The following is a 57,671-nucleotide window of genomic DNA, read 5'->3' as shown; positions in this document are numbered from 1 at the left end:
AGCCAGGCGGTGATGGCCGCCATGGCGTCGGTGTAGTTCTTCTGTTCAAGCGCCACGACGATCGCCTGCAGCCCCTCGTCAAACGCTTCGTTTTTCAGGCGTGTCAGCTGGCTCTGGATGATGTCGTCATCTTCCAGTTCAATGGCATTTTTAATGATTTCTAGCCGTTTGATCGGTGTGCTCATGATGCCTTTCGCTTTGGCGCTTAAGTATTTGAGTTAAGGTTAGTTGTGGTAAACGCTACAGGAAATAATACACACGGATGATGATCGGCGCGACGGGGGATTTCTTTAGATTTTGCCGTCTGTGAGGCAGGTAAAATCTTCAGGTAACCAGCGTGATGCTGAACCCGCCCGCGGCGTAAGAGGATGGTGAGTTGAAGGAGTAAGCGATCTGGCCGTTTTTGCGCTGAAGAACCAAACGATTTTGGCCGGGCAGATGCCAACGAGCCGGATACACTCGTATTCGGCTCGTTTGATGAGAAGCTTACAGAATGAAGTCTTTGTAATTCTCCGCGTTGTCGACCAGATAGGCGGGGAAGTTATCTTTGCTGAGTTCCTGCTTCTTCATCACGCGCTCGCGGTTCCAGATGTCTTTTGAATTGGTGAGCGCACTGATAATGTGATCTTTGTTATTAAGATGCGGCAGGTCATATTCGGTATGAGAAATAGATGACATCTTTTCTGAAATACGTTCAGGCGTCATTATCCAGGAGAAATGCCAGCCGGAGTTCTTCACGATTTTACTGCGCAACTTAAACCATGTTTTAGAAAGGAAATCTTTGCGTAACGCTGATTTTTTGATGTTACGGAAAACTTCTGGCTCGCTGTTGAAGTAGCCTTTTAAGTTTCGCAACGTTGTTGCACGTGGCGCTTTGCACTGACGTTCAGACCCATCCATGTTAAATACCTGGAGGTTAAACTGATAGTTATAGAACGGCATATGCAAAATCGTACACAGATGCTTTGGGTTGATACTCTTGACAACGTCAGGCCTGAAAATCTCATCCACATCTGAAACCAGAATAATATCGTCGTCTTTAGCGTTTTCCAGACCACGCATGATGGCGTTGCGTGTGGCGGCTTCATTTGCCCAGGCATCATATTCATCTGCTGACCCTTCCTTAAGGATTGGACGATCGTGGAAGGGCACGTAGATGATTTTGTCTTTAAACTTTTCATACTTCGTTATATCGAAATTCAGGCTCTTAGGCTTGCCTGTGAAAGTATGAGATGATTCGACAATGACAAAGCGATCCACAACACCGGCCAGAGTGTTCAGGCGAATATCCAGCATCATGTCTTCGTCATAATATAAAAAGCAATCATAAATCATAGTGCATTCCTTGTGCTCAGCGCTGATTCCACACTCTTTGTGGCCAGAGGAGGAGGCACATTGTAGCCGATGTTGCGAGCCCGAGGGAACAAAAACGAGATATCCCTACAAATGCAAATTACCGCTCACTTGAGAGACTTAATAATCAGTGACGTAAAGAGTATTAGCTCGCTAATGGTTATTCTTTTTCCACCATTTTTGCCATGACTAAGTCACCCTTTAGTAACCAACATCATAGGATGTATCCAGGCCAAATGAATAATCACTGATTATTTCGTAAACACGATATTCGGGAGAATTAATGTATTAACCAATGATCACGCGTTTTACTGAGAGCAGTATATATACACCTTAATGTATGCCTTATTAGTAATTAAATGAAATGCGCATTTCGCATCGTTATGTGGCGAAGCGGCCAAAGAATAACCCGCCGGGCGAGGCCGGTTGCGGGCGTGGAATTGCTGGGCATTTTACAGGGTCAGGCTGCATGTGATTGGTTGGACAGTACACGTAGAGTCTTTTCGTTATAGACCGTTACATCACTGGGGATGTCCTTATTCACAAATGACATAGCGCCAATCACTACGTTATCACCGATTCGAATCTTATCCGCAATAATGCACGAACCTGCGCCGATGCTAACATTATCGCCAATAACAATGGATATTGCCTCTTTATTCACATTCGCGCCGGTAAGGCCAATCGTTGTGTTCTGCCTGATACGTAAAGAGTGACCGATGACAGCGGAGCCGTTCACTACTATCCCCTGATGGTGGGAAATCACCATGCCTGGTCCAATGTGCGCACCCAGTTGTATATCCGTGCCATACTTAAAAATGAGCTTTTTGTTTATCTTTAATGCACGTTCCCTTAGAAATTTGCTGTCTGAGTGATGCCAGTAAGATGCGATACGCCACCAGAAGTGAAAACGGCGGTCAGGGCATTTTATTGCTTTATGCAGCACCCTGAACCATGTAAATGGCTTAGAATTCATCATGACTTCACGGCGCAAGCATTCGCGCAAATGTTCCGATCTTAAATTTTTATCCATCGTCTTCTATCCCTGGTATTTCTGCGGGAATTTAAATCTAAATAACGCGAAAGGCAACGATGTAACAGCATTAATCACATCTATTTTTTTACAACCAGTCTCGGCAAACAATGCCAGTATCTGGACGAAAGGGGAGTGAGAGGGGACAAAAAGGGGACATTAAACGTACAAACAAAAAAGCCACTTTGCTGTAAGTGGCTTAATCATATGATTTTAAAGCTAAAATTTGGTGGCCCCTGCTGGACTTGAACCAGCGACCAAGCGATTATGAGTCGCCTGCTCTAACCACTGAGCTAAGGGGCCGTGGCGGTGAATTATAAAGTAACTCCCTTCAGCAATCCAGCCATTCGCACCTGCCTGCTGTTTTTATAAACAACGCATAATCAATCCTTTATACTTCTATAACGATGTATCGATTGGGAGTAGAGATGATTAACGACATTCTGGCACCGGGCCTGCGGGTGGTGTTCTGCGGAATCAATCCGGGCAAGTCCTCGGCGCACACCGGTTTTCACTTCGCCCATCCGGGAAATCGCTTCTGGAAGGTGATCTATCAGGCGGGGTTTACCGACAAGCTACTTAAGCCTGAAGAGGAGCAACATCTGCTGGATACGCGCTGTGGGATCACCATGCTGGTTGAGCGCCCAACGGTGCAGGCGAGTGAAGTCAACCTGCATGAACTGCGCAGCGGTGGGCGGGAGCTTGTCAAAAAGATAGAAGACTACCAGCCGGCAGCGCTGGCGATCCTCGGCAAACAGGCCTATGAGCAGGCGTTCAGCCAGCGTGGAGCGCAGTGGGGCAAGCAGAGCATTAGCATCGGTGCGACGCAGGTGTGGGTGCTGCCAAACCCGAGCGGCTTGAACAGGGCGACGCTGGATAAGCTGGTAGAGGCGTACCGCGAACTCGATGAGGCGTTGATGGTGCGGGGACTATAGGGCTTCGCGGCCTGACTCTCTCCCAGAGGGAGAAGAACAAAAAAAAAGCTCCCGAATGGGAGCTTTTTGCTGTTACCTGGATTAATCGTCCAGGAAGCTACGCAGCACTTCAGAGCGGCTTGGATGGCGCAGTTTACGCAACGCCTTCGCTTCGATCTGACGGATACGTTCACGGGTAACGTCAAACTGTTTACCCACTTCTTCCAGCGTGTGGTCGGTGTTCATATCGATACCGAAACGCATACGCAGGACTTTAGCTTCACGGGCGGTCAGGCCAGCCAGCACGTCGTGCGTGGCAGCACGCAGGCTCTCGGTAGTGGCAGAGTCCAGCGGCAGCTCGAGGGTGGTATCCTCGATGAAATCACCCAGATGCGAATCTTCATCGTCGCCGATTGGCGTTTCCATGGAGATAGGCTCTTTGGCGATCTTCAGCACTTTACGGATCTTGTCTTCCGGCATCAGCATGCGTTCAGCCAGCTCTTCCGGCGTTGGCTCGCGGCCCATCTCTTGCAGCATCTGGCGGGAGATACGGTTGAGCTTGTTAATGGTCTCAATCATATGCACCGGAATACGGATGGTGCGCGCCTGATCCGCGATAGAGCGGGTGATTGCCTGACGGATCCACCAGGTTGCGTAGGTGGAGAACTTGTAGCCACGACGGTATTCAAACTTATCTACCGCTTTCATCAGACCGATGTTGCCTTCCTGAATCAGATCCAGGAACTGCAGACCGCGGTTGGTGTATTTCTTGGCGATAGAGATAACCAGACGCAGGTTCGCCTCAACCATCTCTTTCTTCGCACGGCGGGCTTTCGCTTCACCGATGGACATACGACGGTTAATGTCTTTTACCTGCTCAATGGTCAGGCCGGTCTCTTCTTCAATCTGCTGCAGTTTTTGCAGGCCGCGATGCACATCGTCTTTCACGTCATGCAGTTTTTCAGACCACGGCTTGTTCATTGCGATAGCGGCGTTGAACCAGGTTTCGCTGGTTTCGTTGCCGGTGAACAGGGTGATGAAGTTCTTCTTCGGCATTTTGCACTGTTCGACGCACAGCTTCATGATGATGCGTTCCTGGGTACGTACGCGATCCATCATCACGCGCATGCTGTTAACCAGGTAATCGAACTGCTTAGGCACCAGACGGAACTGCTTGAACACTTCAGACAGCTTCAGGATCTGTTCCTGAGCGGCAGCATGACTGCGGCCTTTCGCCTTGATGGTGTCGCGGGCCAGTTCGTACTGCGTACGCAGTTCGCCAAACTTCTCGCGCGCCAGTTCAGGGTCGATGCTGTTATCGTCATCGCTGCTGTCGTCTTCTTCTTCTTCATCTTCGTCTTCGTCGTCATCCATCTCTTCCTGAGACAGTTCAGACCCGACGTGCGTGGCGGTAGGCGCCATGTCTTCTTCAGCGTTCGGATCGACGAAGCCGGTGATGAGATCGGACAGACGCGCTTCTTCCGCTTCAACGCGATCGTACTGTTCCAGAAGATAGGTGATCGCTTCCGGGTATTCAGCAACGGAGCACTGAACCTGGTTGATCCCGTCTTCAATGCGTTTCGCGATGTCAATTTCGCCTTCGCGGGTCAACAGTTCAACGGTACCCATTTCGCGCATATACATGCGGACCGGGTCAGTGGTACGCCCGATTTCAGATTCCACGCTGGACAGTACCTGTGCAGCAGCTTCCTCGGCATCTTCATCAGTGTTGTTGGAGGTTTCAGCCAGCAACAGATCATCGGCATCCGGTGCTTCTTCCATCACCTGAATGCCCATGTCATTGATCATTTGGATGATGTCTTCGATCTGATCTGAATCGACGATATCTTCCGGCAGATGGTCATTGACCTCGGCATAGGTCAGATAGCCTTGCTCCTTACCGCGTTGGACAAGAAGTTTCAGCTGTGACTGCGGGTTTTGCTCCATAAGACGGTATCCACACTTAATTCGTTTGATTGGTGTCGGCGATGGGGCTGCCAACATTTAAAGCGAGGGCGTACTTATATTTTTGCCGCTGCCTCTCAGTGCGGCTGCCGGGGGCTTCCCGATCGATATTCGGCACTTAAGCCGTTAAATTCTTCATCCTTCACGTTGTCTCTGCGTTAGCGGCGTTCTCGCATCCTGGTCATGTACTTTTGTACACTCCCAGGCGTTCGTTCACTTGCTGCCTTGATACAACGCGAATGATTTTGTCTTTCACTTATTTCTTCTATTTCTTCGCCAGTTCCTGGTTTATCATCCAGAGTTCCCGGCGTTCTTCGCTGCTTAAACCGTGCGTGCGCTCGCGGGCAATCAACTCTTCCTGGCGCAGTTCAAGCATCGAATCAAACATATGGTTGAGTGAGTCGGTGAACGTTTTTTCTGCAATGTCCTTATCTGCTATATCGTCCCACATCGACAGTTTTTCAAGGGTAGCGGCCTCTTTAGTACCGCGATAATGCTCTAAAAGCTGTCCGGTGGTGAGTCCTGGCTGTGATAAGCACGTGTTGACCAGTTCTGAAAATAACCCAAGCCCGGGCAGCTTCTCATGGTTCAAACCCGTCAGCGACGGCACTTGCGGCGCGAGTTCTGGGTTTTGAACCAGCAACCCTATCAGTATACGCATGGTTGTGCGTTTTAGCTGAGGCGCCGGACGAGCCGCACCGTTTTCAGCAAGTTTAGGCATTAAACGTTCAAGCTGGCTGTCATCCAGAATGCCGAGCTTGTTGCCTAACTCCTGACGCAGATAGATGCGCAGCGTTTCGCCGGGCACCTGGCTGATTAACGGCAGTGCCAGCGTACTGAGCTGCGCACGCCCGTCAGGGGTACTCAAATCCACCTGCGGCATCAGGCTGTTAAACAAAAACGTGGAGAGCGGCTGAGCCTGCTCCATCCGCGCTTCAAACGCCGCTTTGCCCTCTTTACGCACCAGCGTATCCGGGTCTTCACCGTCGGGCAGAAACATAAAGCGTAGCTGACGTCCGTCGGTCATGTAAGGCAGCGCCGTTTCCAGCGCACGCCAGGCGGCATCGCGCCCTGCGCGGTCACCGTCGTAACAGCAGATGACGTTATTCGTCACCCGGAACAGCAGTTGAATATGATCGGCCGTGGTGGACGTGCCTAATGACGCAACGGCATAGTTGATGTCGTACTGCGCCAGGGCAACGACGTCCATATAGCCTTCGACGACCAGAAGACGCGGAGGTTCCGCATTTTCCTGCTGCGCCTCATAAAGACCGTAAAGCTGGCGGCCTTTATGGAAAATATCGGTTTCCGGGGAGTTGAGGTACTTCGGCAGGGCATCGCCCAGCACGCGACCCCCAAAACCAATGACCCGGCCACGCTTGTCGCGGATCGGGAACATGACCCGTTCACGGAAGCGGTCGTAGCTTCGTCCCTGGTCGTTGGTGACCAGCATGCCTGCATCGATGAGAGACTTACGATCTTCGCTATTGCCGCCAAAACGCTTTAACACGTTGTCCCAGCCGGGCGGGGCGTAACCAATAGCGAAACGCGCAATCACATCGTCACTCAGTCCGCGCGCATTCAGATATTGACGCGCAGGCTCAGCCGCAGAGTGCTTAAGAGACTGTTGATAGAATGCATTCAGGCCGTCCATCAGCTGATAAAGCGTTTGCCGTTGATGGCGCTCTATCTGGCTGGGTCCGCTGCCTGCTTCATACGGCACTTCAAGGTTGTGCATCGCCGCCAGCTCTTCGACCGTTTCAACGAACTCGAGCTTGTCGTAGTTCATCAAAAAATCGACCGCGTTACCGTGGGCGCCACAGCCGAAGCAGTGGTAAAACTGTTTTTCACCGTTTACGGTGAAAGAGGGGGTTTTTTCGTTATGGAACGGACAGCACGCATGGTAGTTCTTGCCCTGCTTTTTGAGCTTTACCCGCGCGTCGATGAGATCGACGATGTCGGTTCTGGCCAGCAGGTCATTGATAAAAACGCGTGGGATTCGTCCAGCCATAGGCCCCAATAGTTTAGCGACTTATAAACGAAAACAAGCCGCGCATTCCTTCCGGAAGCACGGCCTTACGACTATTACTCTGTCTGTCAGCTGAGAGCGTGCGCCCTCAACAGATTAGTACAGACGAGTACGGCGTGCGTTTTCGCGAGCCAGTTTCTTCGCGTGACGTTTCACTGCAGAAGCTTTAGCGCGCTTACGTTCAGTCGTTGGTTTTTCATAGAACTCACGACGACGAACTTCAGCCAGAACACCTGCTTTCTCGCATGAACGTTTGAAGCGACGCAGTGCTACGTCGAACGGCTCGTTTTCACGTACTTTAATTACCGGCATGTAACTCTCACCTTTAATAAATTCGGTTTGCCGCTGGCATCAGCGCCAGCTTATTTCAAAATGGTGCGGAATTTTACTGCAAATGCTGCTGCTTTGTAAAGCACCGAAGCGATTTTGAAAGGGACTTTAATAAGGGTGAGGAGTATACACGAGCCTTTCTCCTGGATCGAACAAAGTTTTACATCAACCCGCCCAGGCTCTACACTGCGCGGTACTGAAGCGAGGTAAAACAAGTCATGCGTGTACTGGGTATTGAAACATCCTGCGATGAAACCGGCATCGCCATTTACGACAACGAAAAAGGGCTGCTGGCCAACCAACTGTATAGTCAAGTGAAACTGCACGCTGACTACGGCGGTGTCGTGCCTGAACTGGCCTCTCGTGACCATGTGCGTAAAACCGTCCCTTTAATTCAGGCGGCGTTGAAAGAGGCCGGGCTGAGCTCAACAGATATCGATGCCGTGGCGTATACCGCAGGTCCTGGTCTTGTCGGCGCACTGCTGGTCGGTGCAACCGTCGGGCGTTCTCTGGCGTTTGCGTGGGATGTTCCGGCGATCCCGGTTCACCATATGGAAGGGCACCTTCTGGCCCCGATGCTGGAAGACAATCCGCCGGCGTTCCCGTTTGTGGCGCTGCTGGTTTCTGGCGGCCACACGCAGCTGATTAGCGTGACGGGCATTGGCAAGTATGAACTGCTGGGCGAATCGATTGACGACGCAGCCGGTGAAGCCTTCGACAAAACCGCCAAGCTCCTGGGGCTGGATTATCCTGGCGGCCCGATGCTATCGAAAATGGCCGCGCAGGGGACGGAAGGCCGTTTCGTCTTCCCTCGCCCGATGACCGATCGTCCGGGCCTGGACTTCAGCTTCTCCGGTCTGAAGACCTTTGCCGCCAACACCATTCGCAACAACGATAATGATGAACAGACCCGCGCGGACATCGCCCGGGCATTTGAAGATGCAGTCGTCGATACGCTGATGATCAAATGCAAGCGCGCGCTGGATCAGACCGGCTTTAAGCGCCTGGTGATGGCCGGGGGCGTTAGCGCCAACCGTACGCTGCGCGCGAAGCTGGCCGAGATGATGCAAAAGCGTCGGGGTGAAGTGTTTTACGCCCGTCCGGAATTTTGTACCGACAACGGGGCGATGATCGCCTACGCAGGTATGGTGCGGCTCAATGCCGGCGCGACATCCGATCTCAGCGTTTCCGTGCGTCCACGCTGGCCGCTGGCAGAACTGCCGGAGGCGTAATCAGGAGGAGCCGTTTTTCGGCTCTTTTTTCTTTCTCTTCAGCTTCGTCCAGATTTTGGTCTCCTGACGACGCCACAGGCGCTGAATGTTGTCGTGATGACGCAGCAAAATCAGACAGGAGAGCATCGAAACCGGGAAGGTGAACTGCGGTTTAAACCACCAGACATAGAACGGTGCGATAAGCGCGCTGACAATGGCGCCCAGCGACGAATAGCCGCTCAGTAAAATCGTCAGCAGCCAGGTCCCGGCCATTACGCCAGTGAGATCCCAGCCGATCGGCGCGATGGCACCGAAGGCGGTCGCGACGCCTTTACCGCCTTTAAAGCCGAAGAATACCGGCCAGATATGGCCAACGCAGGCGGCAATAGCAATAAGCCCCAGCCAGAACGGTGTGACGCCCAGCGCATACGCGCCCCAGACGGGAAGCATCCCTTTCAGAACATCAAAAATCAAAACCGCTACGGCTGCTCCCTTGCCGCCAATTCGTAGTACATTGGTCGCCCCGGGATTCCCGGAGCCGCTTTCGCGCGGGTCAGGTAACCCTGCAATGCGGCAGACCAGAATGGCGCTGGAGATTGAGCCGCAAAGGTAGGCGAGGAGGATCATTCCAGGCGCGATTGCACTCATAACGCTGTTCCGTTTTGAAAATGTATCTGTATTCTCAGCATCTGTGGATAATACGCATAATTCGCCGGAAGTGGTATCCGGTTTAGCCAAAAAGCAGGCAGGTCGTGATGGATATTGTATTTATAGAGCAACTTTCGGTAATCACCACTATTGGTGTTTACGACTGGGAACAGACCATAGAACAGAAATTAGTGTTCGATATCGAAATGGGCTGGGATAACCGCGCGTCGGCAAAAAGCGACGACGTGAATGACTGTTTAAGCTATGCCGACATCAGCGAAACCGTCGTGAGCCACGTAGAAGGGCAACGTTTTGCACTGGTTGAGCGCGTGGCGGAAGAGGTTGCGGAGCTGCTGTTGAGCAAGTTTAATTCACCGTGGGTGCGCATCAAGCTGAGCAAACCCGGCGCCGTGGCGCGCGCCGCCAACGTGGGCGTGATTATCGAGCGTGGCAAAAATCTGAAAGAAATGATTTAACGTCATAATCGCTAAACCATTTTCGGTTATACAGGTCTTAAAGCTGTATCTTTCACGGGAGCCTTTGTAGCGACCGTTTTTTTATATCTTTTTAGGGGTTTATAGATGAGCGATATGCACTCGCTGCTGGTGGCGGCAATACTGGGTGTGGTCGAGGGATTGACGGAGTTTTTGCCGGTTTCCAGTACGGGCCATATGATTATTGTGGGCCATCTGCTGGGCTTTGAGGGGGATACCGCAAAGACATTCGAAGTGGTGATCCAGCTCGGTTCAATCCTGGCCGTGGTGGTGATGTTCTGGCGTCGTCTGTTTGGCCTGATTGGCATCCATTTTGGCCGACTGCCGCAGCGCGAAGGCGAGGGCAAAGGCCGTCTGACGCTGATTCATATCCTGCTCGGGATGATCCCGGCAGTGGTGCTGGGGCTGATATTCCACGACACCATCAAGTCGCTGTTTAACCCCATCAACGTGATGTACGCCCTGGTGGTCGGCGGCGTCCTGTTGATTGCGGCGGAACTGCTCAAACCTAAAACCCCGCGTGCGGAAGGTCTGGATGACATGACCTATCGTCAGGCGTTTATCATTGGCTGCTTCCAGTGTCTGGCGCTTTGGCCGGGCTTCTCCCGTTCAGGGGCGACCATTTCCGGCGGGATGCTGATGGGCGTGAGCCGCTATGCGGCGTCAGAGTTCTCTTTCCTGCTGGCGGTCCCGATGATGATGGGCGCCACCGCGCTGGACCTCTATAAAAGCATCGGCTTCCTGACTACCGGCGACATCCCGATGTTTGCCGTGGGCTTTATCACCGCCTTTATCGTGGCGCTGATTGCGATTAAAACCTTCCTGCAGCTGATTAAGCGTATCTCGTTCATTCCGTTTGCGATCTACCGCTTTATCGTCGCGGCTGCCGTGTACGTGGTCTTCTTCTGATGACCGACCGCCCTCAGTCCTTTGGCTGAGGGCAACGCGTTTCCTTCCAGGCTGCAACCGCCTCAATCCGCCGTTTCGTCAATTCTTCCCGAATAGCCGGGCCGGTAAATCCTGCCTCAACCACCTCTTTCGTCGGCACCGCTTTCGCCACGTTCCAGGCTTCGCGCAGCAGGCGCCCCTGCGGATAATCGCTGGCTTCAAACCCGGTACGCCCGCGCACGTCGGCCTCGCTGGTGAGCGCAATCTGCTCAACGCGCTGCGGTTTGCGCCAGGCGTCAATGTTGTCGAACAGCTTAACGATGGTGGCTGGCTTCAGGATCGGGAAGGTGTGGATCAGGTCGTGGAACTCCGCCACCAGTTTCGCCAGGTCGCGGATGTCGTTAGGCACGCGCAGGCGCTGGCAAAGCCCTTCAACCAGCTTCACCCCCGCCGGGCCGTGTCCGTGGTGGCGCGGCCACAACGCTTTCGGCGTTAGCCCCTTGCCGAGATCGTGACACAGGGTCGAGAAACGGACGTCAACCTCCGGGCTGAGCATGGCGGCCATGCTTAACGTCATCAGGGTATGCACGCCGGTATCAATTTCCGGGTGCCACTTCGCCGGCGCCGGAACGCCAAACAGCGCATCGATTTCCGGGAACAGCACCTTCAGGGCACCACAGTCGCGCAGGACCTGGAAAAAGACCTGCGGGTTGCGGGTGGTCAGCGCGTTTTCAGTCTCTTTCCAGACGCGTTCCGGCGTCAGGTGCGCAAGCTCGCCCGCCTCGGTCATAGCGGTCATCAGCGCCAGCGTTTCATCGGCAATGCGAAAGCTCAGGTGAGCATAGCGGGCAGCGAAACGCGCCACGCGCAGTACGCGCAGCGGATCTTCAGAAAATGCGGGAGAAACGTGGCGCAAGAGCCTATCGCGAAGATCGTTTTGGCCGCCGTAAACGTCGATGATCTGGCCGTGCTCGTCCTGTGCCAGGGCGTTAACGGTGAGGTCGCGGCGCAGTAAATCCTGCTCCAGGGTCACGTCCGGGGCGGCATAGCAGGTGAAGCCGGTATAGCCCGCGCCGGATTTTCGCTCCGTTCGCGCCAGAGCGTACTCTTCACGGCTTTTCGGATGGAGGAACACGGGAAAATCGCGGCCTACCTGCTGGTAGCCCGCGTCGAGCATCTCTTCTGGCGTGGCGCCGACCACAACCCAGTCTTTATCTTTGACCGGCAGAGCTAATAACGCATCACGAACCGCACCACCGACCAGATAACTCTTCACAGCCACACTCCCGTTTTTTCTTTTCGCAATATAATACGTAAGTGTGGCAGAGAAGACGAGTTAGTTCATCCAGCGGTCTTTGCGCTTGCGGCTTGGGATCAGCATTGGAAGCACCAGACCCAGCACCAGACCCACGCCCAGCACGCCGCCGCCATACATAAACCACTGCATGATGATGGTGCGCTGTTTGTCGTCAAGCTGCAAATTGGCGGCGTTCACTTTCTTCTGCGCGACAATCAGCTCGTTTTTCAGTTTCTGGTTTTCGTCCTTGAGCCCGCTGATCACGCTGTCGCTCTGCGCGACTTTCTGCTGCATCTCTGCGGTACGCTGGTTCCAGGTACTGTCGATGTTGTTCAGCTTATCGGTCAAGGTTTTCACCTGGTTTTCCAGGTCCGGCACGCGCGTGCGCAGGCTTGGCACGTTGCTCAGCTCTTTCAGCGGGATCCACGAGGTGCGGCCGGTGCTGTCGCGAACCTGGCCATAGTTGGTATCTGCATTGGTTTGTAACAGAACCACTTCCTCGCCGGCATTCACCGTGCCCACGAGGCGATAATTGTCTCCGGGGCCACTGCGTACCCAGGTGTTGAGTTCATCAGAAACGTAACGCTTTTCTTCAGCGTGCACCGCAGTTGCGGCACTAAAAGCGAGTAAAGTAAGTCCAATCAGGCGCAATTTAAGCATATCAGTCGTTATATTCATAAATAGTGGAACGATAGTAGTGGCATCAGTGTCTCTACGCAAAGGATTCATCATCAATCGGAATCATCTGTGTCCTGATTTCTACTGCTTTAAACTTTTACGCCCGTCAAATTGCTCATTGCATGGCAATTTGGCGCAAAATACTATGTACTGACAAACAAATGGCGAGGAAGTTCGCCTTCATTGACGCGTCTGTGACGCACGCAAAAGTACAAGGCTATGGCACAAGAAATCGAATTAAAGTTTATCGTCGAAAAAGACAGCGTTGACGCGCTTCGTCAGCATCTGCACACGCTTTCCGGCGAGCACCATGAACCGGTACAGCTGCTTAACATCTATTACGAAACGCCGGACAACTGGCTGCGCCAGCACGACATGGGGCTGCGCATCCGGGGAGCGGGCGGGCGCTATGAAATGACGATGAAAACCGCTGGCCGCGTGGTCGGCGGGTTACACCAGCGCCCGGAATACAATATTGATATCAGCAAGCCGGAACTTGAACTGGCGCGTTTCCCGGCCGAGGTATGGCCAGAGGGCGAGCTGCCGGCAACGTTAGCGGCGCAGGTGCAGCCACTGTTCAGCACCGATTTCTGGCGCGAAAAATGGCAGGTAACGGAAGGCAAAAGCCGCATAGAGATTGCCCTCGATCTGGGCGACGTGAAGGCGGGCGAATGGCAGGAGCCACTCTGCGAACTGGAGCTTGAGCTGTTAGAAGGTGACGCGAACGACGTGCTGAAGCTGGCACGTAAGCTGGTGAACCAGTCCGGCTTGCGTCAGGGCAGCCTGAGCAAGGCCGCACGCGGTTATCATCTGGCGGCCGGGAATGCGCCACGTACGGTAAAAGAGACGCCGATTTTACGCGTTGTGCCGAAAGCCAGCATCGAACAAGGCATGGAAGCGGCGCTGGAACTGGCGCTCTCCCAGTGGCTGTACCACGAAGAGCTGTGGGCGCGAAATGTCAAAAACGCGAAAACCCACGTCATGGCGGCTATCGGCCTGGTGCGTCATACGCTGGCGCTGTTCGGCGGTATCGTACCGCGTAAAGCAAGCGCTCACTTACGTGATCTGCTTACCCAAACCGAAGCGCTTATGCTCTCCGATGTGTCGGCACAAACGGCGCTCTATAGCCCACAGGCTGCCTCGGCCAAACTGGCGCTCACCGAGTTTCTGGTAACGCGCGGCTGGCGGACTTTCCTCGATGCAAAAGCGCAGACCAAAATCGCGGATAACTTTAAGCGCTTTGCGGATATTCATCTTTCGCGGCATGCTGCTGAGCTGAGAACCACGTTTGCCTACCCGCTGGGCGACCAGTACGGCGATCAGCTTCCGCGTCTGGCGCGTAATATCGACAGCATGTTGCTGCTGTCCGGTGCCTATGACGGCGTGAAAGCGCAGGCCTGGATGGGGAACTGGCAGGGGCTGAAGCAAGCCATCGAAAACCGCCAGCAGGTCGAGATTGAGCATTTCCGCAACGAGGCCATTTCGCAGGAGCCGTTCTGGCTGCACAGCGGAAAACGTTAATTCTGGCAAGGAACCCCCATCATGCCGCTTTCTTCGCAGTTACAGCAGCAGTGGCAGATTGTTTGCGAACGTCTGCCTGAGTCATTACCGCCGTCATCCCTAAGTGAGCAGGCGAAGTGCGTGCTTACCTTCAGTGATTTTGTGCAGGAGAGTGTCGCGGCGAATCCGGGCTGGCTGGCGGCGCTGGAAAGCGCGCCTCCGCAGGCGGAAGAGTGGCGGCAGTACGCCAGCTGGCTGCAAGCTGCGCTTGCAGACGTAGCGGATGAAGCCACGTTAATGCGCGTTCTGCGCCAGTTCCGCCGCCGGGTGATGGTGCGCATTGCCTGGGCCCAGGCGCTGGAGCTGGTCAGCGAAGAGAGTACGTTGCAGCAGCTCAGCGAGCTGGCGCAAACGCTGATTGTTGCCGCACGCGACTGGCTGTATGCCGCATGCTGTAAAGAGTGGGGCACGCCGTGCAACGAGGAAGGGGTTCCTCAGCCGCTGTTGATTCTGGGGATGGGGAAGCTTGGCGGATGCGAGCTGAACTTCTCCTCGGATATCGATCTGATCTTTGCCTGGCCTGAGAATGGGGCCACGCGCGGCGGGCGGCGCGAGCTGGATAACGCCCAGTTCTTTACCCGCCTTGGCCAGCGGCTGATTAAGGCGCTGGACCAGCCCACCCAGGATGGCTTTGTCTATCGCGTTGATATGCGTCTGCGGCCGTTCGGCGACAGCGGCCCGCTGGTGCTGAGCTTTGCCGCGCTGGAAGATTACTATCAGGAACAGGGGCGCGACTGGGAGCGCTACGCGATGGTGAAGGCGCGGATCATGGGCGACAGCGACGATGCCTATGCCAACGAACTGCGTGCCATGCTGCGCCCGTTCGTGTTCCGCCGCTACATCGACTTCAGCGTGATCCAGTCCCTGCGTAACATGAAGGGGATGATCGCCCGCGAAGTGCGCCGCCGTGGCCTGAAAGACAACATCAAGCTCGGCGCGGGCGGCATTCGTGAAATCGAATTTATCGTTCAGGTCTTCCAGCTTATCCGCGGTGGTCGTGAGCCGTCGCTGCAATCCCGCTCGCTGCTACCGACGCTGAGCGCCATCGAACAGCTTCACCTGCTGCCGGAGGGTGACGCGCAAACGCTGCGTGAGGCCTACCTGTTCCTGCGTCGGCTGGAAAACCTGCTGCAAAGCATAAACGACGAACAAACCCAGACCCTGCCGGGGGATGACCTTAACCGGGCGCGGCTCGCCTGGGGAATGCGCATGGAAGGCTGGGCGGCGCTCACCGAGAGGCTGGATGCCCACATGGCAGGCGTGCGTCGGATCTTTAACGATCTGATTGGCGACGACGAAGGGGAGTCGCAGGACGATGTGCTGTCCGAACACTGGCGCGAGCTGTGGCAGGATGCCCTCCAGGAAGATGACACCACGCCGGTGCTGGCGCATTTAAGCGATGACGACCGACACCGCGTGGTGGCGTTAATTGCCGATTTCCGTCTCGAACTGAACAAGCGCGCCATTGGCCCGCGCGGTCGCCAGGTGCTGGATCACCTGATGCCGCATCTGCTAAGCGACGTCTGCGCGCGCGCGGATGCCCCGGTGCCGCTGTCGCGAATGATGCCGCTCCTGAGCGGGATCATCACCCGCACCACCTATCTTGAACTGCTGAGCGAATTCCCCGGCGCGCTCAAGCATCTGATTTCGCTCTGCGCCGCGTCGCCGATGGTCGCCAACAAGCTGGCGCGTTATCCGCTGCTGCTGGACGAACTGCTCGATCCCAACACCCTTTACCAGCCCACGGCAACGGACGCCTACCGCGACGAACTGCGCCAGTATCTGCTGCGCGTGCCGGAAGAGGATGAAGAGCAGCAGCTGGAGGCGCTGCGTCAGTTTAAGCAGGCGCAGATGCTGCGTGTGGCGGCGGCCGATATCGCCGGAACGCTGCCGGTAATGAAAGTCAGCGACCACTTAACCTGGCTGGCGGAAGCGATGATTGATGCCGTCGTGCATCAGGCCTGGGTGCAGATGGTGGCACGCTACGGCCAGCCGAAACATCTGGCCGAGCGTGAAGGGCGCGGCTTTGCGGTGGTCGGCTATGGCAAGCTCGGCGGCTGGGAGCTGGGCTACAGCTCCGATCTTGATCTGATCTTCCTGCACGACTGCCCGGTAGACGTCATGACCGACGGCGAGCGTGAAATCGACGGGCGTCAGTTTTACCTACGACTGGCGCAGCGCATTATGCACCTGTTCAGCACGCGCACCTCGTCGGGCATTTTGTACGAGGTGGATGCGCGCCTGCGCCCGTCCGGCGCGGCGGGCATGTTGGTTACCTCCACGGACGCCTTTGCCGATTATCAGAAAAACGAGGCCTGGACGTGGGAACATCAGGCGCTGGTGCGCGCCCGCGTGGTCTATGGCGATCCGCAGTTAAAAACGCAGTTTGATCTCATCCGCAAGGAGGTCATGACCACTGTACGCGACGGCAGCACGCTGCAGACCGAGGTGCGCGAGATGCGCGAAAAAATGCGCGCGCATCTCGGCAATAAACACCGCGATCGCTTTGATATCAAAGCTGATGAGGGCGGAATTACCGATATTGAGTTTATTACCCAGTATCTGGTGCTGCTGCACGCCCACGCGAAGCCAAAGCTGACGCGCTGGTCCGATAACGTGCGCATTCTGGAACTGCTTGCGCAGAATGAGATTATGGATGAGCAGGAGGCGCAGGCACTGACCCGGGCCTACACCACGCTAAGGGATGCCCTGCATCACCTGGCGCTGCAGGAGCAGCCGGGCCATGTGGCGCTCGACCAGTTCGTCGACGAGCGGGCGCAGGTGACCGCCAGCTGGCAGAAGTGGCTGGTGGAACCGTGCGTAACAAAGCAAGTGTGATATTATCGCGCGCAAATTGTGAATCTTTCTGGAGTCAGGAATGAAAGTAACACTGCCAGAGTTTGAACGTGCTGGGGTTATGGTTGTCGGCGATGTGATGCTGGATCGCTACTGGTATGGGCCGACCAGCCGCATCTCCCCGGAAGCGCCCGTTCCGGTGGTAAAGGTCGACACCATTGAAGAGCGCCCCGGCGGCGCGGCAAACGTGGCGATGAACATTGCCTCTCTGGGCGCGCAGTCGCGTCTGGTTGGCTTAACCGGCATCGACGATGCGGCGCGTGCGCTGAGCAAGTCGCTGGCGGACGTGAACGTGAAGTGCGACTTTGTTTCTGTTCCCACCCACCCGACGATCACCAAGCTGCGGGTGCTGTCGCGCAACCAGCAGCTGATCCGCCTCGACTTTGAAGAAGGTTTCGAGGGCGTTGATCCCGAACCGCTGCATGAGCGCATCAACCAGGCGCTGGGCAATATCGGCGCGCTGGTGCTGTCCGACTACGCCAAAGGCGCGCTGGCAAGCGTGCAGACCATGATCCAGCTGGCGCGTAAAGCCAGCGTGCCGGTGCTGATCGACCCGAAAGGCACCGACTTTGAACGCTATCGCGGCGCAACGCTGCTGACGCCAAACCTCTCTGAGTTTGAAGCGGTGGCGGGCAAGTGCAAAACCGAAGAAGAGCTGGTTGAGCGCGGCATGAAAATCATCGCCGATTTCGAGCTGTCCGCGCTGTTAGTGACCCGTTCCGAACAGGGTATGACGCTGCTGCAGCCGGGCAAAGCACCGCTGCACATGCCGACGCAGGCGCAGGAAGTGTACGACGTGACCGGTGCCGGTGATACGGTGATCGGCGTGCTGGCGGCAACGCTGGCGGCGGGGAACTCCCTGGAAGAGGCCTGCTACTTTGCTAACGCGGCAGCGGGCGTGGTGGTGGGTAAACTCGGCACCTCTACCGTGTCGCCAATCGAGCTCGAAAACGCCGTGCGTGGCCGTGCCGACACCGGTTTTGGGGTGATGACCGAAGACGAGCTGAAGGTGGCCGTTGCCGCGGCGCGTAAGCGCGGTGAAAAAGTGGTGATGACCAACGGCGTGTTTGACATTCTGCACGCGGGCCACGTCTCGTATCTGGCGAATGCGCGTAAGCTCGGCGATCGCCTGATTGTGGCGGTGAACAGCGATGCGTCAACCAAACGTCTGAAAGGCGAAACGCGGCCGGTGAACCCGCTGGAGCAGCGCATGATTGTGCTCGGCGCGCTGGAAGCGGTGGACTGGGTGGTGTCGTTTGAGGAAGACACGCCGCAGCGCCTGATTGCAGGTATTTTGCCGGATCTGCTGGTGAAGGGCGGCGATTACAAGCCAGAGCAAATCGCGGGGAGCGAAGAGGTCTGGGCCAACGGCGGCGAGGTGATGGTGCTCAACTTTGAGGACGGGTGTTCAACCACCAACATCATTAAGAAGATCCAGAAAGACAGTCAGTAAAAAACGGGCCGTTTGGCCCGTTTTTTTATGTCGGGCGGCGCCTGCGCCTTACCCGACCTACGGTTCATCCAGGCCCGGTAAGGCGTAGCCGCCACCGGGCACAACAGGCCGCACTTATGCCTGATCGTCCACCGGCGGAATAGCCGGTGCCGGTTTCACTTCTTCCGGCGCGTTGCGGTTTTCCAGCTCGTTCAGACGTTGCTCCAGCAGCGCCAGCTTTTCGCGGGTGCGCAGCAGAACCTGCGTTTGCACGTCAAACTCTTCGCGGCTGACCAAATCAAGGCGGACCAACTGCGCCTGCAGCGTCTGGCGGATTTTCTTCTCAACGTCATCACCAAACTCACGAATGCCCTTCGGCATGGACTCATGAACCTGACGCGCAATTTGCTCAATTTTCTTCGGGTCAATCATTGTGGCTTCCCTTGGTAAAACGGTCTCAGAAACCATTGTAGCCTGTAAGTGCCGGGCATAAACAAGATTTGTTTGAAGCTTATGCATTGCCCAGGTTAATCAATAGCGTTATAGTTATCTCGCTTATTCTCAGGGCGGGGCGAAATTCCCCACCGGCGGTAAATCAGCGTCATGCTGAAAGCCCGCGAGCGCTTTGGGTGAACACTCAAAGGTCAGCAGATCCGGTGTAATTCCGGGGCCGACGGTTAGAGTCCGGATGGGAGAGAGTAACGATCCAGTCGGGCAAAGGCCCGCTCACGTTATCTTTTTGCCGCGTATACGGCGCTCCTAAGACTGCCCTGATTCTGGTAACCATATAGTTAATGAGGTTTTTTTACCATGAATCAGACGCTACTTTCCTCTTTTGGCACTTCAACTCAACGTGTTGAACATGCACTGGATGCACTGCGCGAAGGCCGCGGTGTGATGGTGCTTGACGATGAAAACCGTGAAAACGAAGGCGACATGATTTTTGCCGCTGAAAATATGACCGTAGAGCAGATGGCACTCACCATCCGTCACGGTAGCGGCATTGTCTGCCTGTGCATCAACGAAGACCGTCGCAAGCAGCTCGACCTGCCAATGATGGTTGAAAACAACACCAGCGCCTTTGGAACCGGCTTTACCGTGACCATCGAAGCGGCGCACGGCGTGACTACCGGTGTATCAGCGGCTGACCGTCTGACCACCGTGCGTGCTGCGATTGCCGATGGTGCGAAGCCATCCGATCTGCATCGCCCAGGCCACGTCTTCCCTCTGCGCGCGCAGGCGGGTGGCGTATTGACCCGCGGCGGCCATACCGAAGCCACCATCGACCTGGTGACCCTGGCAGGCTTCAAACCTGCAGGCGTGCTGTGCGAACTGACCAACGACGATGGCACCATGGCGCGCGCGCCAGAGTGCATCACCTTTGCCCGTCTGCATAACATGCCGGTGGTGACCATCGAAGATCTGGTTGAATACCGCCAGGCGCATGAGCGCAAAGCCAGCTGATAGGCGCAAACGTAACGATAAAAGCCGGGCGACCCCCGGCTTTTTTATTTTTAGTGGTAGTTAATCTTAAACAGCACGACGGTTTCAAAGGGGCCAGAGTCAATGGCTTTTCCCGCAACGGGCGAAAGCTCAGCGGTATAGGTCTGCTCAACCTGCAACGTGCTGCCCGTAAAATCGGCGTACTCATTATACTGGTTAAAGGTAAACGGCCGGGTGCCATCCAGGATCCGCAGCTTAAGCCCGTTGCCGATCAGCAGCGCGGTATCGTTATTGCTGAGGGAACCGTCGGTGTAAAACGACGAGTCCATCTTGAAGCCGTCCGAGCACTGGGCGTCCTGCACTTTGGTGGTTTTAACGGTGAACGTCCGGTTACGGGTACCCTGATTGACGATGTCGCGGGCGCTGAAGGAGCCAAAATCGATCTCCTGGTTTTCCGGGAAGATGCTAAACGTTGCCCCGCAGTCCAGAACGTTGATGTTATTCAGACCGTTCACGTGATATTTCAGGTTCTTCGCATCAGACAGCGTGTTCACGCCCCCCTTACCGTCGAACTGCACCAGTATGTAATCCCCGAGCGAGCTGACGTAGCCGTGCGGCGGCATGGTTTTGATTTTCACGTACAGGCGAAAACGCGCGATAAAATAGCGGCTGGTGTGTATGTCGTTAACATTGCCGGAACAGATGTAATGCTCCCAGCCCATGTCATGCAGCTGCGCGGGGGTATAGGTATTCAGGCTGTTGTTATCCAGACACTGATGGGTGTCAATTCCGGTTGGCTGCCCGGCTGCGTCATAGTCCGCGCCCTCATAGGTTACCCCCAGCTGGTAATAAGGATCCTCGCTGGATAAGTAGGGGTTCACCCACGCGTAAACGTCTTCGTTTGCATGGTTCGACGCGGTGTTGCGATCGCAGTACACCGGTATTTTAATATCGTCAGATTCCCAGATTTTTTGCCCCGGCTGTGCGTTGCTCGGTATGGAGAACGGCGCGATGGTTTTCGTCTGCTCAACCGGGCCGTTGGCCGTGCCCAGATAGCAGTTCAGCGCCAGGGCCTCCTTAAGCGGGACGAACAGCAGCAGGCTTAAAAACATAAGCTTAGCGAGTCTTTTCATCGCTCTCTACCTTGCGCTCGCTGAGCTTACACGCCGCCGCACCCGCGCAGCTGGCATCTACCTTGCGCAGCGCGCCGTAATCATCAATGTAACCGATGCTGTAGTAGCTGCCGTGGTAGCTGCCGGTGGAGGCGGAAGCAGTGGCAAACGGCGCAATCATCAGGCTGTCAAAACCCGGCAGCATGGTTTTTGCATCTTTACTGAGCCAGGCCAGCGTTATGTAGTAAGGCGTCGGGTTATGGAAGGTAAGCCCCTTAGCGGTCGCCGTGACCTCCATGCGCATTTCACTCTTCTCGCCCGCTTTTTTGGTGATGGCTTTAGGGCGCCAGAACAGCTTGATACGGCTTTGCATGGCAACCTGCATTACGCTGCGCTCCTCGCTGGCGTTGCTGCTTTTCGGCGGCACTTCGCGCAGGTTGAAGTAAAACAGCGACTCGCGATCGCCAGGAAGCTGGCTGACGCCCGCCTGCCTGACGATCCGCACCTGTGACGATGCGCCTGGTTCAATACGCTGGATGGGCGGGAGAGCCATAAAATGGCTGTCTTCCTTACGCCCGTTCTCGTCTTCAATCCAGGAGAGCGCGAGATACGGCAGAGATTTGCTCTGATTATCGATCTTCAGGCTGCTGGCTTTGTCGCTCTGTGGAAACACAATCCGGGTGCGATCCAGGTTGATCGCGGCGTGGGTCGTTAAGCTGGTGCCGATGAGCATCAGGCACAGAAGCTTTAAGGGTGAATGTTTCATCATGGGTTTCTTACCGGCATGGCAGCATCAGCTGCTTACTGTTTTCAAGGTGTGACGGCAACGAGAAGCGACACTGATTGTTGTCCCCCCAGGTCACCAGGAACTGTTGTTCAGGTTTAACGGCCCCGAGCCAGATGTGTCCTTCATCGGCCACAATGCCCACTTCCTGGCCACTCTCCTGCAGGAGAACCTGCGCGCCGAGAGGGGGAACGCCGGACGCGGTGCGCAGGACCCCGACGACATCGCTCCCCGCACGGGTGGCTATCTGGCGATAGCCTATGGCCCCTTCTGTCCATGTCGAGGTGGTGACCCGATTGTCCACATCGATCCCGTCCGGCAGGTTATTCATGTTGACCTGCACGTTAGACGGCGAGTAGCTGGAGAAGGACGGTAATACGCCTATGCCGAACGCGTTGGTTTCATCCCGGGACATATTCAGCGGAATGTTGCCAATACCGTCTGTGCTCACCATCACCCGGGGTTCATTGCCGTAGCTGCGACGATGCAGAGCGACGCCTTTCGCCGTGCCGGTTACGGAGCCGTTCCAGCTGGCGCTGAGAGAGTTATACTCATTCGCCTTGTAGCTTCCGGACACGTTGAGATCGCCAAGCGAAGAGTAGTGCTGGTAGTTACCGCTAAACTGCGCGCCCGCATCCGTTTTTTCGCTTTCCGTACCGGCGGACACGCCCCAGGTGTTATCCCGATCCGAGGTGTCGTACCAGGAGACGTTCTGGCTCAGGTTGTCATTGTTACGCAGGTCGTAGGTCAGACGATGGTCGCTATCCAGCGGAACGCTGAGGGAGAGATAAAACTGGTTATCGTCTTTTTGATCCTCGTAATGCGTTTTGCTTAACGAGACGGTTATCCCCATATTCTTCCAGCGACCCAGGTCAAAGTTATAACCTGCCGTGATGCTGCCGGTGGTGGACGGCGAGTCGTCCCACCAGGTCTGGCGTAACATGCTCAGATACACGTTGAGCGACAACGCCGGAATGTACTGGCTTGCCGTCACGCTCAGGGTCTGCTTTTCAGTCTGGTTGTCATCGTCGTCACGCTCTAGGAAGCGCGCGTAGCTCAGAAACTGCGGATCGGAATAACGATAGCTGGCGAGCGTGAGCTGGCTTCCCGTGGTATCGAACCGTTTGCTGTAGTTAAAGCGATAGCTGTACCCCGTCTGGCTGCGTTGATCGGGCAGCTGGCTGGTTGCCTGGGTGACGTCGAAGGAAATGGCGCCCAGGATATCCAGGTTTTGCCCGATACCTGCCGCAACGGAACGATAGCGATCGCCGTCCGCGAGGGTTCCGCCGTACAGCGACGTTTGCGACAGCACCCCCCAGGAGAACTCCCCGCTCATAAACGCACTGTCCTCGACGCTGTGTGAGGCATCTTCACGGGCTTTACCCGCTGCAAGCTTGTAGCGGATCTGGCCTTTACGCGTCAGGAACGGGACCGACGCCGCGGAAACCTGAAAGTTGCTGACGCGCCCGTCTTCTTCAGTAATTTTAACGTCCAGCGTGCCCTGAACGGACTGATTCAAATCCTGAATGACAAAGGGTCCGGGCGGAACTTTGGCCTGATAGATAACACGATCCGACAGCGAGACCGTCACCGTGGCGTTGGTCTGCGCGATGCCGGAAATTTGCGGCGCGTAGCCGCGAAGCGACCATGGCAGCATGCGTTCATCACTGATTAGCGACGCACCGGTGTAGGTGAAGGCATCAAAAATGGCGGACTGGAAATCGGTCTCACCGAGCGTGAGCTTCGCCCCTAAGGCGGGCAGCGGTCGGAACATATACACGCGTGAGAAGCGCCCGTCGTGCTCTGAACCTCCGTCGGTATGCGTCTGGTTATACTGGAAGTCACTGCGCAATCGCCATGCGCCCAGGTTCGCGCCTGCCGTGCCATAGGCGTTGGCGTTATCCGTGCTGGTGCCGCTGTTGGGCTGATAGTGGCTGGCAAACAGATTGTAATCCAGCAGGATGCCCGCGACGCCGTTATCCCAGGTCGACGGGGGCATCCAGTCGGTGGAACGATACTGAAGCCACGCTTGCGGAACCGTGACCTTTAAGGTCTGGGTTGCCTGTTCGAAGGTGAAGGTAATATCCGGAAGCGTGCTAAAATCCACGCAACCCTCGTTGACCGGGAGTTTCTGGCGTAATTTATCCTGCAAACCAAAGGTATCAGCAAGTTCTGAAGGAATACATACCTGAGCGGTATCATTGACCTCTTTCCAGGTTAGCTGCCAGCCATTTGTCAGTGGAATATCATTAATAGAAACGCTAACAAAATAGCGGCCGGGCGTGACGGATGTTTCATCTTTAAAACGGGACAGGTCAATGCCGCTTCGGAGATCTTTATCGATGGCATTGATATTAAATTCGGTGCCAGAGGCGACTTTCGTCATTAACAGGGCAGTAATGATGATTATCCATTGTGATTTATTGTTCATCATCCTGTTACTCGAGAGAATAAAAATACCGACTGATAAAATTCATCAGCCGGTTAAACGGTGATGCTGGCGTATTATTTGTACTGCAGGACGTAGTTGGCAGTCGCTTCAACCTGACCGGCTGTTGCAGTTGCACCGGTAGGAACTTCCATCTGCGCTTTAAAGTGCAGCACCTGAGTGTCTGAACCTGACTGCAGAGCAACTTCCTTTGCTGAGCCCAGCGTGATCTTGGTTTCGGCATTATCCAGCAGACGTACGCCAACGTTCTGCGCGCCATCGGCATAGGTGTTTGACATCAGGCTGGTGTCTGCCGCGTTGGTTGCGGTACTGGTGAATGTGACGTCCACTTTCGTGATTGGCGTGTCCGTCTCATCGCCTGGGTTATCCAGCTGGCAGTTCTGCAGGTTGATATCGACTGCAACCGGTGCTGATTTTCTGTTGGCATTGATCGTTGCGGTGGTCACTTCACCCAGATCAACTTCTTTATCAACGCTGTCTGGCGCAATGCTGCAAGGCGCATTAATCACCACGCCTTTAAATTTGATTTTCCCGGAACCCTGCTCACTCGCAAAGGCTGAGCCGGAGATGATGGTTGCCATGGAAATCGCTAACAGCGCTTTTTTAGCTAAGTGCATGAAAATATCCTTTTTCAAATTAATTCATCGTCTGAATGTTATTTCAGTAAACTTCGGTAAAAGTATAACGGTGTGGGAGGGGGGGATGCGATTAATCAAACTTAAATATTAATGTAGCGGCGTTAAATGTATTATCTTGAGTGATTGTGATGCTTGATTTTTGGAGGGTTTGTCTTTTTCTTTGCGCAAATTTCAATTAATTTATTGAGAATAATAATATCCAGTTTAAATATTGACTTTAGATAAAATAAAACAAAGAGATTATATTTTTTCGTTTAACTAATTTCTATTGCATATTTAGAGCGCCGCACGTATTCATAAAACGCAAGGGCCTCCATAGGGAAGCCCTGTCAGCTCAGCCAATCCCCGCCGCCTGGAGCAGCACCAGGCTTAACCCCATCACCGACATCCCGCACAGCACGCCGTAACTGGGATTGTTATTAGGGTCGATCTCTTTTGCCAGTGGCATAAGTTCATCGACAGAGAGCGCCACCATGATTCCGGCCACTGCCGCCATAATCGCGGCCATCACCACGGGTGAAATAAGGCTTCCCAGAATCAGCCACGCCAGCACGCCGCCGAGGATTTCGGCCAGGCCGGAGATGCCCGCCCAGAATACGGCCTTGCGTTTTGACCCCGTCGCCGCATAAACCGGCCCGGCAACGGCAAGTCCTTCAGGAATATTGTGTAAAGCCACCGCCAGCGCGATGCCGAACCCCAGTTCGAGGTTGTTGCTGGCAGTCACATAGGTGGCAACGCCTTCCGGGAAGTTATGCAGGCTGATACCCAGCGTCAGCAGAATCGCGGTGCGTTTGATCGTGCGCGGCTGTGGCCCGGCCTGTTTCTCCATCAAATCCTGGGGATGTGCATGGGGTAACAGGCGGTCGAGCGCAAAGTACCCCAGCAGGCCAAAGACGAACATGCCGTAACCCAGCACCGGCGACATGCCCTGAGTGGCCAGCGCTGCGGGTAACATTTCCATCAGGGAGATGAGCAGCATGATCCCGGCGGCGAAGCCGAGCGAAAAGGCCAGCACGCGGTTGGACGGCTTCTGGCCGAGTACGCCGAGAAACGCGCCAATGAAGGTGGCCGCGCCCGCAAGTAGGGTCAGAATCAAAGGCACTGACATCCCTCTCTCTCCTTATATTCAAATTTCCTGATGATGATCATCATGGTTATCTGGGTTCATCTTACCTGCATTACGCGTAATGTAGAGCCATCAACATGACACATTCTTTAAGGATAACACCATGAGTTCGCCTCGTATGCCAGCACTGTTTTTAGGCCATGGCAGCCCAATGAACGTTCTGGAAGACAACGTCTATACACGCGCCTGGCGTCAGCTGGGTGAGACGTTGCCGCGCCCGAAAGCCATTGTGGTGGTATCTGCTCACTGGTTCACCCGGGGCACCGGCGTGACCGCGATGGAAACCCCCAAAACGATCCACGATTTTGGCGGTTTCCCGCAGGCGCTGTACGACACGCACTATCCGGCACCCGGCTCGCCTGAGATGGCACAGCGGCTGGTAAATTTACTCGCGCCCGTTCCTGTTGCCCTGGACAAAGAGGCCTGGGGCTTTGACCACGGCTCATGGGGCGTGCTGATTAAGATGTACCCGGATGCCGACATCCCAATGGTGCAGCTGAGCATCGACAGCACCAAACCGGCGGCGTGGCATCTTGAGATGGGCCGTAAGCTTGCGGCGCTGCGTGATGAAGGCATCATGCTGATCGCCAGTGGTAACGTGGTGCATAACCTGCGCACGGCGCGCTGGCACGGTGAGAACACGCCGTATCCGTGGGCAACATCCTTTAATGACTATGTGAAAGCGAACCTGACCTGGCAAGGCCCGGTTGAACAGCACCCGCTGGTCAACTATCTGGATCACGAAGGCGGATCGCTCTCTAACCCGACGCCAGAACACTTCCTGCCGCTGCTGTATGTCTTAGGCGCATGGGACGCAGAGGAGCCGGTGACCGTCCCGGTCGATGGCATTGAGATGGGCAGTATCAGTATGTTGTCGGTGCAGGTAGGGTGAAAAATGGCCGGTGGCGCTACGCTACCGGGCCTACAAAACCGTAGGCCGGGTCAGGCGAAGCCGCCACCCGGCAGATCTTACTCCACAAAAATATGCGGATAGAACCGTGACAGATCCTGGGTGATCAGCGCTTTATCTTCACGAATGCCAATCCCGGCGGGTTGATCGTTAATCAGCCAGCTGCCAATCAGCGTATAGCTGTCGCCAAACTTCGGCAGCTGATAAAACGCCTGGACGATCATTCCCTCTTCGCCGTACGGCCCTTCAACCGCTTCCAGCGTTTTACCGTTTTCGATAATCGACACGTTCGCCCCTTCGCGGGAGAAAATCGGCTTAACGACGTATTTCTCCATGGGCGGATGGTCGTCTTCGGCAAAGTACGCTTCCAGCAGGTTAGGGTGGTCCGGGAACATCTCCCACAGCATCGGCAGCAGCGCTTTGTTGGAGATAATGCTCTTCCAGGCCGGCTCCAGCCAGCGCACACCGGCATCTTCCAGCTTGGTGGAGAACATTTCGCGCAGCATGTATTCCCACGGATAGAGCTTGAACAGGTTGCTGATCACCTGATCCTGCAAATCGGTGAACTGGCCTTTCTCACCCAGGCCGATGTCTTCCATATAAAGGAATTCGGTTGCGACTTCGGCTTCTGCGGCGCAGTCCTGCAGATACTGAACCGTTCCCCGATCTTCTTCCGTGTCGCGACAGCAGGCGAGGTGCAGCAGGTTAAAACCGTGCTGTTCACGCAGCTCAGCGAAACGCGCGATCAGCTTTTCCTGCAGGCTGTTGAACTGATCGCTCCCTTCCGGCAGGTTGCCTGCGTTAGCCTGATCTTCCAGCCAGATCCACTGGAAGAACGCTGCTTCATACAGGGATGTCGGCGTATCGGCGTTATTCTCTAATAGCTTGGGTTCACCCACGCCGTCCCACGCCAGATCGAGGCGCGAGTAAAGCGACGGCTGGCTGGTTTTCCATGACTGGCGAACAAAGCTCCAGGTGTGCTTTGGAATGCGGAATTTGGTCATCAGCTCGTCGCTGTCTATCACCTTCTCCACTACCTTCAGGCACATCTGGTGCAGCTCTGCGGTCACGTCTTCCAGCTTCTCAACCTGGGCGAGCGTGAGTTTGTAATAGGCATCTTCACACCAGTACGGCTCCCCGTACATAGTGTGGAAGTTAAAACCGTACTCGGTGGCTTTTTCGCGCCAGTCCGGGCGCTCGATAATACTGACTCTTTCCATGATCAGCCGCCCATTGAGCGAGTTGAAGAACCCGTTGCGCTGCGCTGCATGGTGTTTTGTTTCGCGACGGATTCACCGAAGCCGCCACGGGTAACGGTGCTGGTGGTTGCCGGTTTCGGTGCCATTGCCGTTTTCGGTACGGTCATGCTACGACCCGGCGTGGCAGCGCCGTAGTTTTTGCCGCTGGCATCGGTATATTTGCCGTACGCCGGGCTGTTTGGATTTTTGGAGCTAAACAGCGGCTGCTGCTGGTAGCCTGCACCGCCGCTCATCAGACGGCCCATCATATAACCCGCCATCAGCGGCATCCAGAAGCTGCCGCTGGACTGCGCCTGCGCCTGGTTTTCCGGCGCCATGCCTGCCTGCGCAGGTGCCTGCTGGCACTGGCCTTCACCAAACTCCGCCACGCAGTCTTCGCGTGAGGCATATTTCGGCGCGGTACGTTCCGCTTCTTTCAGGGCGTTGTTGTAGGCCGTTTTACATTCAGCTGCGTTACCGGTCGCGGACGCACAGTCGTCGGCGTTTTGATACATCGAGACGGTTTCGTCATTTTGTTCACAGCCAGCCAGCATAAAGACGGCGGTGATCGCCAGCGCGACCGGTGTGAGGTGACGCGCGTTCCAGCTTTTGCGGAACGAAGCGTGATTAATCGTTTTTGTCCGTTTCATCTTTGTCTTCCAGGACCCAGTGGTGATAACGCTCAGGATAGAGGATGAGTGGTTGAAAATGAAGCGAAGAGGGGCGAAATCAGGGGGTCTTTACGTTGACTTACGTTCAGGTGTGATATGTGTTCTCCCTCTCCCGTTAGCCAGGAGAGGGAAGGCAGGGCTTATTGACGGAACGGGTTGTTACCGTTGCCGGCAGGCGCGGTCGTACGCGCGGTAGCAGGCTGCGCGACAGGGGCGCTGCCGTTACCGTTAAAATTATCAACGGCGGCGTCCTGCTGTGGGTTCTCCGGCGCGACGCTTTCAGGCGACGTCGAGACCGGTTTGCCCAGCGCATTGTTCAGCGCCAGCAGATCCTGTTCGTTCAGCGTACCCAGTGCCTGCTTGATGTTCAGCTGGTTAATCAGGTACTGATAACGGGCGCTGGAGAGCTGCTGTTTGGCGTTGTACAGCGTGGTGGTTGCGTCCAGCACGTCGACGATAGTACGTGTACCGACGGAGTAACCGGCTTCCATCGCATCCAGTGAACTTTGCGCAGACACCACGGCTTGTTTATAGGCGTTGATGCTGCTGATAGAGGCGTTCACGTTGTTGAAAGACGAACGAACGGTCTGCACCACGTTGCGGTGCGCGCTTTCGAGCTGCTCGCTTGCGCCAACAAAGTTGTACTGCGCCTGTTTCACCTGAGAGTTCACCATTCCGCCCTGGTACAGCGGCAGGGAGAAGCTCAGGCCAACCTGATTCTGACCGATATTTTTGTCGTCATAGGCCTGAGTATTGGTTTTGGAGCCGCTGTAGGTGGTATCGGATACGCTGGTTGATGCGCTCAGGCTCAGCGTTGGCAGGTGACCATCTTGTGCCTGACGGATCTGTTCGCGGGCCAGATCCTGGCTCAGACGCGCCTGCAATAACGCCAGGTTGCGGTTTTCTGCTTCTTTCAGCAGCGCGTTGACGGCCTGCGGCTTATCGGTTTTGAAGCTGTCCACGTTCAGGGAGGCCAGCTCAGGATAGTAGTTACCGGTGACCTGACGCAGCGATTCCAGCGCGTTGTCGAGGTTGTTACGCGCGGTCACTTCGTTCGCCAGCACGCTGTCGTACTGTGAGCGGGCGTTTTGCACGTCGGTGATCGCCACCAGACCCACGTTGAAACGCTGGGTGGTTTGATCCAACTGACGGTAAATGGCCTGTTTCTGCGCTTCGGTGTAGGAGAGCGAGTCAATGGCGCTCAGCACGTTGAAGTACGCGGTAGCGGTGTTCAGGATCAGCGTCTGCTGATCGGTCTGATAGGTCACATCCTGGATGCCCGCGCTCTTTTCCTGCAGGGTCAGGGCGCGCCATTTGGACATATCAAACAGGGTCTGCGTTAACTGCAGCGACGCGCTGGTGGCGTTAGAGTTGACGCCATTATTATCGCGGTATCCGTTACCGTAGGTATAATCAGCACCCAGGCCCAGCTGCGGCAGCAGCGGACTACGTGCTTCGTTAATCTTTTCAAACGCAGCATCACGATCGGCCGCTGATTTACGTAAATCAGGGTTGCCCAGACGTGCCTGCTGGTAGACCTGTAACAGGTTCTCTGCCTGGCTCATTGAACTGAAGCCCGTCAGGCTCAGGCCGATAAGGATGGGGAGCAATTTCTTCATTTGCATTCCTTGTTGTGAAGCAGTATTAGCGCTGATCAAATTAAAAAATTATTGCCGATTCTAACAGAATCATCCGCACCAAAAGGTTGGCGTTACGTGCCATCTGGCGGTAATTTGCACCAATCTACCATATAGCCTTACAAACGGCAGCCAAACAGACTTGAAATTCACAATTTCATCACTATTGCTACCAGGACATGACTCATGCAAAAACCAGAAAAGTTGCCAGTGACTTTCACCAAAAACGATGTAGAAATTATTGCACGAGAAACGCTTTATAGCGGTTTTTTTTCAATGGATCTTTACCGTTTCAGGCATCGCTTATTTAACGGCGAGATGAGCGGTGAAATTAAACGTGAAATTTTTGAGCGCGGCCATGCGGCTGTCTTGCTACCCTTTGACCCAGTGCGTGATGAAGTGGTGCTGATCGAGCAGATCCGTATTGCGGCGTATGATGTCAGTGAAAGCCCGTGGCTGCTGGAGATGGTGGCCGGGATGATCGAAGAAGGCGAGTCCGTCGAGGACGTTGCCCGCCGCGAAGCGCAGGAAGAGGCGGGGCTGGTCGTCGGCAGAACGCAGCCCGTGCTGAGCTATCTGGCAAGCCCAGGCGGCACGAGCGAACGTTTATCTATTATGGTAGGCGAAGTGGACGCCACGACCGCGAAAGGTATTCACGGTCTGGCTGATGAAAACGAAGACATTCGTGTTCATGTGGTGAGCCGGGAACAGGCTTACCAGTGGGTAGAAGAGGGGAAAATCGACAACGCAGCGTCTGTCATCGCCCTGCAATGGCTGCAGCTGCATCATCAGAAATTAAGAAACGAGTGGTTAAAATGAAGCGTTATACACCTGACTTCCCAGAAATGATGCGCCTGTGCGAAACCAATTTCGCCCAGTTGCGCCGCCTGCTGCCGCGAAACGACGCACCCGGCGAAACGGTTAGCTATCAGGTGAGCAACGCGCAGTACCGGTTAACTATTACAGAATCAACGCGTTACACGACCCTGGTCGAGATAGAACAAACCGCGCCCACCATTAGCTACTGGAGCCTGCCGTCGATGTCGGTACGCCTCTATCATGACGCAATGGTCGCTGAAGTGTGTTCAAGCCAGCAGATCTTTCGCTTCAAAGCGCGGTATGATTATCCCAATAAAAAGTTGCATCAACGCGACGAAAAGCATCAAATTAACCAGTTTTTAGCTGACTGGCTAAGATATTGTTTAGCACATGGAGCAATGGCGATTCCGGTTTGTTAGCGTCATAAACCTACCTAAGGACACCATTTGGAAAGCCTGTTGAACCTGACTGTTGCTGGTGGGGCGCCAGTCAGGATATTACAAATCACCGATACTCACCTTTTTGCCGAAAAGCATGAGACTTTGCTGGGCGTGAATACCTGGGAGAGTTATCAGGCTGTATTAAGCGCGATTCATGCCGAAAACCGCCACTGCGATTTGATTGTCGCAACGGGCGATCTGGCGCAGGATCAATCCTCCGCGGCCTATCAGCATTTTTCTGAAGGCATCGCGAGCTTCAGCGCACCTTGCGTCTGGTTGCCGGGCAATCACGACTTTCAGCCTGCCATGTATAGCTCGCTTCAGGAGGCGGGGATCTCCCCGGCGAAGTGTGTTTTCCTCGGCGAACAGTGGCAAGTTCTGCTGCTCGACAGTCAGGTGTTTGGCGTTCCTCACGGTGAACTGAGCGACTTTCAGCTCGACTGGCTGGAGAGCAAACTGGCCGCTGAGCCTGCGCGGCATACGCTGCTTTTGCTTCATCATCACCCTCTGCCTGCCGGCTGTAGCTGGCTTGATCAACACAGCCTGCGCAATTCGGCCGCGCTGGACAGAGTGCTGGTGAAATTCCCGCACGTGAAAAACCTGCTGTGCGGGCACATTCACCAGGAGCAGGATCTCGACTGGAACGGTCGCCGCCTGCTGGCTACCCCTTCGACCTGCGTACAGTTCAAGCCGCACTGCGACAGCTTTACGCTGGATACCATCGCGCCGGGCTGGCGGTGGCTGGAACTGCATGCCGACGGCACTCTGACCACGGAAGTCTGCCGGTTGTCAGGCGCAGAATTTCGTCCCGATACCGCTTCAGAAGGCTATTGATGTCGACGCTTCTCTATTTACACGGATTCAACAGCTCCCCGCGCTCTGCAAAAGCGACGCTGTTTCGCCAGTGGCTGAGCGAGCATCATCCGCACGTTGAGATGATCGTCCCCCAGTTGCCGCCCTATCCGGCAGACGCGGCGGAGATGCTGGAATCCATTGTGCTGGAACATGGCGGAGAGTCGCTTGGCATTGTGGGATCGTCGCTCGGCGGATATTACGCCACCTGGCTGTCGCAAGCGTTTATGGTGCCCGCCGTGGTGGTTAACCCGGCGGTACGCCCGTTTGAGCTGCTGAGGGACTTTCTCGGGCAAAACGAGAACCCCTACACCGGACAACAATATGTGCTAGAGTCACGCCATATTTACGACCTCAAAGTCATGCAGGTAGACCCGCTGGAAGCGCCCGATCTTATCTGGCTGCTGCAGCAGACGGGTGATGAAGTGCTGGATTACCGCCAGGCAGTGGCGTATTACGCATCCTGCCGCCAAACTGTAGAAGAGGGCGGAAATCATGCTTTCACGGGCTTTGAGGATCATTTCACCCAGATTGTCGATTTTCTTGGACTGCAAAGCCTCTGACAATCAATGCGAATTGCTAGTTTAAATCATGACGCAAACCTATAACGCTGATGCCATTGAGGTACTCACCGGGCTTGAGCCGGTTCGCCGCCGCCCGGGGATGTACACCGATACGACGCGCCCAAACCACCTGGGCCAGGAAGTTATTGATAACAGTGTGGACGAAGCGCTGGCAGGCCATGCCAAACGCGTCGATGTTATCCTGCACGCCGATCAGTCGCTGGAAGTCATCGATGACGGGCGCGGCATGCCGGTGGATATTCACCCGGAAGAGGGGGTCCCGGCCGTTGAGCTGATCCTCTGCCGTCTGCATGCGGGCGGTAAATTCTCCAACAAAAACTACCAGTTCTCCGGCGGCCTGCACGGCGTGGGGATCTCCGTGGTTAACGCCCTGTCTAAACGCGTTGAAGTGAACGTTCGCCGCGACGGCCAGGTGTACAACATCGCCTTTGAAAACGGCGAAAAAGTACAGGACTTACAGGTTGTCGGCACCTGCGGTAAACGCAACACCGGCACCAGCGTCCACTTCTGGCCTGACGGGAGCTTCTTCGACAGCCCACGTTTCTCGGTGTCTCGCCTGACGCACCTGCTGAAAGCCAAAGCGGTGCTGTGCCCGGGCGTGGAAATCACCTTTAAAGATAACGTCAATAATACCGAACAAACCTGGTGTTACGCCGACGGTCTGAACGACTACCTGTGCGAAGCGGTAAACGGCCTGCCGACGCTGCCGGAGAAACCTTTTGTGGGTAATTTCTCAGGCGATACCGAAGCGGTCGACTGGGCGCTGCTGTGGCTGCCGGAAGGCGGCGAGCTGCTGACTGAAAGCTACGTCAACCTGATCCCGACAATGCTTGGCGGGACGCACGTCAACGGCCTGCGTCAGGGTCTGCTCGATGCGATGCGCGAGTTCTGTGAATACCGCAACATTCTGCCGCGCGGCGTGAAGCTCTCGGCGGAAGATATCTGGGATCGCTGCGCCTACGTACTCTCCGTGAAGATGCAGGATCCGCAGTTTGCCGGTCAAACCAAAGAGCGCCTCTCGTCGCGTCAGTGCGCGGCCTTCGTTTCCGGCGTGGTCAAAGATGCCTTTACGCTGTGGCTGAACCAGAACGTGCAGGCGGCAGAAATGCTGGCCGAACTGGCGATCTCCAGCGCGCAGCGTCGTTTGCGTGCGGCGAAGAAAGTTGTGCGTAAAAAGCTGACCAGCGGCCCCGCGCTGCCGGGCAAGCTGGCGGACTGTACCGCACAGGATCTTAATCGCACCGAGCTGTTCCTGGTCGAAGGGGACTCGGCGGGCGGATCCGCCAAGCAGGCGCGCGATCGCGAATATCAGGCGATCATGCCGCTTAAGGGTAAGATCCTGAATACCTGGGAGGTCTCCTCTGACGAAGTGCTGGCCTCGCAGGAGGTCCACGATATCTCTGTCGCGATCGGCATCGATCCGGACAGCGAGGATCTGAGCCAGCTGCGCTACGGCAAGATCTGTATCCTTGCGGATGCGGATTCCGACGGGCTGCACATCGCCACGCTGCTGTGCGCGCTGTTCGTGAAGCACTTCCGTACGCTGGTGAAAAACGGCCACGTCCACGTTGCGCTGCCGCCGCTGTACCGTATCGACCTCGGCAAAGAGGTTTACTACGCGCTGACGGAAGAAGAGAAAGAAGGCGTGCTGGATCAGCTAAAACGCAAGAAGGGCAAACCGAACGTACAGCGCTTTAAAGGGCTGGGCGAGATGAACCCGATGCAGCTGCGTGAAACCACCCTGGATCCAAACACCCGCCGTCTGGTGCAGCTGACGATCAGCGACGAAGACGAACAGCAAACCAACGCCATGATGGATATGCTGCTGGCCAAGAAACGTTCAGAAGATCGACGTAACTGGCTGCAGGAGAAAGGCGATATGGCGGACATTGAAGCCTGATGCACTGGCCCTCAGCCTCCACGAGGCTGAGGGATCTCCGGCTACCTGGGCGTAGCGCCGTTATCCCGTCAGCGAACCTCTGTTTTTTCCGGTTTCAAAAAGCGCAGATTCACAATCGCGCCATCGGTGGGCACGGTCTCCAGCTCATTCACATCCATATCGGTTCCTTCTGGCAGGCTGAAGCTGTCCACCGTGATGCGGTTTACGCGCCAGGGCGTGAGGTAACTCACCAGCAGATCGCCATTTGCGTTGGTGGTTGAACCGAACTGGTTATAAAACCCAATCTTCGCCGAACCAGGCACCTGAACCAATGCCGCAGTACTTCCCAGCGTCTGGCCCAGGACAACACCCTCCTGATATACCAGCACGCTGCCGCTGACGTCGCCATGATAATCACGTTGCGTGCCGCTGCGGGTCATACTGACGTTCAGTTCGCCGCTGTTGTACTGATAGCCGATACTGCTTTTCAGAGCATCGTTCCCGTGTTCGCTATGCTCCGCCGTCACGTCATAGCGCAGGCTATAATCGTCCAGTGCCGAGCCATTAATGTTGATTCCATGGGTATTCTTATTCCGACTGGCGAGGTCGGACACCAGTGCCACATTGGTAAAATGGCTTCCAGTGCTGAAGGGGATGCTGATATTAATCCCCAGCGTCGATTCCGGGGCAGAGTCGCCGTAGCGGTCATAGCTGCCATACAGCGACAAATCGACGTCCTGCCAGCTGGCGTCCAGGCTCAGGGTGAGGCTGTTGCTGCCCGCTGCGCGAGTGCGTGATTTCAGCCAGCGCCAGGAGAGGCTGAGACTCGAGTTTTCGTCGAAGTTTTGCGTCAGCTCAACCTGGCTTTCAAGGCTACGCTGGGTGGTGTCATCATCCAGACCCCAGGCCAGCACCGAGGCGCGGTTTAACCGCTCCTCAAGCGAACGATACTGGCTACCGCGCGGGTACCACTGAAGTTGGGCGTTAAGGCTGGTTTCGGTTTGGAAAAATGTTTTTGCATAACGCATTCGCCCGACGCTGCCGCTGAGCGCTTTACCCTGCTGGCTGTAATGGGCGTTACGCACATCGGCAGACAACGCTCCCCATTTGCCCATATTGCCGCCCAATCCCACAACATGACTGACGTAATTCTCGCCCTGCTGTACGCCGCCAAATACGGTGGCGCGCGGGGCGACGCCCCAGGAGAGCGTGCTCTGCCAGAAACGATCTTTCTCCAGTTCCACGCCGTGAAAGGGCTTATAACGCCCGGCGACCAGCTCGTAGCTGAACATTTTATACTGCACCAGATTGGGCATGATCGAGTACGGAATGAACCGGGTACGCTCGCTCCCGTCGCTCTCCTGAATCGTCAGCTCAAGGTTGCCCTGCGAATCTGGCGGGTAAAAATCACGGATAACAAACGGCCCCGGTGGGACGTGGATGCGATAGACGCGCTCGCCGTTCTGACGAAGGGTAACTTCCGCTTCGCTGCGCGCATAGCCGTTAATCAGCGGTGAATAGGGCCGCCAGCTATCCGGGAACATCGCCTCATCGCTGGCAAGGGACACCCCCCGATAGGACATACTGTCGAACAGGTTCGATGAGGTGTAACCGTCGCCAAGATTAAGCCGGGATCGCATAGACGTGATGCTGCGCCAGACAGAAGCTGAATTACTGTAAGAGCCGTGCTGGCGGTCTGCCTCTCGCCAGAATGTATTCTGGTAGCGCATGCGCCATGGCCCGACGTTAAGGCCGTTTTCCAGCGCGAGCGTTGCATCGGTGCCCGGCGTATCCCAACGGTACTGCGCGCGTTGGTTATTGACGTCCAGCCGGTAGTTAACAAACAGGGCATTGATTCCATCATCCCAGCGGCTGGTACTGATCCCGTTTTGTTGCGGATTAAACGCCTCCTGGGGAAATAAAAGCGTGAGCAGGTTGGCATCCGGACGATACCAGAACTGGAGATCGAAGGCGTTCGCCGAGTCGGCGCTCAGACACGCCCTGGTATCCCAGTGAAGCTTATCAAGTACGGTGGATTTTACGCCCCACTCTTCAAGCAGAGGACGCGTCAGGCAGGGTTTATCGGATTGAAAATCAAGAAAGATTGAGCCTTTATAGTCGTTGTTAAGAATCACCCATGTCTTTTCATTTGCAGACGCAGCGTTTGCTGTCAGTAACAGCACCAACACTCGGATTGCATGGTGGATCTGCATTTTGCGTCAATCTCGTGGGCAGCGTTTGCTGCCCACGATTAAGCTCGCGATGGCTTATTTATTGAGGGCTGCCAGCTCAGCGCGAGCCTGGTTCAGCTCCTGCTGGATTTCACGCAGATCCGCCTGCTTTTCTGCCAGTTTTTTCTGGTACTTGGCGATCTTCTTGGCATTGCCCTTCGCTTTAGCTTCTGCCAGATCGGCCTGAACTTCAGCGATGTCGCCACGTTTTTCAGCCAGTTTTTTCTCCAGCTTGCGCACGTCTTTCTGGGCATCAGCCAGAACGCTTGCGTTAGTACAGTGGGCTTTAACTTCTGCCAGGGCTTTTTTCAGGCCATTCACTTTGTAGGTATTGCCATACTGCTGGGCAATTTTGATCTCTTTTTCCAGCGCTGCGCTTTTAGCTGCACAGCTTTCAGCGGCGTGTGCTGATGCTGTAGCGAACATACCCACAGCGGCAACGACAGACAGAACGGAAACTAATTTCTTCATGGTCTTTCTCCTTTGTTGATGTATTGCCTGAGCAGATGCTCCGGCAATCTCCTGTGAACAAAAGAGTACTGCAACGCGGATAGCCAAAACGATGCAGACGCGTCCTCAACGCATGTAGGACGTGGATTAAGGTTGTCGTCCTGAATCGTGCCAACGCTGTAACGCGGCGCGTAGCTGCGCAAGTTCAGCTAACAGCTGGTGGATCCCGTCGTGGTCCGGGGTGGCTTCCTGTGCTTCACAGCGGGCTATCAATGCGGGCACGCCCAGTAACGCCAGTCCGCCGCGCAGTTTGTGCAGCGTCTCACGCAGTGAGGTTTCTGGCGCGGCGAGCCAGGCGCGCAAGTGGGCAAGGGATTCATCAATGACCGACATCTGGAGCGAAAGAAACAGGGGCAGATTATCCCCTTCCAGCAGCTCGGGCGGCAGGTTACACGCCAATGCGTCTTGCGGCTCCTCGGCGACCGGGACAGATCCCTTCAGGGGAGCCAGCAGTTCTGCCAGCATAGTGAGCGTGACCGGCTTGAAGAGACAGTCGCGCATGCCTGCTTCTCTTGCCATCTCACGGACAACTTCCCGTGCGTCTGCGGTCGCGCCAAAGACCGCAATGTCGGGGTAGTGCGCACGGATGAGCTGTGCCAGTTCGAACCCGCTCATGCCGGGCATATTGCAATCGGTGATCACCGCATCAGGTTGCGCCTGCTTTAGCGTTTCCAGCGCAGAGGCTGAGCTGTCGGCGCCGATCGCGCGGTGGCCGAGCCAGCTCAGCTGCTGGCTTAATACCATTCTGCCCACGGGATTATCATCGACAATCAAAACGCGCAGAGAGGGGCGGGAAAGCGGCGACGCGGGCTGTATATCAGGAGCATCCTGGCGTTCTGCCATCACCGGCAGCTTAAGGGAGACCGTGACCGTCGTTCCATGTCCAGGCTCGCTGTGGATCGCTAAGCTGCCGCCCATCATCATTGTTAACGTGCGGCAGATATACAGGCCCAGCCCGCTCCCCTGTGCGACGTTACGGGTGTTTCCCTGAGCGAAGGGCTGGAATAACCGCTGCCGGGTGGCCTCGTCGATACCTTCGCCGGTATCGACGACCGTGATACGCAACAGCAGATAGCCCTCGTCACGTCCGTCGAGCTGTACGCTCAGCGTTATCTGCCCGCGTTCGGTGAATTTGATCGCGTTTCCGACGATATTAACCAAAATCTGCCTGAAACGGCTGCGATCGACCAGCACGTCCTCCTGCAGTTCGGCATCACGTTCCAGCACGAAGGCCAGCCCTTTTTGCGCCGCCATGCCTTCGAACAACATCGCGGGCTCCTCAATCAGCTTGCGCAGCGAGGCCCGCTCGGGGCGGAGCACCAGGCGGCCAGATTCAATACGCGACACATCAAGTATGTTGCCAATCAACTGCAGCAGGGCCTGGGCCGCATCCCACGCCACCTGTACCGACTGGCGGTTTTGCTGGGTATCGCCAGGGCGCTTCATGACGAGTTCCAGCATCCCCATGATTGCGCCGATAGGCGTGCGTATCTCGTGGCTCATGGTGGTCAGAAACACGCTCTTCGCACGGCTGGCGCGATGGGCACGATTTCTGGATTGTCGCTGAGCCGACATGATCTTCAGCATTCGCTGCTGAGCGCGCCGATGGCGGCGATAACCCCAGGCGGCGGCGAGGCAGAGGAGAACCACGATAGCCAGTCCGACGGTCAATACCGTGCTCAGCGCTACCTGTTTTGGCCCGGTCGACGTGAAGCTGTTACCGGCATTTCCGCCACGGGTCAGGGCATGGAGATCCTCCGGCGGAATATTAATGAGCGCTTTATTGAGAATGGTAATTAAAGGCCAGGACTGACGGGACGCCCCGAATGAGAATCGCATCGGGTCGATGTCGATACTTCCCAGAATACGGAGCGCGGCATACTCTTTATTCGCCAGAAGCGTATTGGCGACGATCAGCGGCATGGCCATCATCTTGTCGTGGCTGTGAACGATGCGGTTGAGCCCCTGTCGCCAGGTGTCGACTTTTTCCGTTTGGCCTCCGCTCTGCTTACGTAACCACTCTTCTGGCGACTGCCCATCCAGGCTGAGCACGCCAGGACTCACCGCGCCCGGAACAGAATGCGCTTGCCCGACCATCACCCAGGAGTTATAGAGCCAGGTACGGGTGGTCAGTAAATCAGTGCGCCAGATATCCCCCTGCGTCACGCCTGCAACCAAATCCGATTTTCCCGCTTTCACCGACGCCAGGGCAGCCCTTTGGGTAGGAAAACGCTGGATGACAAAGGTAAACCCGGTGCGGAGCTGCAATGCGGTCAGGACATCGGCGATGATGCCACGCATCTGGCCACCGTCATCAAAAAAGGCGATCGGTGGGTTATCCTCGGCCACGGCCACCCGTATACGTTTGTGCTCATCAATCCATTTATTTTCCAGCGAGGTAAAGACCGGTTTCTGCTCGCTCAGTGAAAGCGGGATGCCGCCATTCCACCGACGGTGTATCTCTACGCTTGCACTTTCCGGCAACGCGGCCAGAAAGTTATTCAGCACCCTTACCCACATGTGCATCTTTGGCATTGCCGCAAAGGAAAATCCTGACACGGGAAAGGGGGTGTCGAGAGGGCGTATGAGTAAGTTGCTGATGTTGGACTGGTTCACCAGATAGCGGGCGGTAACGCCATCGCAAAAGAAAAGGTCGATTTTTCGAAACGCGAGTGCTTCCAGCGCGTGGCGCGGTGAGTAGAAGGGGACGATCTCCGCGTTCGGGTAACGCTGCAGGACGCGTTGAGGATCGTAGCCCGGCGCGATGGCAATCTTTCTGACCGCATCATCCTGTGTGGCTTCGTTATTGACCACTTCAACGGCAGCATTTGGGCTGTAGGGATGGCTCAGTATCAGCCCCTGATTTTGCTGGTTATCGCTGGCCTGCGCGATGAAGTCCGCTTCCCCTGCGCGTAACGCCTCCAGCGCAGCGTCATAGTTTGGGTAGCGAATAACCTCTATTTCGACGCCAAGATTATCCGCCGCCAGGCCGAGGAAATCGGCATTGATGCCACCGTAATCGTTCAGGCCGGTGGTAATGTCATAGGGCGGCGACATCGGCAACCAGACGGCCAGGCGGATTTTGCGGTGTTCACGCAGCCAGCGCCATTCGCTTGCACCAAGTCCCGGGTCGGCAATCGTCTCCATGCTTCGGGAGAGAAGCTTAAGGGGTTCCTGCGCTGTCGCACCTTGTGCCATAAAAGCGACGAGTAACAGCAGCAGTCCGCTAAGTATTCTCATTATCAGACTCTCTGAAGACAAGCGAGATAAGCTGGTTGAGATCGTCGCAGCCACATTTTTGCAGCATCCGGGTTTTATAGGTGCTAATGGTTTTATTGCTGAGCATCAGGAGATCGGCAATCTCTTTGTTACTCTTGCCCTGTTTCAGATAATTGAGAACGGCAATTTCGCGATCCGAGAAGCGGCTTGATAGTGATTCAGACGCATCGTTTTTTTCATTGATGCTGGCGGCTTTGAACAGCGTCCCTTCGGGAAAACATTGGTAGCCCGCCATAATGAGCCGGCACAGTGGCTCAACGTTTTCCAGCGGCATATTTTTATTGATAAACCCCTGCGCCCCGGCGTGGAGCGTTCTCAGCGCATATAAACCTGCTGACTGGCTGGTAAAGACCAGAATGTTAAGTTCCGGGAGGTGTTGTTTAATTCGGGGTAACAGGTCGAGGCCATCGGCGTGCTTAAGTTCGAGATCCAGGATTAATAAGTCCGGGCGCTGCTGATGCAGTTGGGACAGCAGGTTCTCACCCGTAGAGGTACTGACGGTCATATCTCCGTGCTTTTCCAGAAGTACTTTTAATGCAAAGCAGATTGCTGGATGATCGTCTACAAGCAAAATCGAAATCATACTACCCTTGTCCTTTTGGTGGCCTCACTGACTCCGTCGACCTGAGGGGCAATATAGTAATCAACAGCGGATAAGAACGATATAGTAAAAGGCTGGATTTAAGATTTTGGATTTAGGATTAAGGCAACTTTTACTATTTCAGCGCGGTTTATTCCGAATAAAGAATTAAATTAAAAGCCCTGTTTCGTGAGTTGCCGGGATAATTAAGATATTGCCTAATGAAATTGCAGCCGCCATCCGGCAATAAAGCCGCTCATCGGTTCGCATGGTTCTTCCTGTACTGCAACGGCGTCTCGCCAATCCCTTTTTTAAACGCGCTGATAAACCAGGTGACGTCAGAAAACCCGACCCGTGTCGCTATCTCGCGCACGCTCGCATCGCTGTGCAATAAGCACTCGCAGGCCTTTCGCAGCCGGAGCGTATTCAGGTAGTCGTGAATTTTCTCGCCGGTTTCGGCATGGAATTTTCGCGACACATAGCTGCGCGATTTCCCCAGTTCGTGCGCCAGCGCGTCGAGGCGAAATTTCTCCTGATAATGTTCATCCAGCCAGAACATCGCCTGGCTGGCGATCCCCTGACTGTTGCCCGGTGCGCCGTCGTTATCGTCCGGCAGCATCGCGAACAGGCTGATGAGCAGCGAGGCAATGTTCTCGCTGTTCATCGGTGGCCGGTAACAGTTAAACAGATGCACGAGATGATCATGGCAATGCGCCAGATCCGCTACCCACGCCTCTGCACCGCGAAAGGAGAGCCTTTGCAGCCGCTGCCGGGCATGGGGAAAATCACGCAACACCTTCAGGACCGCATGCTGGTCGAGATGGATGATGGTGCGTCGATACAGGGCCTGCGCCTGCTCATCCACTCTCACCTTGTGCAGGGTGAAGGGAGGGAAGAAAAACAGCCGTCCGGGACGCATGGTGTAGTGGCGGTTATCGACGATCACCACGCCAAACCCTTCTTCGACGTAGAGGATCTCCAGGCATTGATGCCAGTGATGGTAACGCACGGTATTGGCAAACAGACGGCTGAACGATCCCACCGCATCGTTCAGGGTAATCAACTCCAGATAATCGGCTGTCGGCGTGTCGCGCATAGGGCAATAAAACTCAACTTTTCCTCGTCTGGCTATCGTTATAAACCACCTTTTTAAATTTTCTCAACTGCGGGTTTAGTTATCGTTCGCACCTGTGACCTGGCTAACATTTCTCCAGCTCGCGGATTCACTATGCTTTGCCGCAGTTGATTACGAGGGCGAAAGTATGTGGGCGGCAAATCAGAAAACATCAAATCCGTTGTCTTCACGCCAGGACGTGGTGGCGTCTCTCAATGCCATGCTCGGCGCGCTGGATGCACAGTTTCCGGCGGGGCAGTCGCGTTTCTCACTCGGCGAGACCTGTGCGCATTACGCGACGGATATTGCGCAGATGGAAGGGCTGTCGCGCGCGCTGTGGGGGCTGTTTCCGCTGATGGCCTCCGGCGATGCCGTCCCGTTCAGCGACAAGTACATTGAGGCGATCCGGCTCGGCACCGATCCGCTCAGCGCGGGTTACTGGGGAGAAAGCGCCCCCTACGATCAGCGTCTGGTGGAGATGGCGGCCTACGGACTGGGGCTTGCGCTGCTCGGGGAAAAACTCACCGACCGCTTCAGCGAGCGCGAGGTCATGAACCTGCACGCGTGGCTCAACCAAATCACCGATGCGCAAATGCCGGACAGTAACTGGAACTACTTCGCCATCATGGTGCAGCTCGGCTTCAGGCGCGCCGGACTGCCGTACGACCAGCAGGCTATCGATCGCCGTTTTGCGCTGATGGAGGCTTACTATTTAGGCGACGGCTGGTATTCCGACGGCCCCGGTCGGCCAAAAGATTATTACATCTCAATGGCATTCCACTTCTACGGCCTGATTTACGCCACGCTCAGCGGTGATGAGGAGAGGGGGCAGATCCTGCGTGAGCGGTCGCGCCTGTTCGCCGAAGACTTTATCTACTGGTCCGCCGCCGACGGTGCGTCGGTGCCGTTTGGCCGTAGTCTGACCTACCGCTTCGCGATGGTCGCTTTCTGGAGCGCGGTGGCCTTTTCCGGGCTTGAGGTATTCACACCGGGCATCGTGAAGGGCATTGTGCTGCGCCATTTACGCTGGTGGCAGCAGCGGCCCATTGCCGATCGCGACGGCATTCTGACGCTCGGTTTTGCTTATCCCAACCTGGCGATGTGTGAGGACTACAACTCGCCGGGGTCGCCGTACTGGGCGCTGAAAACCTTTCTGATCCTGGCCCTGCCGGAGACGCATCCGTTCTGGCAGGCCGGGGAAGCGCCGCTTCCCGCGCTGGCCGAAAAACGCGTGCTCCCGCATGCGGCGCAGATCCTGATGCACGCGGACGAGTCGCAGCACGTCACCATGCTCACCGCCGGTCAGCTTGAGCTGAACAATTACGTCAACACCGAGGCCAAATACACCAAATTCGCCTACTCCAGCCGCTTCGGCTTCACCCTTGAGCGCGGACGCTTTGGCCTGAAACACGCGGCGTGCGACTCCATGCTGCTGCTGGCCGACGGGGACGATTACTTTCGTGGCCGCCGGGCGTGTGATGCGGTGCGCGTCGAGGAAAATTACCTCTACTCGCGCTGGTCTCCGTGGTGCGACGTGCATATCGACACCTGGCAAATCCCGTTCGGCGAATGGCATCTGCGTCTGCACCGCATTCACAGCGCGCGGAAACTGCAAACGGCGGAGGGCGGATTTGCGGTGATGAAAACCGACCCTCAGATCCGCGATCGCGGCTGTTATCTGGCGGCCAGCAACGGCAGCAGCGTGATTGTCGATCTCTCTCCTGCGCTTACGCGCCAGCCGGACAGCCTCGTCACGCCGCCTAACAGCAGCGTGATGTTTGCGGAGTGCGCCTCCATCCCCCTGCTCATAACGGAACTCCCGCAAGGGGAAAGCTGGCTCTGTTGCGCCGTCTTCGCCAGCGAGCAACACCGGATTGCGGCGACGCCGCAGCTGACCATGACCCCTGACCAGGTCGTTATTCGCGACCCCGGAAGTGAACGCCAGCTGTCGTTCACCTTATAAAACTCTGGCCCCTACTCGTTGGCGAGGATGCTATGAAAAGACCATCTACAACAAACAGAACCGAATATTACAAAATCAGCAGCTTTATTTTTCTTTATTTCTTTACCTGGTCCGCCAGTATTGGCCTGCTGGCGATCTGGCTCGGGCAAAAAGCCAATCTTAGCGGGTCGGTCATTGGCACCGTCTTTGCGGTGAACGGTATTTTCTCGGTTATTCTGAAGCCGATCTACGGCTATATTCTCGATAAGATCGGCATGAGCAAATACCTGCTCTATTTTGTGGTGGCAATGTCTGCCCTGATGGCTCCATTCTTTATCTACGTTTACCAGCCGCTATTAATGTCCAACACCATGCTGGGGATAATTATTGGCGCGCTCTATTTGAGCTTTGCCTGGTATGCGGGCGTGGCGGCGTGCGAATCCTATTCCGACCGCTTCAGCCGTTTAAACGGCATGGAGTTTGGACAAATTCGCATGTGGGGCTCGCTCGGCTGGGCGGTGGCATCCTCCTTCTCCGGTCTGCTGTTTAACCTCTCTCCGGCCTATAATTTTATTATGGGCAGCGTGGCGTCGGTGGTGATGCTGATTGTCCTGCTGAGCCTGAAAGTGAACACTAACTCCGTTCACGCAGGTGAGGTGCTGACCAAAGAAAAAATCGCGCCGTCGGACGTGTACGCCCTGCTGCGGAATCGTAAATTCTGGGCCTTCTGCCTGTACGTGGCGGGTGTGGCGTGGATGATGTTTATTGCCGAGCAGCAATTCTCGCGCTATTTCGTCACCTTCTTCGACGATATTCACCAGGGTAACGCCGTCTTTGGCTATCTGGGTACCGTGCAGTCGGGAATGGAATTCGTGATGTATATGGTGATCCCGCTGTTCGTTAATTTTATCGGCGCTAAACGCGGGCTATTAATTGTCGGGCTGGTGGTCGGGGCGCGTCTGATTATTTCCGGGATGTGCGATTCACACCTGTTAATTTCCGTGCTTAAGCCGCTGTACGGGCTGGAAATCTGCCTGCTGCTGGTCTCCGTATTTAAATATATCGCCGAGCATTTCGACAAGCGCGTAAATGCCACCATGTATTTGCTGGGCTATCAGGCGATGCTGTACGTCGGCAACGTGGTGGTGTCATCGCCTGCCGGCTATATGTATGACCGCATCGGCTTCGAGCAGACCTATATCATCATGGGCGCTACGGCGCTGACCTTTACCCTGATCTCTGCGTTTACCCTCTCCGCCTGCCAGAGCAAGTGGCGTGGGAGCCGTACGCTGAACGTAGCCGAGCCCACTTCACGTTAATTATGCCGTCAAAGAAGGAACCGAAATATGTTAAGTCGTATCAAAGAGGAACGCCTGAACGCCATCGCCACGCCCGTCGATCCACGCGCGTTTAGCGATGAGCTGAGTTCGGCGCGCAGCCACGTCCTCGAGTTGATTAGCCGTCACGTAACCGAGTTCGGTGAGCTGTTCCCGGCGGAAACCTGTCAGGACGGTTTTTATCCGCTGACGGATAACGTGGAGTGGACCACCAGCTTCTGGACCGGGCAGCTGTGGCTGGCGTGGGAGATGAGCGGCGAAGAAAAATTCCGCGCGCTGGCGGAAAAGCACGTGCGCTCGTTTGGCCTGCGCATCGCCGGGCGCAGCGACACCAATACCCACGATCTGGGCTTCCTCTATACGCTCTCCTGCGTAGCGGCCTGGCGGCTGACCGGCAACCGTGAAGCGCGCGGCTTCTCTCTGCTGGCGGCACAAGCGCTGCTGGAGCGTTTTCACGCGCGGGCGAAGATCGTCCAGGCGTGGGGCGATCTGAACGATCCCGAGCAGGCCGGGCGTATGATCATCGACTGCAACATGAACCTGCCGCTGCTCTACTGGGCGAGCGAACAAACCGGCGATCCGCGCTTCGCGGAGGCGGCAAAAGCCCACGTCATGCAGGCTGCAACCTATCTTATTCGCGACGATGCCTCGACGTTCCACACCTACTATATGGATGTCGTGACGGGCGCACCGCGCTACGGCAACACCCAGCAGGGCTACGCCGACGACTCCTGCTGGTCGCGCGGGCAGGCCTGGGGCATTTACGGCTTCCTGTTGAGCTACATCTATACCGGCGATGAGACGATGATCGGCCTGTCAAAACGGCTGGCAAACTACTTCCTTAACCGCCTGCCGGAAGACAACGTCTGCCACTGGGATCTGGCGCTGGTGGGCACCGACGCGCTGCGCGATTCGTCATCGGCGGCGATTGCGGTGTGCGGCCTGCTGGAGCTGGTGAAACATCTGCCGGTTACGGACCCGGACCGGGAACGCTATCTGGAGTGGGCAAAAGGGATCATGTCTTCGCTGACGAAACACTATCTGATGGGCAAAGAAGAGAAGGGCAACGGGCTGCTGAAGCACTCGGTTTACCATCTGGCGAGCAACAAAGGGGTGGATGAGTGTGCAAGCTGGGGGGATTACTTCTACGTGGAAGCGCTGGTGCGGTTCACTCAGAGCTGGAAGCTGTACTGGTAAAAATGCCGGGGCGGATCACCACCCCAGCACGTCGGAAATCGCCCTGCGATAGGGCGTACTGATTTGCGCCGGTACGCGACGGAAGTAGTCCTGCGCATGGGCGCGCGTCTCTCCGCTAAGGCTGTCCAGATAGGCAATTGCCTCGTCAACGGTGGGAACGCGGCCTTCCAGGCTCGCGCTGCGGGGCGGCAGCCCGGTCCAGATGAGGGCATCGATGCCCTTTTCCGCTGCCCACGTCGTGAGGACACCGGTGCTGCGCCCGGCAATCAGCAGGGAGCCGATGCCGTCGCAGCGCGTCTGCGGAATGGCCTCCCGCTTGCGCAGCGCGTCGCAGGCCTGGCTTAGCGAATTCACGCTGAGCCAGGCCCATAGCACCGGTACCGCAGGGGCATTCATACAGAGGGCGGTCGCCAGCTCACCGCCGTCGCTGACCCGGCAAAACTCGACGGGCAGAGACGGCCCGTCAGGTTGCCACTCACCGGCGACGGGCAGCGGGCCGTACTTCCAGATTAACGAACCCCAGCCAAGGCAGGCTATTTTCATCCGTTCGCGTTCCGTTGCTATCAGGCTTTAGGAATACGCAGCGTCTGTCCGGGATAGATTTTATCCGGGCTGGAGAGCATCGGGCGGTTAGCTTCGAAAATCTTGTTGTACTGGTTGGCATCGCCGTACACGGTTTTGGAGATGGCGCTCAGGGTATCGCCGGATTTCACCGTGTAGTAGGTGGCTTCGTCTTTGGCATCGGTCGCGGTGATGTTGTTTTCCACTTCGCTCACGCCCGCGATGTTCCCGACGGCAACCTGGATTTTTTCTTTCTGCTCCTGCGTCAGCCCATCGCCGGTCACGCTGGCTTTGCCATCGGTGACGTTAACCTGGACCTTATCCGAGCCGGGAATATTCAGTTTCTTGAGGTGTTCGGCGATTTTGTCGCCCTGACCTTTGTGGTCGGTCAGGTTGTCCCACAGTTTTTCGCCTGCTTCTTTTACGAAATTAAAAAGACCCATTCCATCCTCCTGTTAAACATGAAGTCAGAATAAGCATAGCAGGTCACAGAAATTTCCCTCTCCGAAAGGAGAGGGAAGGAAGGATCAGACGCCCTGCTCCAGAATACGGATATGGGTGTCGAGCACGTTCCCTTTCACCGCGTCGCTCCACGTTTTCATGTGCGCGGTCTGCAGGTGTGCTTCAAGGTGCGCCACGGTTTCCCACTGCTCAACCATGATGATGGAGTCCGGCGCGGTGGCCTGGAAGCTGGCGTCGGTGGCGGCATCAATCATCGGCGCATAGCCGTGGCAGCCTTCTTCTTTCAGCACGGTTGGGATAATTTTTGCAAACTCATCCAGCACCGCCTGACGGTGATGTTGGCCTGGACGCGTACGAATTTCTGCAATTACGGTAAGCATATCGTTTCTCCTGATGTCAGGCTTCCAGTTAACCAAAAATCTCCGCGAGATGCTTGCGATATTCTGCGATATAGCGTGGGACATCAGGCATTTTAATCACGTCATTGACGATAAAGGTCGGCAGCGGGGTCATGCCCAGGAACTGATTGGCCTTGTGGAATGGCAGATATGCGCCGTCTACGCCCACGCCTTCAAAGAACTGATCTTTCTCGGTAAAGGCCTCGATTGGTGCGTTCCAGGTCAGGGAGAGCATGTATTTTTTGCCCTGGATCAGGCCGCCTGAGCCGTACTTTTTAGACGCATCAGAGCGGGTACGACCGTCGCTGGCATACAGGGAGCCGTGGCCTTCGGTGAACACGTCGTCCATGTATTTTTTCACGGTCCACGGTGCACCCATCCACCAGCCCGGCATCTGCCAGATGATGGTATCGGCCCACAGGAAGTTCTGCACTTCTGCTTTAACATCGTAATCGCCGTCCGCGCGCACCACCCTGACATCATGCCCGGCGTCGCGCAGGAAACCGTCCGCGACCTCGGTCAGGGTGTCATTCAACTGGCCTTTAGAGTGCGCGAATTCTTTCGCGCCGTTGATAATCAGAATATTGCTCATTATTTGTCCTCGACGATGAGAGTATGCCGGATAGTCTACGCGCGAGAACGGGGCGGTAAAATAGGCAAAATGTGCAAAGTCTTTTGCTGCTCAGGCAATAATCCCCTACCAGCTTACGGTGACGTCAAGACCGCCCTCGGCACTATTGGCCAGTGATACGCGCATTCCGTGCAGGGTGGCGATGCGTTTAACAATGGATAGTCCCAGGCCGCTGCCGGTCTCATCCTGTCCCGGCGGGCGATAGAAGCGCTCGCCGACGCGGGCTAAGGCGTCGGGGGCAATACCCGGGCCATTGTCGCGCACGCTGAAGCTGCGGGCGTTAAGGGTCACGTCCACCACGCTGCCGCGCGGGCTGTAGCGGATGGCGTTATCCAGCAGGTTGCGCACCAGCAGGCTGAGCAGGAGTTGCTGGCCGGTACGCGTTGCCTGCGGTGCATTGATGTTCAGCCGAATATCAATCCCCGCCTGTTGAGCCGGATGATAGATGTCCATCACAGCGGACTGGAGTAAATCGGCCAGCGCAAGGGGTTCGATATTGTCGAGGTTATCCAGCGAATCCAGACGCGACAGCGTAAGAAGCTGATCCACCAGCCGGGATGCCCGATCAATGCCGGCATGCATCTGCGCCAGGGCTTTGGCCTGTGCCTGCGGATCGTCGAGGTACAGCTGCGCCACATCCGTTTGCACCTTCAGCGCGGCCAGCGGGCTACGTAGCTCGTGGGCGGCATCCGACGTGAAGCGGCGCTCGCGGGACATCATCTCCTGGGTGCGCGTAAAGAGATGATTCAGCGAGTCGAGGAGCGGGCGGACTTCCGCAGGGACACCCTGCGTCGACAGCGTATCGGTGGCATCCGGCGAGCGCGATCGTAGGGTTTTCGCCAGCTTTTTCAACGGCTTAAGCTCACGGCTCAGCATGACAATCAGCAGAAGCAGCATCACCGGGAGCGCCACCAGCCACGGCGTGAGCTGGGAGCTGACCACGTCCAGCGCCATCTCCTGGCGGTACTCGGCTTCCTGCCCGACCACCACCCGGTACTTACCGTCCGGCGAGGTTAGCCACACAAAACGCCACGCGTCGTTATCATCTTTCAGGCGGCCATCGTCAAATCCGTCGCGGCGGTAGTGATACGGAATATCGCGTCCGTTTTCGCCGTCGTTGAGGATCATATCGCCGTCGGCGCTAAAGATGGCGAACGCCAGCGCGTCGTCGTCCAGGCGACCGTGCTTCACTTTTTTGGGGATGTCGCGCATCCGTTCGGGGGCGCGGACCTCATCCAGATCCATCGTCAGCAGCCGTTTGGCAAACAGCATCTGCTGGGTATCAAACAGCTTATCGAGTTTGTGGGTGGTTTGCTGCCAGGCGACAAGGCTGGCGGCGAACCAGGCTGCCAGCGAGAGCAGCAGGAACAGTAGCGTCAGGCGTAGCTTCAGACTCAGTTTCATGCGTCACCCAGGGTATAACCGATGCCGTGCACGGTGCGGATAAACTCGCTCCCAAGCTTGCGGCGCAGGTGATGAACATGCACTTCCACCGCGTTGCTGGAGACGTCGTCATCCCAGTTATACAGTTTTTCTTCAATGTGTTTGCGCGGCAGAACCCGGCCCGCGTTGCGCATTAACAGCTCAAGGAGCGCAAACTCTTTCGGTTTAAGCACCAGCGTGTCGCCGTCAAGCGTCGCCACCAGGCTGACCGGATCGAGCATGACCTTACCGTGGCGCAGTTCGCTGCGCGTCTGGCCGTGACTGCGGCGCACCAGCGCTTCAAGGCGGGCCGCCACTTCGATCAGGGCGAACGGCTTACACAGATAATCATCCGCCCCCAGGCGCAGCCCTTCGACGCGCTGGTTAAGCGCATCCCGCGCCGTCAGGATCAGCACCGGCTCGCTGCGGCCGCTCTCGCGCCACGCGCGTAGCATCTCCAGACCGTCGATTTCCGGCAGGGTGAGATCCAGCACCACGGCGTCGTACGGGGCGCTGTAGAGCGCCGCCTGGCCGGTTTTCCCGTCGGTAAACCAGTCCACGCTAAAGCCCAGTTTGCTTAAGCCCGTCTTAATGCCGTCGCCGATTAACTTGTCGTCTTCTACCAGTAAAATGCGCATGTTCCCTCCATGATGCAGCCAGTAAACCCGTTGCGCCCGGGCGCTGTACAGTAAAAATAAATAAATTTTTCCCTTAAGAAGTTGTTAAGGATTACCCTGTTTAATGGATTGCGAAACAACATTAAAGGGAGAGATAAAGATGAAAAAATACGCTGCAATTGCTGCCATCATGATGATGACCACCGCACCTGTCTTTGCTGCACAGGGTGGCTTTAACGGCCCATCGGCCACCGCCAGCCAGACGCAAACCCAGCAGGGCGGTTTTGTGGATAACAACGCCAACCTGACCACGGCGGCAAAAGTGAAAGATCTGAAGGACGACGCCTGGGTTAAGCTGCGCGGGAACATTACCGAGCGCCTGTCCGATGACCGCTACACCTTCCGCGACGAGAGCGGCACGGTGGTGGTGGAGATCGACCACAAGCGCTGGAACGGCGTGACCGTGACCCCGCAGGATAAAGTCGAGCTTCAGGGTAAAGTCGACAAAGACTGGAACGAATTTGAAATCGACGTGAAGCAGGTTATTAAACTGAACAAATAACCCGAAAAGGGCCGCTTAACCGGCCCTTTTTCTTTGTGACTCAACTCGCCAGATGAGGTAGTATCTGCGGCAATATTGCCTGAAACCCATCGGTTTCTGAGTTGAGGAATCACACGTAATGAGCGATATGGCAGAGCGCCTCGCGCTACATGAATTCACGGAAAACGCCTACCTGAACTACTCCATGTACGTCATCATGGACAGGGCGTTGCCGTTTATCGGGGATGGCCTGAAGCCCGTCCAGCGCCGCATCGTCTATGCGATGTCCGAGCTGGGGCTGAGCGCCAGCGCCAAGTTCAAAAAATCCGCCCGTACCGTCGGTGACGTACTGGGTAAATACCATCCGCACGGCGACAGCGCCTGTTATGAAGCGATGGTGCTGATGGCGCAGCCATTCTCTTACCGCTACCCGCTGGTCGACGGGCAGGGGAACTGGGGTGCGCCGGACGATCCGAAATCCTTCGCGGCCATGCGTTACACCGAATCCCGCCTGTCCAAATATGCCGAATTGCTGCTGAGTGAGCTGGGTCAGGGCACGGTTGACTGGGTGCCTAACTTCGACGGGACGTTGCAGGAGCCGAAAATGCTGCCTGCGCGCCTGCCGAACATCCTGCTCAACGGCACCACCGGTATTGCCGTCGGCATGGCGACGGACATCCCGCCGCACAACCTGCGTGAAGTGGCAAACGCCGCCATCACCCTGATTGAACAGCCGAAAACCTCGCTGGATGAGCTGCTGGATATCGTGCAGGGGCCGGACTACCCGACCGAAGCCGAAATCATTACCTCGCGCGCGGAAATCCGCAAAATCTACCAGAACGGCCGTGGCTCCGTGCGTATGCGCGCCGTCTGGAATAAAGAAGATGGTGCCGTGGTGATCACCGCGCTGCCGCACCAGGTCTCCGGTGCGAAGGTGCTGGAGCAGATCGCCTCCCAGATGCGCAATAAAAAGCTGCCGATGGTGGACGACCTTCGCGATGAGTCGGATCACGAGAACCCGACCCGTCTGGTGATCGTCCCGCGCTCCAACCGCGTGGACATGGATCAGGTGATGAACCACCTGTTTGCCACTACCGATCTGGAAAAAAGCTACCGCATCAACCTGAACATGATTGGCCTCGACGGCCGCCCGGCGGTGAAAAACCTGCTGGAGATCCTCACCGAGTGGCTGACGTTCCGCCGCGATACGGTGCGTCGTCGTCTGAATCACCGTCTGGAAAAAGTGCTCAAGCGCCTGCATATCCTCGAAGGTTTGCTGGTGGCGTTCCTCAATATCGACGACGTGATTGAAATCATTCGTACCGAGGACGAGCCGAAGCCGGCGCTGATGTCGCGTTTCGGTATCAGCGAAACCCAGGCCGAAGCGATCCTTGAGCTGAAGCTGCGCCATCTCGCCAAACTGGAAGAGATGAAGATCCGCGGCGAGCAGGATGAGCTGGAAAAAGAGCGCGATAAGCTGCAGGCGATCCTCGCCTCCGAGCGCAAAATGAATACCCTGCTGAAGAAAGAGCTGCAGGCCGATGCCGACGCGTTTGGCGACGAACGCCGTTCTCCGCTGCACGAGCGCGAAGAAGCCAGGGCGATGAACGAGCACGACATGCAGCCTTCCGAGCCGGTCACCATCGTGCTGTCGCAAAGCGGCTGGGTGCGCAGCGCGAAAGGTCACGATATCGACGCGCCGGGCCTGAGCTACAAGGCGGGCGACAGCTTCAAGGCGGCGGTGAAAGGCAAGAGCAACCAGCCGGTGGCGTTTATCGACTCCACGGGCCGCAGCTACGCCATCGATCCTATCACGCTGCCGTCTGCGCGCGGGCAGGGCGAGCCGCTCACCGGCAAGCTGACGCTGCCGCCGGGTGCCACGGTTGACCATATGCTGATGGAGTCCGAGGACCAGAAACTGCTGATGGCCTCAGACGCGGGCTACGGCTTCATCTGTACCTTTAACGATCTGGTGTCGCGCAACCGTGCGGGTAAAGCGCTGATCAGCCTGCCGGATAACGCACACGTTATGCCACCGCTGGTCATTGAGAACGACAGCGATATGCTGCTGGCCATCACGGCCGCCGGACGTATGCTGATGTTCCCGGTGAGCGATCTGCCTGCACTGTCAAAAGGTAAGGGCAATAAGATCATTAACATCCCGTCGGCGGAAGCGGCAAAAGGCGAAGATGGCCTGGCGCACCTGTTTATTTTACCGCCGCAAAGCACGCTGACGATCCACGTTGGCAAACGTAAAATTAAGCTTCGCCCGGAAGAGCTGCAAAAAGTGGTAGGCGAGCGGGGCCGCCGCGGCTCGCTGATGCGCGGCCTACAGCGTATCGACCGCATTGAGATTGATTCTCCGAATCGTCCCGTCGTGGGCGACAGCGAAGCCTAGTTTAGTTCTCACCCCCTCTGTTCCGGAGGGGGTAAATTCACTAAAATTTCCCGTAAAAACGTTGTTAATTCATGCGTTGCGATTAACAATACGCGCTCGTAATAAAGTCCTTACCTGGCCACAGGTGAAGTATAATTGTCAGCTGTCAGGGCTTCAGAGGTCGCTATGCTATACATTGTTCGTTTAATTCTTACCGTTATTTACTGCATTCTGGTCTGTGTGTTCGGCTGTATCTGGTGCCTGTTCAGCCCGCGTAACCCGAAGCATGTCGCCACCTTTGGCCACATGTTCGGACGTCTTGCCCCGCTGTTTGGCCTGAAAGTCGAAAAACGTCTGCCGGAAGGGGCAGAGAACTTCGGTAATGCCATCTATATCGCTAACCATCAGAACAATTACGATATGGTCACGGCTGCTAACATCGTATTACCGCCGACCGTGACGGTAGGGAAAAAAAGCCTGCTGTGGATCCCGTTCTTCGGCCTGCTTTACTGGCTCACCGGTAACCTGCTGATCGACCGCAATAACCGGGCAAAAGCCCACAGCACCATTGCCGAAGTGGTGAACCACTTTAAAAAACGCAAAATCTCAATCTGGATGTTCCCGGAAGGGACGCGCAGTCGTGGTCGCGGCCTGCTGCCGTTTAAAACCGGTGCGTTTCATGCTGCAATTGCGGCAGGGGTTCCAATTATTCCCGTGTGCGTTTCCAACACTTCTAATAAAATTAATCTTAACCGCCTGAATAATGGGCTGGTGATAGTGGAAATGCTGCCGCCGGTGGACACCAGTCACTACGGTAAAGATCAGGTGCGCGAACTGGCGACACACTGCCGCGAGCTGATGGCTCAGCATATCGCGCAGCTCGACAAAGAAGTCGCAGAGAGAGAAGCCGCCGGTAAAATTTAACCGGCGTTAAAGGGAAAACGAATTCCCGCGTTGTTAGTCGTTTCAGATGGAGCTTATATGTCACTCAGTCGGCGTCAATTTATTCAGGCTTCGGGGATCGCCCTTTGTGCGGGTGCGATGCCGCTGACAGCCAGCGCCGCGGGGCAGCAGCAGCCGCTGCCCATTCCGCCGTTGATCGAATCCCGTCGCGGGCAGCCGCTTTTCCTGACGTTACAGCGCAGCCACTGGTCCTTTACCCAGGGGACGCGCGCCTCCATCTGGGGCATTAACGGGCGCTACCTCGGGCCAACCATCCGCGTGTGGAACGGCGATGACGTTAAGCTGATTTACAGTAACCGCACGCCTGAGAATGTCGCGATGACCGTCAGCGGCCTGCAGGTGCCTGGCCCGCTGGTTGGCGGCGCGGCGCGCATGATGTCGCCAAACGCCGACTGGGCGCCGGTATTGCCGATCCGCCAGAGTGCGGCGACCCTGTGGTATCACGCCAACACCCCAAACCGCACTGCGCAGCAGGTCTATAACGGCCTCGCGGGCATGTGGCTGATTGAAGATGAGATCAGCAAATCACTGCCGATCCCGAACCACTACGGCGTGGATGATTTCCCGGTCATTATTCAGGACAAACGTCTGGATAACTTTGGCACACCGGAATACAGCGAGCCGGGTAGCGGCGGTTTTGTCGGCGACACGCTGCTGGTCAACGGTGCGCAAAGTCCGTATGTCGAAGTGTCTCGCGGCTGGGTGCGCCTGCGTCTGCTTAACGCCTCCAACTCCCGACGCTATCTGCTGCAGATGAGCGATGGCCGCCCCCTGCACGTGATTTCAGGCGATCAGGGCTTCCTGCCCGCGCCGGTTTCCGTTAAGCAGCTGGCGCTGGCGCCGGGCGAACGCCGTGAAATTCTGGTCGACATGACCAACGGCGATGAAGTCTCTTTAACCTGCGGCGAAGCGGCCAGCATTGTCGACCGTATTCGCGGGTTCTTTGAACCGTCGAGCATTCTGGTTTCCACCCTGGTGCTGACCCTGCGTCCAACTGGCCTGCTGCCGCTGGTGACCGACAGCCTGCCGATGCGCCTGTTACCGCAGGAGATCATGACCGGGCCAGCGGTCCGCAGCCGCGACATCAGCCTGGGCGACGATCCGGGCATTAACGGCGCGCTGTGGGACATAAAACGTATTGATATCACCGCCCAGCAGGGCACCTGGGAGCGCTGGACGGTGCGGTCGGATATGCCCCAGTCGTTCCATATTGAGGGCGTGAGTTTCCTGATCCGCAACGTCAACGGCGCGATGCCGTTCCCGGAAGATCGCGGCTGGAAAGATACCGTCTGGGTGGACGGGCAGGTAGAGCTGCTGGTCTACTACGGTCAACCTTCGTGGCCGCACTTCCCGTTCCTCTATCACAGCCAGACGCTGGAGATGATGGACAGGGGATCCGTGGGGCAACTGCTGGTGAATCCGGCGCCGTAAATGGCTTTTCTCCCTCTCCCTGTGGGAGAGGGGGTGAGGGCAACGGCCCGCACAATACCCCTTCATTTCCCCCGGTAAACCAGCGTATAATCCCGCTCCTTTTGTCTATTTTTTCTTCGGAAGCATTATGAGCGCAATTTCCCTGATCCAGCCGGATCGTGACCTCTTCTCCTGGCCGCAGTACTGGGCTGCCTGCTTTGGGCCAGCGCCGTTCCTGCCAATGTCCCGCGAAGAGATGGATCAGCTGGGCTGGGATAGCTGCGATATCATTCTGGTGACGGGCGATGCCTACGTTGACCACCCCAGCTTCGGCATGGCGATCTGCGGACGTATGCTGGAAGCGCAGGGCTTTCGCGTCGGGATCATCTCCCAGCCTGACTGGAACAGCAAAGACGACTTTATGCGTCTGGGGAAACCGAACCTGTTCTTCGGCGTGACCGCGGGCAACATGGACTCGATGATCAACCGCTACACCGCCGATCGCAAGCTGCGCCATGACGATGCTTACACCCCGGATAACGTGGCGGGGAAACGCCCGGATCGCGCCACGCTGGTCTATACCCAACGCTGCAAAGAAGCCTGGAAAGATGTCCCGGTGATCCTGGGCGGTATCGAAGCCAGCCTGCGCCGCACCGCGCACTATGACTACTGGTCCGATACCGTGCGTCGCTCGGTACTGGTCGATTCCAAAGCCGACATGCTGATCTTCGGCAACGGCGAGCGTCCGCTGGTGGAAGTGGCACACCGTCTTGCGCAGGGCGAGCCGGTAGGCAACATCCGCGACGTGCGCAATACCGCGATTATGGTG

General features: G+C 56.2%; 51 protein-coding genes, 1 tRNA gene and 1 riboswitch (2 of these 53 cut by a window edge). Of the genes, 22 read left to right on the top strand and 30 right to left on the bottom strand.

Annotation, left to right across the window (positions count from 1 at the left end):
* The 4 genes from FFS28_RS18440 to FFS28_RS18425 all read right to left on the bottom strand — a co-directional run.
* Positions 1-185: the 5' end (the start) of a DNA repair protein gene (locus FFS28_RS18440; RefSeq protein WP_137903663.1), read on the bottom strand. It extends 985 nt beyond the left edge of the window; 185 of the gene's 1,170 nt are visible here — the first part of the coding sequence; its start codon is at positions 183-185; the stop codon falls past the left edge of the window.
* Between the two features lie 301 nt (positions 186-486).
* A complete protein-coding gene (locus tag FFS28_RS18435; protein WP_137903662.1) occupies positions 487-1,335 on the bottom strand; it encodes a glycosyltransferase family 17 protein in 849 nt (282 codons plus the stop codon).
* Positions 1,336-1,813: 478 nt separating this feature from the next.
* On the bottom strand, positions 1,814-2,386 hold the full coding sequence (locus FFS28_RS18430; RefSeq protein ID WP_137903661.1) for a serine acetyltransferase: 573 nt from the start codon (positions 2,384-2,386) through the stop codon (positions 1,814-1,816).
* A 227-nt stretch (positions 2,387-2,613) separates the two neighbouring features.
* Positions 2,614-2,689, bottom strand: a tRNA-Ile gene (locus FFS28_RS18425).
* 125 nt (positions 2,690-2,814) lie between these two features.
* On the opposite strand from FFS28_RS18425, the gene mug reads away from it, so the two are divergent.
* Positions 2,815-3,321: a G/U mismatch-specific DNA glycosylase gene (gene mug, locus FFS28_RS18420; RefSeq protein ID WP_058610735.1), complete on the top strand. Its 507-nt coding sequence runs from the start codon at positions 2,815-2,817 to the stop codon at positions 3,319-3,321.
* 81 nt (positions 3,322-3,402) lie between these two features.
* Here the strand turns inward: mug and rpoD are convergent, their stop codons facing one another.
* The 3 genes from rpoD to rpsU all read right to left on the bottom strand — a co-directional run bounded on the left by rpoD (position 3,403) and on the right by rpsU (position 7,606).
* Complete coding sequence (gene rpoD, locus FFS28_RS18415; RefSeq protein WP_137903660.1) at positions 3,403-5,247, bottom strand: RNA polymerase sigma factor RpoD; 1,845 nt, start codon at positions 5,245-5,247, stop codon at positions 3,403-3,405.
* A gap of 283 nt (positions 5,248-5,530) precedes the next feature.
* Complete coding sequence (gene dnaG / locus FFS28_RS18410; RefSeq protein WP_137903659.1) at positions 5,531-7,276, bottom strand: DNA primase; 1,746 nt, start codon at positions 7,274-7,276, stop codon at positions 5,531-5,533.
* Positions 7,277-7,390: 114 nt separating this feature from the next.
* Positions 7,391-7,606 carry a 30S ribosomal protein S21 gene (gene rpsU / locus FFS28_RS18405; protein ID WP_001144069.1) on the bottom strand — a complete coding sequence of 72 codons (216 nt, stop codon included), beginning with the start codon at positions 7,604-7,606 and terminating at the stop codon, positions 7,391-7,393.
* Positions 7,607-7,842: 236 nt separating this feature from the next.
* On the opposite strand from rpsU, the gene tsaD reads away from it, so the two are divergent.
* Positions 7,843-8,856, top strand: coding sequence for a tRNA (adenosine(37)-N6)-threonylcarbamoyltransferase complex transferase subunit TsaD (tsaD, locus tag FFS28_RS18400; protein WP_042322033.1), 1,014 nt, complete (start codon positions 7,843-7,845; stop codon positions 8,854-8,856).
* On the opposite strand, the gene plsY is transcribed toward tsaD, so the two are convergent.
* Positions 8,857-9,483 (bottom strand): glycerol-3-phosphate 1-O-acyltransferase PlsY, encoded by a 627-nt coding sequence (gene plsY / locus FFS28_RS18395; protein WP_006178600.1) that lies wholly within the window; start codon positions 9,481-9,483, stop codon positions 8,857-8,859.
* Between the two features lie 107 nt (positions 9,484-9,590).
* Between plsY and folB the strand changes: the two genes are divergently transcribed.
* Together folB and bacA are read left to right on the top strand one after the other, a co-directional pair.
* Entirely contained in the window at positions 9,591-9,959 is a 369-nt protein-coding gene (folB, locus tag FFS28_RS18390) for a bifunctional dihydroneopterin aldolase/7,8-dihydroneopterin epimerase (RefSeq protein WP_058610737.1), read from the top strand.
* A 105-nt stretch (positions 9,960-10,064) separates the two neighbouring features.
* Positions 10,065-10,886 (top strand): undecaprenyl-diphosphate phosphatase, encoded by an 822-nt coding sequence (gene bacA / locus FFS28_RS18385; RefSeq protein WP_058610738.1) that lies wholly within the window; start codon positions 10,065-10,067, stop codon positions 10,884-10,886.
* Positions 10,887-10,899: 13 nt separating this feature from the next.
* Here bacA and FFS28_RS18380 read toward each other — a convergent pair whose 3' ends face one another.
* Both FFS28_RS18380 and FFS28_RS18375 read right to left on the bottom strand, forming a co-directional pair.
* A complete protein-coding gene (locus FFS28_RS18380) occupies positions 10,900-12,141 on the bottom strand; it encodes a multifunctional CCA addition/repair protein (protein ID WP_137903658.1) in 1,242 nt (413 codons plus the stop codon).
* Between the two features lie 60 nt (positions 12,142-12,201).
* Entirely contained in the window at positions 12,202-12,822 is a 621-nt protein-coding gene (locus tag FFS28_RS18375; protein ID WP_042322026.1) for a TIGR04211 family SH3 domain-containing protein, read from the bottom strand.
* Between the two features lie 237 nt (positions 12,823-13,059).
* Here FFS28_RS18375 and FFS28_RS18370 point away from each other — a divergent pair, with 237 nt between their 5' ends.
* From FFS28_RS18370 to hldE, 3 genes are read left to right on the top strand one after another with little or no spacing between them, the layout of a single operon-like run.
* Positions 13,060-14,361 (top strand): CYTH domain-containing protein, encoded by a 1,302-nt coding sequence (locus FFS28_RS18370; RefSeq protein ID WP_137903657.1) that lies wholly within the window; start codon positions 13,060-13,062, stop codon positions 14,359-14,361.
* A 21-nt stretch (positions 14,362-14,382) separates the two neighbouring features.
* The gene (gene glnE / locus FFS28_RS18365) at positions 14,383-17,238 is read left to right on the top strand and encodes a bifunctional [glutamate--ammonia ligase]-adenylyl-L-tyrosine phosphorylase/[glutamate--ammonia-ligase] adenylyltransferase (protein WP_137903656.1); all 2,856 of its coding nucleotides are present in this window, start codon (positions 14,383-14,385) and stop codon (positions 17,236-17,238) included.
* Positions 17,239-17,278: 40 nt separating this feature from the next.
* A complete protein-coding gene (hldE, locus tag FFS28_RS18360; RefSeq protein WP_045404039.1) occupies positions 17,279-18,709 on the top strand; it encodes a bifunctional D-glycero-beta-D-manno-heptose-7-phosphate kinase/D-glycero-beta-D-manno-heptose 1-phosphate adenylyltransferase HldE in 1,431 nt (476 codons plus the stop codon).
* Between the two features lie 114 nt (positions 18,710-18,823).
* Here hldE and ubiK read toward each other — a convergent pair whose 3' ends face one another.
* Positions 18,824-19,120: a ubiquinone biosynthesis accessory factor UbiK gene (gene ubiK / locus FFS28_RS18355; protein WP_042322022.1), complete on the bottom strand. Its 297-nt coding sequence runs from the start codon at positions 19,118-19,120 to the stop codon at positions 18,824-18,826.
* Positions 19,121-19,241: 121 nt separating this feature from the next.
* Positions 19,242-19,392, top strand: a riboswitch (FMN riboswitch).
* A 106-nt stretch (positions 19,393-19,498) separates the two neighbouring features.
* Between ubiK and ribB the strand changes: the two genes are divergently transcribed.
* Positions 19,499-20,152 (top strand): 3,4-dihydroxy-2-butanone-4-phosphate synthase, encoded by a 654-nt coding sequence (ribB, locus tag FFS28_RS18350; RefSeq protein WP_023309208.1) that lies wholly within the window; start codon positions 19,499-19,501, stop codon positions 20,150-20,152.
* Positions 20,153-20,202: 50 nt separating this feature from the next.
* Here the strand turns inward: ribB and FFS28_RS18345 are convergent, their stop codons facing one another.
* The 5 genes from FFS28_RS18345 to zupT form a co-directional block, all read right to left on the bottom strand.
* A complete protein-coding gene (locus FFS28_RS18345; protein ID WP_137903655.1) occupies positions 20,203-21,264 on the bottom strand; it encodes a fimbrial protein in 1,062 nt (353 codons plus the stop codon).
* Positions 21,248-22,009, bottom strand: coding sequence for a fimbrial biogenesis chaperone (locus FFS28_RS18340; RefSeq protein WP_137903680.1), 762 nt, complete (start codon positions 22,007-22,009; stop codon positions 21,248-21,250). Before FFS28_RS18340 ends, FFS28_RS18345 begins: the two co-directional genes overlap by 17 nt.
* A gap of 10 nt (positions 22,010-22,019) precedes the next feature.
* Entirely contained in the window at positions 22,020-24,458 is a 2,439-nt protein-coding gene (locus tag FFS28_RS18335) for a fimbria/pilus outer membrane usher protein (RefSeq protein ID WP_137903679.1), read from the bottom strand.
* Positions 24,459-24,532: 74 nt separating this feature from the next.
* Complete coding sequence (locus FFS28_RS18330; RefSeq protein WP_137903654.1) at positions 24,533-25,093, bottom strand: fimbrial protein; 561 nt, start codon at positions 25,091-25,093, stop codon at positions 24,533-24,535.
* Between the two features lie 355 nt (positions 25,094-25,448).
* Complete coding sequence (gene zupT, locus FFS28_RS18325) at positions 25,449-26,222, bottom strand: zinc transporter ZupT (protein ID WP_006178577.1); 774 nt, start codon at positions 26,220-26,222, stop codon at positions 25,449-25,451.
* A gap of 121 nt (positions 26,223-26,343) precedes the next feature.
* Here zupT and ygiD point away from each other — a divergent pair, with 121 nt between their 5' ends.
* Positions 26,344-27,132, top strand: a complete 789-nt coding sequence (ygiD, locus tag FFS28_RS18320) for a 4,5-DOPA-extradiol-dioxygenase (protein WP_137903653.1) — start codon at positions 26,344-26,346, stop codon at positions 27,130-27,132.
* 77 nt (positions 27,133-27,209) lie between these two features.
* On the opposite strand, the gene FFS28_RS18315 is transcribed toward ygiD, so the two are convergent.
* From FFS28_RS18315 to tolC, 3 genes are all read right to left on the bottom strand, one after another.
* Complete coding sequence (locus FFS28_RS18315; protein ID WP_137903652.1) at positions 27,210-28,370, bottom strand: glutathionylspermidine synthase family protein; 1,161 nt, start codon at positions 28,368-28,370, stop codon at positions 27,210-27,212.
* 2 nt (positions 28,371-28,372) lie between these two features.
* Positions 28,373-29,038 (bottom strand): DUF1190 family protein, encoded by a 666-nt coding sequence (locus FFS28_RS18310; RefSeq protein ID WP_006178573.1) that lies wholly within the window; start codon positions 29,036-29,038, stop codon positions 28,373-28,375.
* Positions 29,039-29,199: 161 nt separating this feature from the next.
* Entirely contained in the window at positions 29,200-30,678 is a 1,479-nt protein-coding gene (gene tolC / locus FFS28_RS18305) for an outer membrane channel protein TolC (RefSeq protein WP_137903651.1), read from the bottom strand.
* 204 nt (positions 30,679-30,882) lie between these two features.
* Here tolC and nudF point away from each other — a divergent pair, with 204 nt between their 5' ends.
* The 5 genes from nudF to parE are packed head-to-tail and all read left to right on the top strand — an operon-like array spanning position 30,883 to position 35,291.
* Positions 30,883-31,515: an ADP-ribose diphosphatase gene (nudF, locus tag FFS28_RS18300; RefSeq protein WP_006178568.1), complete on the top strand. Its 633-nt coding sequence runs from the start codon at positions 30,883-30,885 to the stop codon at positions 31,513-31,515.
* Positions 31,512-31,934 (top strand): DUF1249 family protein, encoded by a 423-nt coding sequence (locus tag FFS28_RS18295; RefSeq protein ID WP_006178567.1) that lies wholly within the window; start codon positions 31,512-31,514, stop codon positions 31,932-31,934. Before nudF ends, FFS28_RS18295 begins: the two co-directional genes overlap by 4 nt.
* Before the next feature lie 27 nt (positions 31,935-31,961).
* Positions 31,962-32,789, top strand: coding sequence for a 3',5'-cyclic-AMP phosphodiesterase (gene cpdA / locus FFS28_RS18290; RefSeq protein WP_137903650.1), 828 nt, complete (start codon positions 31,962-31,964; stop codon positions 32,787-32,789).
* On the top strand, positions 32,789-33,370 hold the full coding sequence (gene yqiA, locus FFS28_RS18285; protein WP_058610749.1) for an esterase YqiA: 582 nt from the start codon (positions 32,789-32,791) through the stop codon (positions 33,368-33,370). The genes cpdA and yqiA overlap by 1 nt, the downstream gene beginning before the upstream one ends.
* Before the next feature lie 28 nt (positions 33,371-33,398).
* Positions 33,399-35,291, top strand: a complete 1,893-nt coding sequence (parE, locus tag FFS28_RS18280; protein WP_006178564.1) for a DNA topoisomerase IV subunit B — start codon at positions 33,399-33,401, stop codon at positions 35,289-35,291.
* Positions 35,292-35,359: 68 nt separating this feature from the next.
* Here parE and FFS28_RS18275 read toward each other — a convergent pair whose 3' ends face one another.
* The 5 genes from FFS28_RS18275 to FFS28_RS18255 all read right to left on the bottom strand — a co-directional run bounded on the left by FFS28_RS18275 (position 35,360) and on the right by FFS28_RS18255 (position 42,966).
* Positions 35,360-37,405: a fimbria/pilus outer membrane usher protein gene (locus FFS28_RS18275; protein ID WP_249357454.1), complete on the bottom strand. Its 2,046-nt coding sequence runs from the start codon at positions 37,403-37,405 to the stop codon at positions 35,360-35,362.
* Positions 37,406-37,537: 132 nt separating this feature from the next.
* Positions 37,538-37,972 (bottom strand): DUF1090 domain-containing protein, encoded by a 435-nt coding sequence (locus FFS28_RS18270; RefSeq protein WP_006178562.1) that lies wholly within the window; start codon positions 37,970-37,972, stop codon positions 37,538-37,540.
* 126 nt (positions 37,973-38,098) lie between these two features.
* Positions 38,099-41,251 carry an ATP-binding protein gene (locus tag FFS28_RS18265; protein WP_137903648.1) on the bottom strand — a complete coding sequence of 1,051 codons (3,153 nt, stop codon included), beginning with the start codon at positions 41,249-41,251 and terminating at the stop codon, positions 38,099-38,101.
* A complete protein-coding gene (locus FFS28_RS18260) occupies positions 41,238-41,873 on the bottom strand; it encodes a response regulator transcription factor (protein WP_137903647.1) in 636 nt (211 codons plus the stop codon). Before FFS28_RS18260 ends, FFS28_RS18265 begins: the two co-directional genes overlap by 14 nt.
* A 253-nt stretch (positions 41,874-42,126) precedes the next feature.
* Positions 42,127-42,966 carry a helix-turn-helix transcriptional regulator gene (locus FFS28_RS18255; protein WP_137903646.1) on the bottom strand — a complete coding sequence of 280 codons (840 nt, stop codon included), beginning with the start codon at positions 42,964-42,966 and terminating at the stop codon, positions 42,127-42,129.
* 166 nt (positions 42,967-43,132) lie between these two features.
* On the opposite strand from FFS28_RS18255, the gene FFS28_RS18250 reads away from it, so the two are divergent.
* From FFS28_RS18250 to FFS28_RS18240, 3 genes are read left to right on the top strand one after another with little or no spacing between them, the layout of a single operon-like run.
* A complete protein-coding gene (locus FFS28_RS18250) occupies positions 43,133-44,947 on the top strand; it encodes a DUF2264 domain-containing protein (protein ID WP_137903645.1) in 1,815 nt (604 codons plus the stop codon).
* A gap of 32 nt (positions 44,948-44,979) precedes the next feature.
* Positions 44,980-46,245: an oligosaccharide MFS transporter gene (locus FFS28_RS18245; protein ID WP_006178556.1), complete on the top strand. Its 1,266-nt coding sequence runs from the start codon at positions 44,980-44,982 to the stop codon at positions 46,243-46,245.
* Between the two features lie 27 nt (positions 46,246-46,272).
* Entirely contained in the window at positions 46,273-47,460 is a 1,188-nt protein-coding gene (locus FFS28_RS18240) for a glycoside hydrolase family 88 protein (protein WP_137903644.1), read from the top strand.
* 15 nt (positions 47,461-47,475) lie between these two features.
* Here the strand turns inward: FFS28_RS18240 and FFS28_RS18235 are convergent, their stop codons facing one another.
* From FFS28_RS18235 to qseB, 6 genes are all read right to left on the bottom strand, one after another.
* Entirely contained in the window at positions 47,476-48,003 is a 528-nt protein-coding gene (locus FFS28_RS18235) for a hypothetical protein (protein WP_137903643.1), read from the bottom strand.
* A 20-nt stretch (positions 48,004-48,023) separates the two neighbouring features.
* Complete coding sequence (gene lysM, locus FFS28_RS18230) at positions 48,024-48,464, bottom strand: peptidoglycan-binding protein LysM (protein WP_006178553.1); 441 nt, start codon at positions 48,462-48,464, stop codon at positions 48,024-48,026.
* 84 nt (positions 48,465-48,548) lie between these two features.
* Positions 48,549-48,863, bottom strand: coding sequence for a putative quinol monooxygenase (locus FFS28_RS18225; RefSeq protein ID WP_006178552.1), 315 nt, complete (start codon positions 48,861-48,863; stop codon positions 48,549-48,551).
* Between the two features lie 28 nt (positions 48,864-48,891).
* Positions 48,892-49,473, bottom strand: a complete 582-nt coding sequence (locus FFS28_RS18220; protein WP_006178551.1) for an NAD(P)H-dependent oxidoreductase — start codon at positions 49,471-49,473, stop codon at positions 48,892-48,894.
* A gap of 105 nt (positions 49,474-49,578) precedes the next feature.
* The gene (qseC, locus tag FFS28_RS18215; RefSeq protein ID WP_137903642.1) at positions 49,579-50,916 is read right to left on the bottom strand and encodes a quorum sensing histidine kinase QseC; all 1,338 of its coding nucleotides are present in this window, start codon (positions 50,914-50,916) and stop codon (positions 49,579-49,581) included.
* The gene (qseB, locus tag FFS28_RS18210; RefSeq protein WP_006178549.1) at positions 50,913-51,572 is read right to left on the bottom strand and encodes a quorum sensing response regulator transcription factor QseB; all 660 of its coding nucleotides are present in this window, start codon (positions 51,570-51,572) and stop codon (positions 50,913-50,915) included. The genes qseC and qseB overlap by 4 nt, the downstream gene beginning before the upstream one ends.
* A gap of 139 nt (positions 51,573-51,711) precedes the next feature.
* Here qseB and FFS28_RS18205 point away from each other — a divergent pair, with 139 nt between their 5' ends.
* The 5 genes from FFS28_RS18205 to FFS28_RS18185 form a co-directional block, all read left to right on the top strand.
* Positions 51,712-52,113, top strand: a complete 402-nt coding sequence (locus tag FFS28_RS18205; RefSeq protein ID WP_058610761.1) for a YgiW/YdeI family stress tolerance OB fold protein — start codon at positions 51,712-51,714, stop codon at positions 52,111-52,113.
* Between the two features lie 118 nt (positions 52,114-52,231).
* A complete protein-coding gene (gene parC / locus FFS28_RS18200; RefSeq protein WP_137903641.1) occupies positions 52,232-54,490 on the top strand; it encodes a DNA topoisomerase IV subunit A in 2,259 nt (752 codons plus the stop codon).
* A 165-nt stretch (positions 54,491-54,655) separates the two neighbouring features.
* Positions 54,656-55,393 (top strand): 1-acylglycerol-3-phosphate O-acyltransferase, encoded by a 738-nt coding sequence (plsC, locus tag FFS28_RS18195; protein ID WP_137903640.1) that lies wholly within the window; start codon positions 54,656-54,658, stop codon positions 55,391-55,393.
* A gap of 57 nt (positions 55,394-55,450) precedes the next feature.
* Complete coding sequence (ftsP, locus tag FFS28_RS18190) at positions 55,451-56,863, top strand: cell division protein FtsP (RefSeq protein ID WP_137903639.1); 1,413 nt, start codon at positions 55,451-55,453, stop codon at positions 56,861-56,863.
* A 127-nt stretch (positions 56,864-56,990) separates the two neighbouring features.
* Positions 56,991-57,671: the beginning of a YgiQ family radical SAM protein gene (locus tag FFS28_RS18185; protein ID WP_006178543.1), read on the top strand. Its footprint extends 1,497 nt past the window's final position; only the first 681 of its 2,178 coding nucleotides appear in the window; its start codon is at positions 56,991-56,993; the stop codon falls past the right edge of the window.

It is taken from the genome of Enterobacter sp. 2VL (assembly GCF_005503595.1).
GTDB lineage: Bacteria > Pseudomonadota > Gammaproteobacteria > Enterobacterales > Enterobacteriaceae > Enterobacter > Enterobacter cancerogenus.
This window is presented reverse-complemented; position numbering and strand designations above follow the sequence as displayed.

Bases quoted from the DNA above. Each gene is read 5' to 3' on its own strand.
- FFS28_RS18435 (WP_137903662.1), bottom strand. From the start codon at position 1,335: ATGATTTATGATTGCTTTTTATATTATGACGAAGACATGATGCTGGAT.
- FFS28_RS18430 (WP_137903661.1), bottom strand. From the start codon at position 2,386: ATGGATAAAAATTTAAGATCGGAACATTTGCGCGAATGCTTGCGCCGT.
- mug (WP_058610735.1), top strand. From the start codon at position 2,815: ATGATTAACGACATTCTGGCACCGGGCCTGCGGGTGGTGTTCTGCGGA.
- rpoD (WP_137903660.1), bottom strand. From the start codon at position 5,247: ATGGAGCAAAACCCGCAGTCACAGCTGAAACTTCTTGTCCAACGCGGT.
- dnaG (WP_137903659.1), bottom strand. From the start codon at position 7,276: ATGGCTGGACGAATCCCACGCGTTTTTATCAATGACCTGCTGGCCAGA.
- rpsU (WP_001144069.1), bottom strand. From the start codon at position 7,606: ATGCCGGTAATTAAAGTACGTGAAAACGAGCCGTTCGACGTAGCACTG.
- tsaD (WP_042322033.1), top strand. From the start codon at position 7,843: ATGCGTGTACTGGGTATTGAAACATCCTGCGATGAAACCGGCATCGCC.
- plsY (WP_006178600.1), bottom strand. From the start codon at position 9,483: ATGAGTGCAATCGCGCCTGGAATGATCCTCCTCGCCTACCTTTGCGGC.
- folB (WP_058610737.1), top strand. From the start codon at position 9,591: ATGGATATTGTATTTATAGAGCAACTTTCGGTAATCACCACTATTGGT.
- bacA (WP_058610738.1), top strand. From the start codon at position 10,065: ATGAGCGATATGCACTCGCTGCTGGTGGCGGCAATACTGGGTGTGGTC.
- FFS28_RS18375 (WP_042322026.1), bottom strand. From the start codon at position 12,822: ATGCTTAAATTGCGCCTGATTGGACTTACTTTACTCGCTTTTAGTGCC.
- FFS28_RS18370 (WP_137903657.1), top strand. From the start codon at position 13,060: ATGGCACAAGAAATCGAATTAAAGTTTATCGTCGAAAAAGACAGCGTT.
- glnE (WP_137903656.1), top strand. From the start codon at position 14,383: ATGCCGCTTTCTTCGCAGTTACAGCAGCAGTGGCAGATTGTTTGCGAA.
- hldE (WP_045404039.1), top strand. From the start codon at position 17,279: ATGAAAGTAACACTGCCAGAGTTTGAACGTGCTGGGGTTATGGTTGTC.
- ubiK (WP_042322022.1), bottom strand. From the start codon at position 19,120: ATGATTGACCCGAAGAAAATTGAGCAAATTGCGCGTCAGGTTCATGAG.
- ribB (WP_023309208.1), top strand. From the start codon at position 19,499: ATGAATCAGACGCTACTTTCCTCTTTTGGCACTTCAACTCAACGTGTT.
- FFS28_RS18345 (WP_137903655.1), bottom strand. From the start codon at position 21,264: ATGAAAAGACTCGCTAAGCTTATGTTTTTAAGCCTGCTGCTGTTCGTC.
- FFS28_RS18340 (WP_137903680.1), bottom strand. From the start codon at position 22,009: ATGAAACATTCACCCTTAAAGCTTCTGTGCCTGATGCTCATCGGCACC.
- FFS28_RS18335 (WP_137903679.1), bottom strand. From the start codon at position 24,458: ATGAACAATAAATCACAATGGATAATCATCATTACTGCCCTGTTAATG.
- FFS28_RS18330 (WP_137903654.1), bottom strand. From the start codon at position 25,093: ATGCACTTAGCTAAAAAAGCGCTGTTAGCGATTTCCATGGCAACCATC.
- zupT (WP_006178577.1), bottom strand. From the start codon at position 26,222: ATGTCAGTGCCTTTGATTCTGACCCTACTTGCGGGCGCGGCCACCTTC.
- ygiD (WP_137903653.1), top strand. From the start codon at position 26,344: ATGAGTTCGCCTCGTATGCCAGCACTGTTTTTAGGCCATGGCAGCCCA.
- FFS28_RS18315 (WP_137903652.1), bottom strand. From the start codon at position 28,370: ATGGAAAGAGTCAGTATTATCGAGCGCCCGGACTGGCGCGAAAAAGCC.
- FFS28_RS18310 (WP_006178573.1), bottom strand. From the start codon at position 29,038: ATGAAACGGACAAAAACGATTAATCACGCTTCGTTCCGCAAAAGCTGG.
- tolC (WP_137903651.1), bottom strand. From the start codon at position 30,678: ATGAAGAAATTGCTCCCCATCCTTATCGGCCTGAGCCTGACGGGCTTC.
- nudF (WP_006178568.1), top strand. From the start codon at position 30,883: ATGCAAAAACCAGAAAAGTTGCCAGTGACTTTCACCAAAAACGATGTA.
- FFS28_RS18295 (WP_006178567.1), top strand. From the start codon at position 31,512: ATGAAGCGTTATACACCTGACTTCCCAGAAATGATGCGCCTGTGCGAA.
- yqiA (WP_058610749.1), top strand. From the start codon at position 32,789: ATGTCGACGCTTCTCTATTTACACGGATTCAACAGCTCCCCGCGCTCT.
- parE (WP_006178564.1), top strand. From the start codon at position 33,399: ATGACGCAAACCTATAACGCTGATGCCATTGAGGTACTCACCGGGCTT.
- FFS28_RS18270 (WP_006178562.1), bottom strand. From the start codon at position 37,972: ATGAAGAAATTAGTTTCCGTTCTGTCTGTCGTTGCCGCTGTGGGTATG.
- FFS28_RS18265 (WP_137903648.1), bottom strand. From the start codon at position 41,251: ATGAGAATACTTAGCGGACTGCTGCTGTTACTCGTCGCTTTTATGGCA.
- FFS28_RS18260 (WP_137903647.1), bottom strand. From the start codon at position 41,873: ATGATTTCGATTTTGCTTGTAGACGATCATCCAGCAATCTGCTTTGCA.
- FFS28_RS18255 (WP_137903646.1), bottom strand. From the start codon at position 42,966: ATGCGCGACACGCCGACAGCCGATTATCTGGAGTTGATTACCCTGAAC.
- FFS28_RS18250 (WP_137903645.1), top strand. From the start codon at position 43,133: ATGTGGGCGGCAAATCAGAAAACATCAAATCCGTTGTCTTCACGCCAG.
- FFS28_RS18245 (WP_006178556.1), top strand. From the start codon at position 44,980: ATGAAAAGACCATCTACAACAAACAGAACCGAATATTACAAAATCAGC.
- FFS28_RS18240 (WP_137903644.1), top strand. From the start codon at position 46,273: ATGTTAAGTCGTATCAAAGAGGAACGCCTGAACGCCATCGCCACGCCC.
- FFS28_RS18235 (WP_137903643.1), bottom strand. From the start codon at position 48,003: ATGAAAATAGCCTGCCTTGGCTGGGGTTCGTTAATCTGGAAGTACGGC.
- lysM (WP_006178553.1), bottom strand. From the start codon at position 48,464: ATGGGTCTTTTTAATTTCGTAAAAGAAGCAGGCGAAAAACTGTGGGAC.
- FFS28_RS18225 (WP_006178552.1), bottom strand. From the start codon at position 48,863: ATGCTTACCGTAATTGCAGAAATTCGTACGCGTCCAGGCCAACATCAC.
- FFS28_RS18220 (WP_006178551.1), bottom strand. From the start codon at position 49,473: ATGAGCAATATTCTGATTATCAACGGCGCGAAAGAATTCGCGCACTCT.
- qseC (WP_137903642.1), bottom strand. From the start codon at position 50,916: ATGAAACTGAGTCTGAAGCTACGCCTGACGCTACTGTTCCTGCTGCTC.
- qseB (WP_006178549.1), bottom strand. From the start codon at position 51,572: ATGCGCATTTTACTGGTAGAAGACGACAAGTTAATCGGCGACGGCATT.
- FFS28_RS18205 (WP_058610761.1), top strand. From the start codon at position 51,712: ATGAAAAAATACGCTGCAATTGCTGCCATCATGATGATGACCACCGCA.
- parC (WP_137903641.1), top strand. From the start codon at position 52,232: ATGAGCGATATGGCAGAGCGCCTCGCGCTACATGAATTCACGGAAAAC.
- plsC (WP_137903640.1), top strand. From the start codon at position 54,656: ATGCTATACATTGTTCGTTTAATTCTTACCGTTATTTACTGCATTCTG.
- ftsP (WP_137903639.1), top strand. From the start codon at position 55,451: ATGTCACTCAGTCGGCGTCAATTTATTCAGGCTTCGGGGATCGCCCTT.